Source organism: Lysinibacillus sp. RS10, from assembly GCF_041956855.1.
In the GTDB taxonomy this organism is placed as follows: Bacteria; Bacillota; Bacilli; order Bacillales_A; family Planococcaceae; genus Lysinibacillus; species Lysinibacillus xylanilyticus_A.
In genome coordinates this window covers 4,089,611-4,147,281 of record NZ_CP167122.1, presented here as the reverse complement: position 1 = coordinate 4,147,281, position 57,671 = coordinate 4,089,611, and the positions used below count along the sequence as shown (strand labels likewise).

General features: G+C 37.7%; 58 protein-coding genes, 2 pseudogenes and 1 other annotated feature (2 of these 61 running past the window's edge). Of the genes and pseudogenes, 41 read left to right on the top strand and 19 right to left on the bottom strand.

The window, feature by feature from the left end; genetic code table 11:
• Nucleotides 1–261 carry the final stretch of a hypothetical protein gene (locus ACB089_RS20990; RefSeq protein ID WP_374963759.1) on the top strand. It extends 288 nt beyond the left edge of the window, so 261 of the gene's 549 nt are visible here — the last part of the coding sequence; its start codon lies off the left edge, out of view; the stop codon is at nucleotides 259–261.
• Nucleotides 262–306: 45 nt separating this feature from the next.
• On the opposite strand, the gene ACB089_RS20985 is transcribed toward ACB089_RS20990, so the two are convergent.
• The gene (locus ACB089_RS20985; RefSeq protein WP_374963758.1) at nucleotides 307–621 is read right to left on the bottom strand and encodes a hypothetical protein; all 315 of its coding nucleotides are present in this window, start codon (nucleotides 619–621) and stop codon (nucleotides 307–309) included.
• A 657-nt stretch (nucleotides 622–1,278) separates the two neighbouring features.
• Here ACB089_RS20985 and ACB089_RS20980 point away from each other — a divergent pair.
• Entirely contained in the window at nucleotides 1,279–1,587 is a 309-nt protein-coding gene (locus tag ACB089_RS20980; protein WP_374963757.1) for a hypothetical protein, read from the top strand.
• A gap of 353 nt (nucleotides 1,588–1,940) precedes the next feature.
• Here ACB089_RS20980 and ACB089_RS20975 read toward each other — a convergent pair whose 3' ends face one another.
• Nucleotides 1,941–2,267: an AzlD domain-containing protein gene (locus ACB089_RS20975; RefSeq protein WP_368637005.1), complete on the bottom strand. Its 327-nt coding sequence runs from the start codon at nucleotides 2,265–2,267 to the stop codon at nucleotides 1,941–1,943.
• The gene (locus ACB089_RS20970; protein ID WP_374963756.1) at nucleotides 2,264–2,998 is read right to left on the bottom strand and encodes an AzlC family ABC transporter permease; all 735 of its coding nucleotides are present in this window, start codon (nucleotides 2,996–2,998) and stop codon (nucleotides 2,264–2,266) included. The genes ACB089_RS20975 and ACB089_RS20970 overlap by 4 nt, the downstream gene beginning before the upstream one ends.
• Nucleotides 2,999–3,122: 124 nt before the next feature.
• On the opposite strand from ACB089_RS20970, the gene ACB089_RS20965 reads away from it, so the two are divergent.
• From ACB089_RS20965 to ACB089_RS20915, 11 genes and pseudogenes are all read left to right on the top strand, one after another.
• Nucleotides 3,123–3,674, top strand: coding sequence for a helix-turn-helix domain-containing protein (locus ACB089_RS20965; protein WP_374963755.1), 552 nt, complete (start codon nucleotides 3,123–3,125; stop codon nucleotides 3,672–3,674).
• Nucleotides 3,675–3,685: 11 nt separating this feature from the next.
• On the top strand, nucleotides 3,686–4,315 hold the full coding sequence (locus ACB089_RS20960; RefSeq protein ID WP_374963754.1) for a TVP38/TMEM64 family protein: 630 nt from the start codon (nucleotides 3,686–3,688) through the stop codon (nucleotides 4,313–4,315).
• Nucleotides 4,316–4,548: 233 nt separating this feature from the next.
• A complete protein-coding gene (gene addB / locus ACB089_RS20955) occupies nucleotides 4,549–8,058 on the top strand; it encodes a helicase-exonuclease AddAB subunit AddB (RefSeq protein ID WP_374963753.1) in 3,510 nt (1,169 codons plus the stop codon).
• A 1-nt stretch (nucleotide 8,059) separates the two neighbouring features.
• Nucleotides 8,060–9,421 (top strand): annotated as a pseudogene (locus tag ACB089_RS20950) (UvrD-helicase domain-containing protein); the annotation flags it as partial.
• Nucleotides 9,422–10,014: 593 nt separating this feature from the next.
• Nucleotides 10,015–11,823 carry a group II intron reverse transcriptase/maturase gene (gene ltrA / locus ACB089_RS20945; RefSeq protein WP_374963752.1) on the top strand — a complete coding sequence of 603 codons (1,809 nt, stop codon included), beginning with the start codon at nucleotides 10,015–10,017 and terminating at the stop codon, nucleotides 11,821–11,823.
• 112 nt (nucleotides 11,824–11,935) lie between these two features.
• A pseudogene (gene addA / locus ACB089_RS20940) lies at nucleotides 11,936–14,296 on the top strand (helicase-exonuclease AddAB subunit AddA); the annotation flags it as partial.
• Nucleotides 14,297–14,440: 144 nt separating this feature from the next.
• Entirely contained in the window at nucleotides 14,441–14,629 is a 189-nt protein-coding gene (locus tag ACB089_RS20935; protein WP_374963751.1) for a hypothetical protein, read from the top strand.
• Nucleotides 14,630–14,661: 32 nt separating this feature from the next.
• Entirely contained in the window at nucleotides 14,662–15,828 is a 1,167-nt protein-coding gene (locus ACB089_RS20930; RefSeq protein WP_374963750.1) for a DUF418 domain-containing protein, read from the top strand.
• Nucleotides 15,829–16,129: 301 nt separating this feature from the next.
• On the top strand, nucleotides 16,130–17,032 hold the full coding sequence (locus ACB089_RS20925; protein ID WP_374963749.1) for a fumarylacetoacetate hydrolase family protein: 903 nt from the start codon (nucleotides 16,130–16,132) through the stop codon (nucleotides 17,030–17,032).
• Nucleotides 17,033–17,303: 271 nt separating this feature from the next.
• Nucleotides 17,304–17,672: a YisL family protein gene (locus tag ACB089_RS20920; protein WP_068986915.1), complete on the top strand. Its 369-nt coding sequence runs from the start codon at nucleotides 17,304–17,306 to the stop codon at nucleotides 17,670–17,672.
• A gap of 301 nt (nucleotides 17,673–17,973) precedes the next feature.
• The gene (locus tag ACB089_RS20915; protein WP_374963748.1) at nucleotides 17,974–19,437 is read left to right on the top strand and encodes an alpha-amylase family glycosyl hydrolase; all 1,464 of its coding nucleotides are present in this window, start codon (nucleotides 17,974–17,976) and stop codon (nucleotides 19,435–19,437) included.
• Between the two features lie 54 nt (nucleotides 19,438–19,491).
• Here the strand turns inward: ACB089_RS20915 and ACB089_RS20910 are convergent, their stop codons facing one another.
• Both ACB089_RS20910 and ACB089_RS20905 read right to left on the bottom strand, forming a co-directional pair.
• Nucleotides 19,492–20,349: a DegV family protein gene (locus ACB089_RS20910; protein WP_374967609.1), complete on the bottom strand. Its 858-nt coding sequence runs from the start codon at nucleotides 20,347–20,349 to the stop codon at nucleotides 19,492–19,494.
• A 265-nt stretch (nucleotides 20,350–20,614) separates the two neighbouring features.
• Entirely contained in the window at nucleotides 20,615–21,424 is an 810-nt protein-coding gene (locus ACB089_RS20905; RefSeq protein ID WP_368636995.1) for a Cof-type HAD-IIB family hydrolase, read from the bottom strand.
• Between the two features lie 121 nt (nucleotides 21,425–21,545).
• On the opposite strand from ACB089_RS20905, the gene ACB089_RS20900 reads away from it, so the two are divergent.
• A complete protein-coding gene (locus ACB089_RS20900; protein ID WP_374963747.1) occupies nucleotides 21,546–22,310 on the top strand; it encodes a prolyl oligopeptidase family serine peptidase in 765 nt (254 codons plus the stop codon).
• 53 nt (nucleotides 22,311–22,363) lie between these two features.
• A complete protein-coding gene (locus ACB089_RS20895; protein ID WP_374963746.1) occupies nucleotides 22,364–22,672 on the top strand; it encodes a metal-sulfur cluster assembly factor in 309 nt (102 codons plus the stop codon).
• Nucleotides 22,673–23,484: 812 nt separating this feature from the next.
• On the opposite strand, the gene ACB089_RS20890 is transcribed toward ACB089_RS20895, so the two are convergent.
• Nucleotides 23,485–24,171, bottom strand: a complete 687-nt coding sequence (locus ACB089_RS20890; protein ID WP_374963745.1) for a Crp/Fnr family transcriptional regulator — start codon at nucleotides 24,169–24,171, stop codon at nucleotides 23,485–23,487.
• A gap of 271 nt (nucleotides 24,172–24,442) precedes the next feature.
• Between ACB089_RS20890 and ACB089_RS20885 the strand changes: the two genes are divergently transcribed.
• A complete protein-coding gene (locus tag ACB089_RS20885) occupies nucleotides 24,443–26,569 on the top strand; it encodes an ATP-dependent Clp protease ATP-binding subunit (RefSeq protein WP_374963744.1) in 2,127 nt (708 codons plus the stop codon).
• A gap of 51 nt (nucleotides 26,570–26,620) precedes the next feature.
• Here ACB089_RS20885 and ACB089_RS20880 read toward each other — a convergent pair whose 3' ends face one another.
• Nucleotides 26,621–26,815, bottom strand: a complete 195-nt coding sequence (locus tag ACB089_RS20880) for a YjzD family protein (RefSeq protein WP_068983461.1) — start codon at nucleotides 26,813–26,815, stop codon at nucleotides 26,621–26,623.
• A gap of 458 nt (nucleotides 26,816–27,273) precedes the next feature.
• Here ACB089_RS20880 and ACB089_RS20875 point away from each other — a divergent pair, with 458 nt between their 5' ends.
• The 3 genes from ACB089_RS20875 (at nucleotide 27,274) to fabF (ending at nucleotide 30,592) form a co-directional block, all read left to right on the top strand.
• Complete coding sequence (locus ACB089_RS20875) at nucleotides 27,274–27,645, top strand: hypothetical protein (RefSeq protein WP_374963743.1); 372 nt, start codon at nucleotides 27,274–27,276, stop codon at nucleotides 27,643–27,645.
• A 736-nt stretch (nucleotides 27,646–28,381) separates the two neighbouring features.
• Entirely contained in the window at nucleotides 28,382–29,320 is a 939-nt protein-coding gene (locus ACB089_RS20870; RefSeq protein WP_374963742.1) for a beta-ketoacyl-ACP synthase III, read from the top strand.
• 30 nt (nucleotides 29,321–29,350) lie between these two features.
• Nucleotides 29,351–30,592 (top strand): beta-ketoacyl-ACP synthase II, encoded by a 1,242-nt coding sequence (gene fabF / locus ACB089_RS20865; RefSeq protein ID WP_374963741.1) that lies wholly within the window; start codon nucleotides 29,351–29,353, stop codon nucleotides 30,590–30,592.
• Nucleotides 30,593–31,286: 694 nt separating this feature from the next.
• Here the strand turns inward: fabF and trpS are convergent.
• A complete protein-coding gene (gene trpS, locus ACB089_RS20860; protein WP_374963740.1) occupies nucleotides 31,287–32,276 on the bottom strand; it encodes a tryptophan--tRNA ligase in 990 nt (329 codons plus the stop codon).
• Between the two features lie 90 nt (nucleotides 32,277–32,366).
• Nucleotides 32,367–32,600, bottom strand: a binding site (T-box leader).
• 527 nt (nucleotides 32,601–33,127) lie between these two features.
• On the opposite strand from trpS, the gene spxA reads away from it, so the two are divergent.
• A complete protein-coding gene (gene spxA / locus ACB089_RS20855) occupies nucleotides 33,128–33,523 on the top strand; it encodes a transcriptional regulator SpxA (protein WP_068983509.1) in 396 nt (131 codons plus the stop codon).
• Nucleotides 33,524–33,957: 434 nt separating this feature from the next.
• Complete coding sequence (mecA, locus tag ACB089_RS20850) at nucleotides 33,958–34,626, top strand: adaptor protein MecA (protein WP_368636983.1); 669 nt, start codon at nucleotides 33,958–33,960, stop codon at nucleotides 34,624–34,626.
• A 160-nt stretch (nucleotides 34,627–34,786) separates the two neighbouring features.
• Here mecA and ACB089_RS20845 read toward each other — a convergent pair whose 3' ends face one another.
• Nucleotides 34,787–35,005, bottom strand: coding sequence for a hypothetical protein (locus ACB089_RS20845; protein ID WP_374963739.1), 219 nt, complete (start codon nucleotides 35,003–35,005; stop codon nucleotides 34,787–34,789).
• A 185-nt stretch (nucleotides 35,006–35,190) separates the two neighbouring features.
• Here ACB089_RS20845 and ACB089_RS20840 point away from each other — a divergent pair, with 185 nt between their 5' ends.
• Nucleotides 35,191–36,312 (top strand): competence protein CoiA, encoded by a 1,122-nt coding sequence (locus ACB089_RS20840; RefSeq protein WP_374963738.1) that lies wholly within the window; start codon nucleotides 35,191–35,193, stop codon nucleotides 36,310–36,312.
• 48 nt (nucleotides 36,313–36,360) lie between these two features.
• Entirely contained in the window at nucleotides 36,361–38,175 is a 1,815-nt protein-coding gene (gene pepF, locus ACB089_RS20835; protein WP_374963737.1) for an oligoendopeptidase F, read from the top strand.
• 444 nt (nucleotides 38,176–38,619) lie between these two features.
• On the opposite strand, the gene ACB089_RS20830 is transcribed toward pepF, so the two are convergent.
• Nucleotides 38,620–38,790, bottom strand: coding sequence for a potassium channel family protein (locus ACB089_RS20830; RefSeq protein ID WP_374963736.1), 171 nt, complete (start codon nucleotides 38,788–38,790; stop codon nucleotides 38,620–38,622).
• Between the two features lie 228 nt (nucleotides 38,791–39,018).
• Here ACB089_RS20830 and ACB089_RS20825 point away from each other — a divergent pair, with 228 nt between their 5' ends.
• Nucleotides 39,019–39,486 carry a 2,4'-dihydroxyacetophenone dioxygenase family protein gene (locus ACB089_RS20825; RefSeq protein WP_368636980.1) on the top strand — a complete coding sequence of 156 codons (468 nt, stop codon included), beginning with the start codon at nucleotides 39,019–39,021 and terminating at the stop codon, nucleotides 39,484–39,486.
• A gap of 147 nt (nucleotides 39,487–39,633) precedes the next feature.
• On the opposite strand, the gene ACB089_RS20820 is transcribed toward ACB089_RS20825, so the two are convergent.
• The gene (locus ACB089_RS20820) at nucleotides 39,634–40,539 is read right to left on the bottom strand and encodes a LysR family transcriptional regulator (protein WP_374963735.1); all 906 of its coding nucleotides are present in this window, start codon (nucleotides 40,537–40,539) and stop codon (nucleotides 39,634–39,636) included.
• 402 nt (nucleotides 40,540–40,941) lie between these two features.
• Here ACB089_RS20820 and ACB089_RS20815 point away from each other — a divergent pair, with 402 nt between their 5' ends.
• From ACB089_RS20815 to ACB089_RS20800, 4 genes are all read left to right on the top strand, one after another.
• On the top strand, nucleotides 40,942–41,745 hold the full coding sequence (locus ACB089_RS20815; RefSeq protein ID WP_374963734.1) for an extracellular solute-binding protein: 804 nt from the start codon (nucleotides 40,942–40,944) through the stop codon (nucleotides 41,743–41,745).
• Nucleotides 41,746–41,783: 38 nt separating this feature from the next.
• A complete protein-coding gene (locus ACB089_RS20810) occupies nucleotides 41,784–42,272 on the top strand; it encodes a hypothetical protein (RefSeq protein WP_374963733.1) in 489 nt (162 codons plus the stop codon).
• 114 nt (nucleotides 42,273–42,386) lie between these two features.
• Complete coding sequence (locus tag ACB089_RS20805) at nucleotides 42,387–42,932, top strand: RNA polymerase sigma factor (RefSeq protein ID WP_374963732.1); 546 nt, start codon at nucleotides 42,387–42,389, stop codon at nucleotides 42,930–42,932.
• Entirely contained in the window at nucleotides 42,929–43,651 is a 723-nt protein-coding gene (locus ACB089_RS20800; RefSeq protein ID WP_374963731.1) for an anti-sigma factor domain-containing protein, read from the top strand. Before ACB089_RS20805 ends, ACB089_RS20800 begins: the two co-directional genes overlap by 4 nt.
• Before the next feature lie 441 nt (nucleotides 43,652–44,092).
• Here the strand turns inward: ACB089_RS20800 and ACB089_RS20795 are convergent, their stop codons facing one another.
• The 4 genes from ACB089_RS20795 to ACB089_RS20780 all read right to left on the bottom strand — a co-directional run bounded on the left by ACB089_RS20795 (nucleotide 44,093) and on the right by ACB089_RS20780 (nucleotide 46,930).
• Nucleotides 44,093–44,902, bottom strand: coding sequence for a DsbA family protein (locus ACB089_RS20795; protein ID WP_368636975.1), 810 nt, complete (start codon nucleotides 44,900–44,902; stop codon nucleotides 44,093–44,095).
• The gene (locus ACB089_RS20790; protein WP_068983445.1) at nucleotides 44,895–45,302 is read right to left on the bottom strand and encodes a globin; all 408 of its coding nucleotides are present in this window, start codon (nucleotides 45,300–45,302) and stop codon (nucleotides 44,895–44,897) included. The genes ACB089_RS20795 and ACB089_RS20790 overlap by 8 nt, the downstream gene beginning before the upstream one ends.
• Before the next feature lie 219 nt (nucleotides 45,303–45,521).
• Nucleotides 45,522–46,310 (bottom strand): lytic transglycosylase domain-containing protein, encoded by a 789-nt coding sequence (locus tag ACB089_RS20785; protein WP_374963730.1) that lies wholly within the window; start codon nucleotides 46,308–46,310, stop codon nucleotides 45,522–45,524.
• Nucleotides 46,311–46,342: 32 nt separating this feature from the next.
• On the bottom strand, nucleotides 46,343–46,930 hold the full coding sequence (locus ACB089_RS20780) for a CYTH domain-containing protein (protein ID WP_368636973.1): 588 nt from the start codon (nucleotides 46,928–46,930) through the stop codon (nucleotides 46,343–46,345).
• 144 nt (nucleotides 46,931–47,074) lie between these two features.
• Between ACB089_RS20780 and ACB089_RS20775 the strand changes: the two genes are divergently transcribed.
• The 7 genes from ACB089_RS20775 (at nucleotide 47,075) to ACB089_RS20745 (ending at nucleotide 52,849) form a co-directional block, all read left to right on the top strand.
• Nucleotides 47,075–47,458 carry a hypothetical protein gene (locus tag ACB089_RS20775; RefSeq protein WP_374963729.1) on the top strand — a complete coding sequence of 128 codons (384 nt, stop codon included), beginning with the start codon at nucleotides 47,075–47,077 and terminating at the stop codon, nucleotides 47,456–47,458.
• A 62-nt stretch (nucleotides 47,459–47,520) separates the two neighbouring features.
• Nucleotides 47,521–48,192 (top strand): GTP pyrophosphokinase family protein, encoded by a 672-nt coding sequence (locus ACB089_RS20770; RefSeq protein ID WP_068983441.1) that lies wholly within the window; start codon nucleotides 47,521–47,523, stop codon nucleotides 48,190–48,192.
• Nucleotides 48,189–48,983: an NAD kinase gene (locus tag ACB089_RS20765; protein WP_068983440.1), complete on the top strand. Its 795-nt coding sequence runs from the start codon at nucleotides 48,189–48,191 to the stop codon at nucleotides 48,981–48,983. The genes ACB089_RS20770 and ACB089_RS20765 overlap by 4 nt, the downstream gene beginning before the upstream one ends.
• Nucleotides 48,958–49,893, top strand: coding sequence for an RluA family pseudouridine synthase (locus ACB089_RS20760; protein WP_374963728.1), 936 nt, complete (start codon nucleotides 48,958–48,960; stop codon nucleotides 49,891–49,893). The genes ACB089_RS20765 and ACB089_RS20760 overlap by 26 nt, the downstream gene beginning before the upstream one ends.
• 386 nt (nucleotides 49,894–50,279) lie before the next feature.
• Complete coding sequence (locus ACB089_RS20755) at nucleotides 50,280–50,477, top strand: hypothetical protein (RefSeq protein WP_374963727.1); 198 nt, start codon at nucleotides 50,280–50,282, stop codon at nucleotides 50,475–50,477.
• A 541-nt stretch (nucleotides 50,478–51,018) separates the two neighbouring features.
• Nucleotides 51,019–52,395, top strand: coding sequence for a magnesium transporter (mgtE, locus tag ACB089_RS20750; RefSeq protein ID WP_374963726.1), 1,377 nt, complete (start codon nucleotides 51,019–51,021; stop codon nucleotides 52,393–52,395).
• 52 nt (nucleotides 52,396–52,447) lie between these two features.
• Nucleotides 52,448–52,849, top strand: a complete 402-nt coding sequence (locus ACB089_RS20745) for a hypothetical protein (RefSeq protein WP_368636969.1) — start codon at nucleotides 52,448–52,450, stop codon at nucleotides 52,847–52,849.
• A 64-nt stretch (nucleotides 52,850–52,913) separates the two neighbouring features.
• Here ACB089_RS20745 and ACB089_RS20740 read toward each other — a convergent pair whose 3' ends face one another.
• Nucleotides 52,914–53,438, bottom strand: a complete 525-nt coding sequence (locus ACB089_RS20740) for a CotY/CotZ family spore coat protein (protein ID WP_368636968.1) — start codon at nucleotides 53,436–53,438, stop codon at nucleotides 52,914–52,916.
• 141 nt (nucleotides 53,439–53,579) lie between these two features.
• Here ACB089_RS20740 and ACB089_RS20735 point away from each other — a divergent pair, with 141 nt between their 5' ends.
• The 6 genes from ACB089_RS20735 to ACB089_RS20710 all read left to right on the top strand — a co-directional run bounded on the left by ACB089_RS20735 (nucleotide 53,580) and on the right by ACB089_RS20710 (nucleotide 56,469).
• Entirely contained in the window at nucleotides 53,580–53,984 is a 405-nt protein-coding gene (locus tag ACB089_RS20735) for a hypothetical protein (protein ID WP_374963725.1), read from the top strand.
• Complete coding sequence (gene spoVAC, locus ACB089_RS20730; RefSeq protein ID WP_368636966.1) at nucleotides 53,985–54,440, top strand: stage V sporulation protein AC; 456 nt, start codon at nucleotides 53,985–53,987, stop codon at nucleotides 54,438–54,440. It abuts the gene before it with no gap.
• Entirely contained in the window at nucleotides 54,434–55,429 is a 996-nt protein-coding gene (locus ACB089_RS20725; protein ID WP_374963724.1) for a stage V sporulation protein AD, read from the top strand. The genes spoVAC and ACB089_RS20725 overlap by 7 nt, the downstream gene beginning before the upstream one ends.
• 16 nt (nucleotides 55,430–55,445) lie before the next feature.
• Complete coding sequence (gene spoVAE, locus ACB089_RS20720) at nucleotides 55,446–55,805, top strand: stage V sporulation protein AE (RefSeq protein ID WP_374967608.1); 360 nt, start codon at nucleotides 55,446–55,448, stop codon at nucleotides 55,803–55,805.
• Nucleotides 55,806–55,870: 65 nt separating this feature from the next.
• The gene (locus ACB089_RS20715) at nucleotides 55,871–56,047 is read left to right on the top strand and encodes a YjcZ family sporulation protein (RefSeq protein WP_374963723.1); all 177 of its coding nucleotides are present in this window, start codon (nucleotides 55,871–55,873) and stop codon (nucleotides 56,045–56,047) included.
• 173 nt (nucleotides 56,048–56,220) lie between these two features.
• Complete coding sequence (locus tag ACB089_RS20710; protein ID WP_374963722.1) at nucleotides 56,221–56,469, top strand: stage VI sporulation protein F; 249 nt, start codon at nucleotides 56,221–56,223, stop codon at nucleotides 56,467–56,469.
• A gap of 121 nt (nucleotides 56,470–56,590) precedes the next feature.
• On the opposite strand, the gene ACB089_RS20705 is transcribed toward ACB089_RS20710, so the two are convergent.
• The 3 genes from ACB089_RS20705 to ACB089_RS20695 form a co-directional block, all read right to left on the bottom strand.
• Entirely contained in the window at nucleotides 56,591–57,019 is a 429-nt protein-coding gene (locus ACB089_RS20705) for a GNAT family N-acetyltransferase (RefSeq protein WP_368636963.1), read from the bottom strand.
• A 3-nt stretch (nucleotides 57,020–57,022) separates the two neighbouring features.
• Nucleotides 57,023–57,538: a YjcG family protein gene (locus tag ACB089_RS20700; protein ID WP_374963721.1), complete on the bottom strand. Its 516-nt coding sequence runs from the start codon at nucleotides 57,536–57,538 to the stop codon at nucleotides 57,023–57,025.
• An 82-nt stretch (nucleotides 57,539–57,620) separates the two neighbouring features.
• Nucleotides 57,621–57,671 carry the final stretch of an alpha/beta hydrolase gene (locus ACB089_RS20695; RefSeq protein WP_374963720.1) on the bottom strand. The gene runs 669 nt beyond the window's last position, so 51 of the gene's 720 nt are visible here — the last part of the coding sequence; its start codon lies off the right edge, out of view; the stop codon is at nucleotides 57,621–57,623.

Genomic DNA, 57,671 nt, shown 5'->3' with positions numbered 1-57,671 from the left:
GAACTATTTGAGACAGTGATTGAAAATGAATCTGAGCAATCGGTTGCTACAGCTACTAAATCGAATATCAACAGTAAGGAAGGTTGGAATGCTTTTGCTATGGAAGGCAACATAAAAACATTCATTAAAGAATTTGGAAGAGAACCAGAAAGCTTTGAGGAAGTGTTAACGTATATAACAGAAACAGTAGTGAAAGTTGTGGATAAAAGTGAAGAAAATAAAAAAGCCTCAGTTGCTGTTACAGCAGCAACTGAGGAATGAATAAATTGACCACGACTATTTTAGAAGAACATGAAGTTTAAACATTTAATTTGAATATATTTTTTCTTTAACTCTTTCGATTGAACGTTTTGAAACGTTAAAATTCCAATTTATTTCTTTTTCGTCTTTTACATTGTATTCAGCGGCTAACATAGCACCCTTAAATTGACCATTTGTAATATAAAAGCCTACAGGTGAGTTTTCAAAAAGGTGTTTCAGGTTGTATGAGCTGTTAGAAAGATTAAAACGATCCATGCGTTCAAAATTTTTAAAAATCCAATCTTGAATAATAACTTTTTGTTCATCTGTAAGTTCTTGATACTGATTTGGATTGTTGTTACCAGAATTATTGTTTATCAAATCTATCACCTACCTTTCTAACCAAATTGTAACAGAAAGCTAATAGGGGGGAGGAAATTAATTGAAATAGTAGTTATTCAAAATAGACAAGCAGTAACTCCATTTTGCAAGTTGAAGACATTCGGAAGGAGCATAGTATTGTAGTAGTGTTTGTTCCATTTGATTTAAGGTTAATATAAGAACAGACCAAAGTTACAGCAATTTTATACAAAAACAAGATCGTGGAACCTTTCGTTATCCAATCTTGTACAACGTGGCAGGTAACACTAAGTGAGTTAATTGGTTCCATTCACGTATTTTAAGGAAAGTGAGGTGATTACCATTGAAAACCATACCATCTATTGAAACTCAACAACGTATGCATGCTTTCTTCATGAGAACATCAGCACCACGCATCTATAAAGAACGGTTGGAAGAAGAACAAAAACGGAAGGAAATGGAATCCCGAAAAAATGCAAATAAAGATAAGTGATAAAATAAGCACTTGCTACGGCAGGTGTTTTTTTATATTTAATATATCGTCATGAGATTAATGAAGACGATGCAACATAAAATGCTTTATTTTTAATGTCAAAAAGAGATTAAAAGTAATAAAAAGTTATTAAAGGATAATAGTTACTTTTTGTCGAAATTAGTAAAATGAAAGGAGAGATAGCTATGATTAAATATGAGACAGGGACAACGGATGAAGCAGAGAAGTTTATTGCAGAAAATATCTCTAAAATAGGTAAGATTAAATATGTCAAACACACAAGAAGACGCGATAAGATTGATTACATCACTACTTTTGTTGGTGAAGTCGAAACTATTGAGTTAATTGGAGGGCTGACTTCAGGTTATGATGGAAAAGGTCCAAACGGATTTGTAAGAGTACTTGAGTCTTTAGGTGTAGAAAAACAGAAAGCTTACGATTTTGTCCATGAACAAAGTGATAAAGAAAATCACGAATTTATTATTGAAATTTAGTTAGAATCTATAAAGTTTTTATCTCGCCTTCCATAACCATCTGTGGAGGGCTTTTAATATGTCCTTTTATATTCACTGTGCCAAGCAGTGCTATATTATATGTAGGTAAGTTATTCTCATAATTGACCAACAAAAAAGATTGAAGCAATTAGCCCCAATCTCACTCACACTTACCCATTCCTGTACACACGCTCGCCGCATTTTATTAGCCCCAATCTAGCCCCACTTAGCCCCAAAAACATGCATTTTTGTGCAGTGTTCTGCATTATACAAAATGGAACTTGATTCTGAAAATGTTGCAATATCAATGATTCGGTAACCATCCTTACTTGTCTTGCAACTTTGTGATTTTATTACATGAAAAATCGTACAGCTGCCATAATGATAACACCGGCTACAACTGTAATAGATAAGCTTTTTGTTACGAGTGCAATAATAAGCGTTGGCACAAATGTAATAAATACAGGCCAATCGAGTGTCACGATTTTTCCACTTTCTGTATCCAGTAAATTTTCAATAACAAGAGCACTTAAAATGCAGACAGGGATAAAGCTTAACCATTTCATTACAACATCTGGTAGTTTTACACTTCGTACGAATATAAAAGGAATAATACGTGGTAGCCAAGTTACAAGTGCACAGCCAATGATCAGCCAGACCATAGAAGCGGTTGTCGTCATTTATCTGTCACCACCCCTATTGTTGCTACAATAACTGTTGCCAGTAGAACAGCTACATGCGAAGGTACGATATAAGAAAGGCCATACATAGTAACAATCATATAGCCGATTAACATAAGATAATGCATTACTTTATTTTTACCTACACTGCTAAGTTGAAGTACAAGAAGTGCCACAAACATAGCAATCAATGCAAAATCTAAGCCCCATTTTTCAGGGTTTGCTACCCATTGCCCTAAATATGCCCCAGCTACACAAGAAAGAATCCAACATGAGTAAGCTGTGATATTCAGTCCATCCATCCATTTGCCATATAGCTTACCGGTCTGTATTTGCTTTGTAACAGCTACACCAAATGTTTCATCCGTTAATAATGTACCAAAACCAATATTTCTGAGCATGGAATAGCGTGTAAAATGAGGAGCTAATGTTAAACTCATTAATAAATGGCGTAGATTTACGACAAAAATGGTTACAATAATAGCAGAGGCAGGACTATTTGTTAAAACAAGTGCACAAAAGATAAATTGTGCGGAGCCTGCATAGACGAGTATAGTTAAAAGTGCAATTTCAAGTACCGATAAGCCAGAAGCGGAACCTACAACACCGAAAGCAAGTCCTATACTAATATAGCCGAGTAAGGTTGGAACACAATCTTTTACGCCTTGTACAAAGTTGTCATTGGGTGTGTTAGTTGCTGCTTCATTCCGCAGCTCTGTCGTACTTGTCATAAATAGATCATCCTTTCTGAAAAATTTCCATGTATACTAATGATGGAATAGTTTGATATTTCTTAATGTTTATTAAAGTATACATATGTCTTATAAAATAAACAATAGAGATTGGTGAATAAAAATGGAACAAATGAGCCGAAATTTAGCATTTCAACTAAAAAAGATTCGTCAGCAACGTCATTTAAGCTTAGACGATGTTGCCAAAGCTACAGGAGTAAGTAAAGCGCAACTAGCACAAATTGAAAAGGGGGAGGCCAACCCTACCGTATCGACGATTTGGAAAATTGCTGCAGGTATGCGCACGTCATTTTCTAGCTTATTGCAGCCGCCGACAGCACATTTCATGAAATATAGTAGTAAGGATGCGCCACATGTAGATGAAGACGATGGGCGATATCGTGTGTATTCCATTATTCCTTATAATCCAGACCGTGGCTGGGAGCTTTATAAGATTGAAATGGAGCCCGGTGCCTATAGCAGGAGCGAAGCCCACACAGAAGGGGTGGAAGAAACTGTGACCGTTATCCAAGGACAAGCCATCATTTCTGCTGGAGATATGCATGAAAAACTAGAAGAAGGGGATACACTAGTATTCTCAGGACATCAGCCCCATGAGTATAAAAATACTACGGAAACGCTAACGATTTTACATTTAATTTTGCAGTATAAATAGAGGTGTCAATTTTGAGTGAATGGTTTACTGTAGAAAATCTTGAGCATATAACGGAACAATATCAAGCGCTTGGCCCAATCATTGGTTTTTTATTACCTTTTATAGAGGCATTTTTACCGTTTTTACCTTTGGTCGTGTTCGTTGTTGTTAATGCAAGTGCATATGGTTTATGGTTTGGTTTTTTATTATCATGGCTAGGATCTGTAGCGGGTTCATATGCAGTATTTTTGCTTGTCCGACATTTTGGCAAGCATCCAAAGCTTCGATTTATAACAGGTAGTAAAAGAGTAGAAAAGCTAATAAAATGGGTAGATATGAATGGGATTAGTCCACTATTCGTGTTACTTTGTTTTCCTTTTACACCCTCAGTCATTGTAAACGTTGTAGCGGGTTTATCTCATATTTACAAAAAGTTTTATTTAATTGTGTTATTGGCAGGGAAGTTCGTTATGGTTTTAGGAATGAGTGTGCTTGGTTATGATTTAAGAGCGTTACTAACAAGCCCTAAAAAACTAATTATTGCGGCTGTGGCGATTGTTGTGCTTTGGTGGGTTGGCAAGCTTTTAGAGAAACGATTAAATGCGCGTGTGGAGCGAGATTTAAAACAAGCGCGAAAATTGACGAAAAATCATCAACGGTGAAAGTTGAATATACACATCTAGCCCCTTGTATCATGTAGAATGAGAGAAGGGGCTTTTATCTTTCAATAAGGGTAGGCAATGCCGGGTAATATGGAGTAGCGAGGTTAGTAGCGCTCAGGTAAAGTCGTAAAGTGCTTAGGTATATCAACAAACGCCCAGGTGGGTAGCAAAGCGTTGGGTATATACGACTAGCATTTTTTATTAAATAGAATATTAACAGGAGGGAAAAGTACATGACATTGCGTGTTGTCTCAGGACGTTCAGGAACAGGTAAATCAACATTTATTCATCATGAGATTGTCGAGCAACTAAAATCAGATCCGTTAGGTCATCCAATTTTTATAATTGTTCCTGACCAAATGTCTTACTCAACGGAGTATGAGCTAACGAATAAACATGGCTTGCAAGGCTTAATCCGTGCGCAAGTCATGACATTTAAACGATTGGCATGGCTAGTGTTACAGGAAACGGGCGGGATTGCTCGAAAAGAAGTAAATGGCTATGGCTATCGAATGCTGATCCGCAAACTTTTAGAGGAACAAAAAAGTGAGTTTTCGCTATTTCGCCAAGCCGCCGGGAAACGAGGCTTTACGGAGGAAATTGAGACGCTATTACGAGAATTTAGTCGATATAGCGTAAATAGTTCAGTGTTAGCTGAAGTGACAACATCTTTAATGGCTGTCGACGCGCCTAATACATTGCAAGCTAAAACGAATGATTTACAAGTCGTTTTACACGCTTTGGAAGAAAGACTTGGCACTACTTATGTGGATAGCGAGGGCTATTATCCAATTTTAACAGAGCAATTGAAATACTCTGATACGATGAAGAGAGCGACAGTTTATATAGATGGCTTTACAGCATTCACTGTAAGAGAATTAGAGCTTGTAAAAGAGTTATTAAAAGTGACGAAACAAGTGACCGTCGTTCTTCCCTTTGACCATATCGAAGAAGTTTATGATGAACAGTCTTTATTCCATGAAGCTGCATCTACGAACCAACGTTTACACGATATTGCCTATGAGGAGGGCATTGAAATCGATGCACCGATCCATTTCTATCATGCATATCGTTTTCAATCTAAAGATTTACAACATTTGGAAGCTGAATATGCACATCTGGTGCCTCAAACGAAAGAAACTACAGGTGATGTAAAGGTACTAGAGGCATCCAATCGTCGTGCAGAGATACATGCCATTGCCCGGGAAATAACAAAGCTGACAAAGGAAGATGGCTATCGTTATCAGGATATAGTTCTACTTTATAGACAAGCAGATGTTTATGACCCATTGATCACAACTATTTTTCAACAATATCAAATACCTATTTTTACCAACTCTAAAAAGACGATGCTACATCATCCTTTAATTGAGCTAAGCCGATCTGCTTTAGAGGTTATCACTTCTAACTGGAAATATGAACCGGTTTTTCGTAGCGTGAAAACAGATTTATTTTTCCCGTTACATGCTGAGTTAAATGTTTGGCGAGAGCGTGCCGATCGTTTAGAAAACTACTGTTTAGCACAGGGCGTCTATGGTGATCGCTGGTTTGAGGAAGCCAGGTGGTTTTTCAAAAAGTATCGTGGTCTTGAGTTCCATTCACGCGTGCAAACGGATGAAGAACGTGCGATGCAGGCAGAAATCGATGCCATTCGTGATGAAATTCGTATGCCACTAAAATTGTTACAGGACAAGCTAGAAACAGCGACAACAGGCAGAGATGTAGCGACAGCATTGTTTGAGCTGATTGAGAGTTTACAAGTTTATGAAAAGCTTCAAGCAATGAAAGAACGCGAGCTTGATCGAGGGGATGCATTAGCTGCAAGCGAGCATGACCAAGCGTGGAAAGAATGGATTGAAGTGCTCAATCAGTTTGTATACATGTTTGGTGAGCAGGAGCTGTCTGTAGAAGAAGCGGCGAAAATTTTAGATGAGGGCTTTGATACATTAGAATTTTCTCGTATCCCTCCTACATTAGATGAGGTCATGGTAGCGACGGTTGATTTAGCTCGTTTATCGAATATAAAAGTCGCTTTCGTCTTAGGGATGAATGATGGAGTTTATCCAACTCGTATGGAGTATGAAGGATTGCTGTCAGATACAGAACGTGAATGGTTTAGTCAAATTGGCTATGAGCTTGCGCCAACATCTAAAAATCGTTTACTGCAAGAAAATTTCTTACTATACCGTGCTTTAACGACACCATCTGATAAATTATATATGTCCTATCCAACAGCTGATGAAGAGGGCAAGGCGCTATTGTCCTCACTCTATATAAAGAAAATTATCGGCAATGATAGAACGACTGGGCTTTTGAGTGGTGTCAAGGTTGAGCGAGTTGTGATTGATCCAATTGAATTACTTGAAGAAAGTGCTTTACCGTATTTACGTCATCCACGTACAGCTTTAGCACATTTAATGGTTCAAAAACGCCAAGCTGAGCACAGTCGTGAGCTTGCGCCAGAGTGGCTTGCCTTGCAAAAATTTTATACGCAGGACCCTTATTGGGCACTCATTTTTGAACGAGTTTTACATCCAATTACACATAAGAATGAAGCAGAGCCATTGGAAAACTACATTACACAGGAATTATATGGTCAAAAGCTAACATCTAGTGTGTCTCGTATTGAGAAATATTTCCGTTGTCCATTTTCGCATTTTACAACGTATGGGCTTCGTCTAGAAGAGCGGGAAGAGTATAGACTAGAAACATTTGCAATGGGCGACTTATTCCATGAGGCATTGAAATGGATTACTGAAGAGACACACCGTCAGCAGCTATCATGGATACGTTTAACAAAGCAGCAAATTAAACAATTAGCAAGACAAGCCGTTGAGCAAATTGTCCCGGTATTTTCACATCAAATTTTACTGTCAAGCGCACGTTATCGCTATATTCAGCGAAAACTTATTCGTATTGTCGAGCGAACAATGACGGCACTTACACAGCATGCGAATGTGTCTCACTTTAAGCCAATTGCTATTGAGGCATCTTTTGGACCGGGGCAACATGAACAGCTACCACCACTTGAAATTGATTTAACAGGTGGTAAGAAAATGTTTATGCGAGGTCGTATTGATAGGGTGGATAGTGCGGCTATTGACGATCGCTCATATTTACGGATCGTCGATTATAAATCATCCGCTCGTGATTTAGATTTGAATGAGGTCTACCACGGGTTGTCTCTTCAGGTGCTAACGTATTTAGATGTAGCGGTGGAAAATGCCTCTTACTGGCTACCTGGTGAAGCGGAGCCAGCCGGGGTTCTTTATGTACATGTCCACAATCCGATGCTAAAGCTTGATAAGGATTTAAGCGACAGCGAAATTGAGGAAGACCGTTTAAAACAATACAAAATGAAAGGTCTTTTGTCAGAAAATGCGGAGGCCATATTATCGATGGACGAGCAGTTAGAGGAATCGAGCGGGCATTCGAAAATCATTCCTGTTTATATGAAAAAAGATGGAACACCGTCAGAATCTCAGTCACGCGTTGTACCTGTTAATGATATGAAAAATCTACAACATTTTGTACGGCGCAAGCATCAAGAAGCGGGCAATGGAATTTTAGCGGGGGATACCTCCATAAGTCCTTATAAACTAAAAACAAAAACAGCATGTGACTACTGTCAATTTACAGCTGTTTGTCAATTTGACCCATCTGATGGTAAACAAAACTATCGTCAGTTACAGCAAGCAAAACCGAATGATATCGTTGAGAAAATTCGGAAGGAGATGAAGTAAGTTGGTACAAAAAATACCTAAAAAGCCAGCGGAAGTCACATGGACAGACGACCAGTGGAAGGCAATTTATGCAAGCGGTCAGGATACACTTGTATCGGCTGCGGCAGGCTCTGGTAAAACGGCAGTCCTTATTAATCGCATGATTGAGAAGGTTGTTGCAACAGAGAATCCCATTAATGTGGATGAGTTACTTGTTGTAACCTTTACAAATGCATCTGCTGCTGAAATGCGTCATCGTATGGCTGAGGCACTTGAAAAAGCTATTGCAGAAAATCCAACTTCCAATCATTTGCGACGCCAGCTAAGCCTTGTCAATAAAGCACAAATTTCAACACTGCATTCCTTCTGTTTAGCCATCGTCAAACAATACGCCTATATGCTAGATATTGACCCAGGCTTTCGTATAGCGAATGAGGCAGAAGTTGCTTTGTTAAGAGATGATATATTAGCAGATGTGCTAGAAAATGCTTACGATTCTGAGGATGAGGCAGAGGTTCAAGCAATCTATAGGCTAGTTGATAGCTTTACATCGGATCGTGATGATCAGGCTATAGAAACTTTAATAAGCAAGCTTTATGATACGTCTCGTGTTCATGCAGAGCCTCAAAAATGGCTTCGTAGTTTACCAAAGACATATGACATAGCGGCAGACGTGACAATTGATGATTTAGAGCTGTCGAAATATGTGAAATTAACAGTCAAGCATAGTCTTGAAGAGGCATTCGTTTTAATTTCTGAAATGCGTGCCATTACGCTACAGCCTGCGGGACCTGGACCATATGCTGAAACCGCAGAGATGGATTTTGCTATGATTCAGGAAGGCATTCGCATTAGTCGTGAGGGAACGTGGCAGGAGCTCTTTGATTATTTTGCTACTGTGAAATGGTCAACTTTAAAGCGTGTATCAAAGGATGCTTTAGTAGATGTGGAGCTACAGGAGCTTGCCAAGAAAAAGCGAGAGGCAGCTAAAAAAATTGTGAATAAGCTTAAAGAGACCTTTTTTGTGCGGACTCCTGCGCGTTTGCTTGAAGAAATTCGATTAATGAGTCCGACGATTGGAACATTAGTCGAATTGACAAATGTTTTTAGCGAACAGTTCCGCATGGCAAAATTAGAACGAGGAATTATTGATTTCTCGGATTTAGAGCATTTCGCATTGCAAATTTTAACTGTAGAAGTTGAAGGTGAATTACAACCTTCACCTGTTGCATTAGATTTGAAACAACGTTTTAAAGAAGTACTTGTTGATGAATATCAAGATACAAATATGCTACAAGAAACGATATTACAGCTTGTGAAAACAGGTAGTGAGCAAGAGGGAAACCTTTTTATGGTTGGGGACGTAAAGCAAAGTATCGTGCGCCCATAAGGGTATTGTATATTTCACCATTTGGCGGTGAATAAATGAAAGAAACGGTTTATATATCAACCGACTTATCTTGGCGGGAAACCAAAGAGGGAGTGTAGCATGTCGGTTAAAGTCATAAGTTAGCTTAAACGGAAAGGCTACGACTGAATGGCAAGATATAAAAGATTCATATAAGGAAGAAGGCTAAACTGCTTGAAGAATAGTCCGAGTGGGGTCATGCTTAACCATCTAGGAAACCGTTTGAAACCTAGAATCTATTCTGTTCAGCGTATTAGATGCTTGCGACTGAACATAGGAAGGTGTACTAGATTGATGCACAATCCTAGTTTCTGATTGATGAAAGAATAGACACTCTTCAAGATTGAAGAAAAGGATGAACGTTCCTTCCGACAATGAATCAAGCCTGTATACAATATACTAAATGGGGATTACCTAAGTTGGAACGCCACTAGGCTATGTATAAAGGTATTGAATATCCAATAAGGTAACGGAGCTCTCGTAGTAGTCGGAGATAGGGAAAGCCTATTACATGGCGAAGGGGAGTAGCTTATAACGTATAAACAATGAGGAAAGGAGCGAAATGCTCTATGCAAAGTTCAGAAATTGTCTTATACAATCTATCGAAACAAGCAATGAAAGACGGATATACATTTGACCGTCTATACAGACATTTATACAATGAAGATTTTTATATAAAAGCCTATACGAAGATATACAAAAATAAAGGTAGTGCAACAAAAGGTATTGATGAAGAAACAGCGGATGGATTCGGAGAAGAAAAAATTCAAGCAATCATTGATACGTTGAAAAATGAAAGCTATCAACCGAAGCCAGTTCGTCGTATTCATATCCCAAAGAAAAATGGTGACACACGACCACTTGGTATCCCAACGTTTACAGACCGTATCGTACAAGAAGTTTGTCGTATGATATTAGAAGCAATTTATGAGCCTGAATTTTCAAACCATTCGCATGGTTTCAGACCAAAAAGAAGTTGTCATACAGCATTAGTCGAAATGAAGAAAACCTTTACTGGGGTAAACTGGTTCATTGAAGGCGATATAAAAGAATTTTTCGATAACATCAATCATCAAGTTTTAATTACTATTTTAAGAAAACGTATCAAAGATGAAAAATTCATTCGTTTAATGTGGAAGTTCTTAAAAGCAGGATTCGTTGAAAATTGGCGATTCCAAAAGACGTATAGTGGAACTCCACAGGGCGGTATTATTAGTCCGCTACTAGCGAATATTTATTTAAATGAATTTGATGATTATATTGAAAAAGAATTAAAACCTTCTTTTGATTTAGGTGAACCAAAAAAACGTAATACTGAATATCGAAAATATGATATGCGTAACCAACGTTTGCATCAAAAGATTAATGCAACAGAAGATGAAGTCTTGCGAAAAGAAATGATTGAAGAATATAAGGCGAATAAGAAAATAATGCTTAATTTACCGTACTATGAGTCGAACACGGACACATATAAAGCATTAAAATATGTACGTTATGCAGATGATTTTATTGTTGGCGTCAACGGTAGTAAAGAAGATTGTGAAATGCTTAAGCAAGCAATGAAAGACTTCTTACAAAATTATTTACAACTTGAATTGTCAGAAGATCAGACGCTCATTACGCATAGTACAAAGATTGCGAATTTTTTAAGCTACGATATATCAATTAGCCATGATTTAAGTACGGCAAAAGATAAAAACGGTGTTATTAAACGTAAATATAGGGGATATGTACAATTACGAATACCTAAAGGAACAATTGAAAAAGTAATCGTAAAAAATAAAATGGTCAAAGACATTGATGCGAAACAATGGGATATGTTGCATCGAACAAGATTAGTTGGACTTTCTGATCTAGAAATCATCGAAACGTATAACGCAGAGCTGCGTGGTTTATATAATTATTATGCTCTAGCGGAAAATGTAAACCAAAAAATGTGGCAATTACGTTATGTAATGGAATATAGCTGTTTAAAAACACTCGCGAATAAATACAAATCCTCAGTAGCAAAAATGAAGGTTAAGTTTAAACAAGGTAAGTATTGGGGAGTAAAATACGAAACAAAACAAGGCGAAAGTATAGCATATTTCTATAAAGATGGTTTTGAAAAGAAGAAAGAAAGCGTCAAAGCAACAATAGATGAACTACCTAATCTTTATGTATATCAGGGCAGAAATGATTTAGAAAAACGACTAAGTGCAAGACAATGCGAATTATGTGGAGACAATCACCCCGATACAAAATTCGAGATTCATCACATAAATAAAGTGAAGAATTTAAAGGGAAAAAAATATTGGGAATGGACAATGCTCGCTAAGCAAAGAAAAACGTTAGTCGTGTGTGATAAATGTCATAAAGAAATTCATAAACAACGATAGATTTGTTATAAGTGGAGAGCCGTATACTTTGAGAGGAGTACGTACGGTTCGGGGAGGGGTTCACTGGAAACCTACTACAGAAATGTAGCAAGGCGCTGGGTTCCTACTCTACTATCGTTTCCGTTTGGCAGAACCGAAGCTTTTTATGCGAAAGTACAGTGAGTTTCTAGAGACCCCAGATTTAACAGGAATGCGTATCGATTTAAACGCTAACTTCCGTAGTCGGAAAGAAGTGTTGAACGCTACGAACTACGTTTTTGCACAAATTATGGGAGAGCGTGTTGGAGAAATTCTTTATGATGAAAATGCTTCATTAAAGCCAGCAGCACCATATGATGATCGAGAAGTTCCGGTGGAGCTAGTCATCATGCATCCTCCTGAAGCAGAGGAGCAGGACGAAGAGGCAGAAGATGTTGCAAGTGAAGCAGCTGAACTAGAGGAATTAAAAAAATCACAGTATGAGGCACGTTTTATCATTGAGCGTATTCGGCAGATGATGGAGGATGGGACAACCGTATTCGATACAAAAACGAAGACTGAACGTCCATTAAAATATAGTGATATTGTGATTTTAATGCGTTCAATGACATGGTCAACAGATTTAGTGGAGGAATTTAAGCTTGCGGGAATCCCTCTCTATGCAGAGTCCTCGAAAGGCTATTTCGATGCGTTAGAGGTCATGATTATGCTGAATGTACTGAAGGTTGTCGATAACCCATATCAAGATATTCCTTTAGCTTCAGTGCTACGTGCTCCATTTGTTGGCTTAACTGAAAATGAGCTAGCAAAAATACGACTAGCAGATTCAAAAGCGCCGTTTTATGATGCACTAAGGCAATTTATTCGAAGTGATGGGCATGGTGTACAATCTGACACTTTTGCGAAGCTTCAACGTTTTATGTTGGCATTTGAAAACTGGCGAGATTTAGCACGACGTGGTTCATTGTCAGATTTAATTTGGAAGATTTACTTAGACACGCATTATTACGAGATGGTTGGAGCTATGCCAAATGGTAAGCAGCGTCAGGCCAACTTACGCATTTTGCATGATCGCGCTTTAATGTATGAGAAAACGGCCTTTCGTGGACTGTTCCGCTTTTTACGTTTTATCGATCGTATGCGCACGCGTGGTGATGATTTAGGAACTGCTAAATCGATTGGAGAAAAAGATGATGTTGTGCGTCTTGTGACGATTCACTCTTCAAAAGGATTGGAATACCCTGTTGTCTTTGTTGCAGGGATGGGGAGACCGTTTAATAAAATGGATTTCCACAATCCATATTTATTCGATCAAGATTTTGGTCTTGCAGTAAAGGCGATTGATCCTGAAAATCGTATTACGTATACATCTCTACCATTTTTAGCTCTGAAGGAGAAAAAGGAGCTTGAAATGCGTGCTGAGGAAATGCGTGTATTGTACGTAGCAATGACACGTGCAAAGGAGCGACTTATTTTAATTGGGTCTGTGAAAAATTGGAGTAAAACGCTCGACAATTGGCTGGATGCACAAAGTTTACCGGTAGATGCTCCGCTTCAGGAGTATTTACGCGCGCGAGCTAATAGCTATTTTGATTGGCTTGGGCCAGCCGTTGCTAGACATACTGATTTTGCAGCAATCTCCAGTTCCTCCTATAAGGCACCTGAAGATGTAGCACATTGGTGGGTACGTGCTATCGAAACGAGTCACTATTCATATGACATACAGGGGTTAGAGGATGAGGTACAGCAAATGCTAGAAACGCCAGAGGACGAAGCATTGCTGTCAGAAATTACGACGCGCTTTCAAGCACAGTATCCATTCCAACAATCGACACAAAAACGCTCAAAAACATCAGTTAGTGAAATTAAGCGTTTAGAAAATCTTCAGCGACAGGAGGAGCCTGAATATTACTTTTCAATACCTTCTAAGCAAAAAACGACAACCATTGCGCCACGTCCAACTTTTTTACAGGACAAACAGCTGACAGGCGCAGAAATTGGAACAGCTGTCCACACAGTTATGCAACATGTACCTCAAAATGGCTTTACGAACGTACAGGAGGTAAAGGAGTTTGTCGCCGATTTAGTGGCAAGACAGCTACTGACGGAGGCTGAGGGGACGGTTGTTCCATGGAAAAAAATATATAATTTCTTTACAACAGACGTTGGACTTCGCTTTAAAAAAGCAAAGCAAATACGTAGAGAAATGCCTTTTACGATTAGTAGAGTAGATGAAGATGGCGATGCTCAAATTGTACAAGGGATTATTGACTGTTTATTTGAGGATGAATATGGTGAATGGATCTTGCTTGATTATAAGACAGATCGCATCCAATCACATTTTGCGGAGGAGCCAGCACTCTCGAAGGAACTATTAGGGCGATATGGTGTTCAACTTAGAGTTTATAGTGAGGCAATTGAAGCTATCCTTCAAATCAAAGTGAGTGATAAAATTCTATATTTATTCGATATTGAACAGGCTATACATGGGTAAGTAAACGCACTGTGTTAACGGGGGTGTCTTATTGCTATTGGTAAGTATTGCGAAATCTTGCAGCTTACCATGCCCTGTTTTCACTAAAGCGTTATCTTCCTTCAGCAATTGTTTTCTGTAGCGAAAGCGAAGCGACAGCTGCAAATGTTTTCTGTAGCGAAAGCGAAGCGACAGCTACAAATGTTTTCTGTAGCGAAAGTGAAGCGACAGCTACAAATGTTTTCTGTAGCGAAAGTGAAGCGACAGCTGCAATTGTTTTCTGTAGCGAAAGCAAAGCGACAGCTACAAATGTTTTCTGTAGCGAAAGCAAAGCGACAGCTACAATTACGCTAAGGCGAAATTGATTATATAGAGGAGGCTATTTTGTGGAGTTAAAACCGACAATGTTGCAGGAACGCATTGCAACATTAGATATATTACGTGGTATAAGCTTACTAGGTATTTTACTCGTTAATATGTTTGCCTTTTATTTGCCAATGCCATATATTGATTTGGCATCATGGTTTACAACACCATCAGATATGGTGTGGCAGCAAAATTTAGATATTTATGTACAAAGTAGCTTTTATCCACTGTTTGCCATGTTATTTGGTTATGGACTTGCTATGCAATGGAAGAAAGCGCAAAGTCGTGAACAAAATTTCTATACGATAGGACTGCGAAGACTTTCTGTATTATTTGTATTTGGTTTTTTACATGCTGTGCTCATTTGGTGGGGCGACATTTTGATGACTTATGCATTTTGTGGCATTTTTTTATTGCTATTACTACGACTACATCCTATTTGGTTATTATCAATCGGTATTATGATTAACAGTGTTATGCAAGTTTTCATGGTATTTATTGTAGGGTTTGTTAACTTTAATACAGCAGTTGATGAGTATTTAGATATTACTTCAGTAGAGCAAGCAATCACTGCTTATGGAACGGGAAGTTGGCTAGATGCTTTTATGCAACGTTTAACCGATTTATCTGTCCAAGCGGGGATAGGTATGTGGTTTGCGGCATTATTTACAGTTTTGCCATATATGTTAATTGGTGCTGCAGCCTCTAAATGGCGTTTAGTGGAACGTGCGAAGGAGTTAAAATGGCTATGGCTGACGTTAGCAATAGCGGGATTGACAATTGGTATTTTTATCAAGAGCTTACCGATCATGTTTACTCGTACGTATTTCTTAGATTATTTGAAAGTATACATAGGTGGTCCAATTTTATCAGTTGGTTATATTGGGATTATTGTATTACTTTGCTTACTGCCAGTTGTACCAAAGTTACTCAGTCCTTTTGCAAAAATGGGGCGCATGTCGTTAACGATGTACATACTTCAATCGATCATTGGAACATGTTTATTTTATCAATTTGGATTTGGTTGGTATGGAAAAGTGAGCGTCGCAACAGGCGTGTTAATTGCAGTAGGTATTATTGTTGTACAAATGATTGTGGCGGAGATTTGGCTAGCTAAATGGAAACAAGGTCCGTTAGAGGCTTTATGGCGTAAATTAACATATAAGGCGAATGCTAAAGTAGGTTAATGTTTTATCAATATAAGGTATACGATTCTCGTGCAATCTAGCAATCTACGGTGGAAATCAGCCTTCATCTTCTATGTGGTGGAAACATATAGTTAATAATCACGTCTTGTATTATAAGAATAATTTATTGCGATTTGGCTCATCATAAAAATTTGGTGATGACATTTGTTAAAACGTGATTGGAGTGAAGAATGGGCCATAAGGGAAGTTCTTAGTCGGAATAAAAATTATTGTCGCAAAAGTAAGGCAATTTCTATTATTTTGTTGTATCATGTAGAAAAAAGAAGGAGCTCTGAAAATCATGAAAATTTTATCGTTTAAATTAGGTGGACATGTAAGCTTTGGACCAAAAGTAAAAAAAGAAGAAGCGGTATGGGATGTACTCGCTATTCAGAATGAACTTCAAGTTCTCCCTTCTTTTTCAAGTTCAATCGTAGATGGCATTGCTTTAGGCTTTGATTTTGTTGAACAGATTCGTAAATTAGTAGAAGCCGCTGAAAAATCAGATCGTGCTGAAAGCTTCAAACGTGAATTTACAGTGATTGAATGGTTATCACCAATTCCACGTACACCAAAAAATATTATGTGTATTGGTAAAAACTATGATGAGCATGCAAAAGAAATGGGTGCAGAAGCAGCACTAACAGAATTAATGGTATTTACAAAATCTCCGACTGCTATTGCTGCTGATGGACAAACACTATCGATCCATGCTGATCTTTCATCTAAAATGGATTATGAAGGCGAATTAGCAATTGTCATTGGTAAGCGTGGTAAAAATATTCCGAAAAACTTAGCATACGATTATGTATTTGGTTACACAATTGCTAATGATATAACAGCTCGTGATTTACAAGAAAAACATAAGCAATTCTTCTTAGGTAAAAGCTTAGAAGGAACTTGTCCACTGGGGCCTTATCTTGTAACGAAGGATGAAATTCCGAATCCTCAAGATTTAACAGTGGTTACAAAAGTGAATGATGAAGTACGTCAAAACGGCTCTACAAAAGATATGATGTTCTCTGTAGAATCATTAGTATCGATTTTATCTCAACACGTAACACTAGAGCCAGGTGATGTTATTTTAACGGGTACTCCATCAGGTGTTGGAAAAGGCATGAATCCACCACAATTTTTAAAAGCTGGAGATACTGTGAAAGTATCCATTCAAGGCATCGGTACATTAGTGAATCATTTTGAATAATTTTTTCAAATCCGCGTGAGTCAACACGGGGGCACGGAAAGCTAAAGAAATACATTTTTTAAATTATAAATCTGACTTTTGTTGGAATTATAAACTCAAAAAAGTCGATTTGCATCACAATTTTTGTGGCAAATCGACTTTTTCAGTGCTCTAAGTCAATACTCCGCGGATTTTTAAGTTTATTCTGTGAACACTATTGTAATGTTTGAAACCCTTTCCAACACATGGTAGGATAGAGTTTGATAGAAAAAGAATATGAGGTGGGACAATAATGAGTTTTTTAACTAGCCAAACGCATTTGCATATTACTACTTGGGTAGTAGGTATCGTAATCTTTTTAATTGCAGCGCTAATGGGCAAGCAGTCAAAAGGCTTACATATGACGTTACGTTTATTCTACGTTTTAATTATCATTACTGGTGGAGCGCTCTTTATTTCTGCCATGGATTATGGTCAAGGTATGCTCTACGGCTTTAAATTCATAGGCGGTATTTTAGTCATTGGTATGATGGAAATGGTATTAGTACGTCAAAAGAAAAATAAACCAACAGGCATGTTTTGGATTTTATTTGCAGTATTCTTACTGATTACAATGTTCCTAGGTTTCAAATTGCCAATGGGACAAAGTTTCTTAGCATAATTGCTCGTAAAGGTCGTGAAGATTTCGCTTCACGACTTTTATTTTTTAGAAAGGCGGATCACGCTCGGGTAGTTAGGAGAACAGCTCAGGTTTCCGGAAAATCTACTCATGCAAAGCACATGACTGCCCAGGCGCTGAGTTCAACCGCTTCACGTAGCCGATGAATCGATCAAAAGGAGAAGTTGACACCTTTTTGCCGTAATTTATTTTGCATTTTCGGAAAATATTTTTAAATAATAGCGACGTCACTGTTTTATTTGGTAAAATGACGAAGGATTGGTTTGAAAGAGAGGGAATAAAAGTGAAATTCAAGAAGTGGATAAGTGCGACGGCTGCATCGCTTTTACTAGCAACTTCATTGGTGAGCACTATACCAGTTGCACATGCTGATGAAGCATCAACAAGAACAATTGCAGAAGAAAGCATCTATGATTTACTAGTTGACCGTTTCTTTAATAGTTCGGGCACTAACGATTTTGATACAAATACGCAAGACCCTACGAAATTTGCTGGAGGCGATTTTGCAGGTCTAAAAGATAAACTGAAATATATCGGAGAGATGGGCTTTACAATTGTTTCCATTGGACCGGTTTTTGCTACTGAGAAATATGATGGCTCGATGCCAACTAGCTACTCTACGATCGAGCGTCATTTTGGGACAAGTAAAGAGCTTCAAAGTGTTGTTGACGCTTATAAAGCAAAAAATATGTCGATCATGGTGGATTTTCCACTTAACAATGTAAGTCCAAATCATGAGTGGGCAAAGGATCCAGCGAAAAAGGATTGGATTGCTTCAAGCAAAAATGGACAAGTACAGTGGGATTTAAAAAACAAAGATGTACAAGAAGCACTTATTAAATCAGCAACGGACTTTGTCTCTACATATGATATTGGTGGGGTTCGTCTAACAAATATTGCGGATGCCGATACAGAGTTTATTAATGCAATGATCGCGGCATTAAAGGATACGAAAAAGTCACTCTATGTCATTTCAAATGAAGAAAGTGACGCCGATTTTGATGCAAGTTTCTCACCAGCGACAGCTGATATTTACCGTAATATATTTAAAACTGTTGATAAGGATTCTTCAAAATTGATGGAGCCATTTACAGATGAGAAACCAACTCAGATTATGGTGGATTCGTTAGAAACGCATCGTTTTACATTTGATTCTGCAACTGAAAATATGTTCCCACCGACACGTATAAAAATGGCGATGGGTGCATTATTCATGATGCCGGGAATTCCAGTTGTGCAATATGGTACAGAAATTGCGATGAACGGAGAGGCAAAGCCAGATACACATCAACTCTTCAACTTTAAAACAGATGAAGAATTAATCAACTATATTAAACATGTCCAATCTTTACGTAATCAATCTGCTACATTACGTAAAGGTGATTTTGAAGTTCTCAAAAATGAAGATGGCCTACTTGTATTTACACGTACATCCGATGAAGAAAAATGGGTCATCATGATTAACAATACTAGTAAAACACAACGCTTTGATTTAACACCAGAACAGATTGGTGAAGATAAAATGCTAAATGGTATTTTAGTAGAAGAAAAAGTTCGTATTAATGAAAAAGACGTTTATCCAGTTATTTTAAATCGCGAAATGGTAGAAATTTACCAAGTTAAAAATGATGAAGGCTTCAATGTTCCATATATGGTCGCATTAGGATTAGTATGGTTAATATTCATAGGATTTGTAGTTGTTATTATTAAACGAGGTAGAGTACGACGCCAGGAGCAAGATGCTTAAAATAAATGATAAAGCCCCCTCTACACTTGAATTTAAGTGTGGAGGGGGTTTTTGTTAAGCTTGATAGCTTTTATTCGTAAAGAAGATGGCAATTGTACCTGGTCCAACGTGGGAGCCGATCGCAGAACCAATCATTGTTACTTGGATGGCTTTTGGAGAAAATCTTTCTTGAATAGAAGCCTTTACATCGTTGGCAAGGTCCACATCATCGCTATGGCTAATACCTACAATTTTCTCTGAGAAGTTACCACCGCGCTCCTGCATCAATTCTAACATTCGAGCGATGGCTTTTTTACGTCCACGTGACTTTTCGATGGGCACAAGCTTACCATCTTCTACATTTAAAATAGGTTTAATACTTAGAAGCCCACCAAGAAATGCGCTTGTTTTTGATAAACGTCCGCCTTTAGCGAGGTAATCTAAATCCTCAACTGTAAATATGTGCTCCATTTGTAGGGCAAGGGCAGTAATTGTTGTTGTGATTTCCTCCAACGAAGTACCTGTACTTCGAAGTCGGACTGCTTCCTCGACTACTAGACCAAAACCTAATGAAATACATTTAGAATCGATGATTGCTAATTTTAGTGATGGATATTGCTCTTGTACTTGATTGCGAATCATGACCGCAGTATTATAGGTACCTGATAATTCCGATGAAAGGGCAATATAGATGCCTTCCTCTTCATTTTTTGCTAGATTTTCAAAATGCTTGAGAAAAAGCTCTGGTGATACTTGGGATGTTTTTGGGCGAGCACCTTGACGAATAGCATCGTAAATTTCTTTGGAATCAATTGCAATGACATCATCATAGTCATTATTGTTTAATTCCACTCGTAGTGGAAGAAGCTCAATATTGTGTTCTTCGTAGTAAGACTTCGGTAGATCACATCCACTATCAGTAAAAATCTTCATCATTTGTCCCCCTAATTTAACATTCTTTTAACTCTGTATAAGGAGTTTTTAAATACCTATACTACATAACAAGTAAACGAGTGTCGAGCTTTCCATTCTATGTTTCTTTAAAATAATGTTATATAGATAAATAATCCTATCGAGTTTCAGTATCGTTGCAACAGTAGAAATTTATAACTTTATTCAGTAAGTACTCAGGATAAAGGGTACTACTGAATAAAGTTAAATGTAAAAAATGGAATGTTAATTTGAACTTACTACTTAACTAGGATAATTTCAAGCGATCGATGAGTATTTTAGCGATTCCATCGTCATTATTTGTTGTGGTAATTTCATTGGCAATATTCTTTAAAGTAGGTATACCGTTACCCATTGCAACTCCTAATCCAGCATATTCAATCATTTCTAAATCATTGTCCTCATCACCAAATGCAATGATACGTTCCCGTGGGATACCTAAATCCTTTGCTACATGAGCGATACCCACTGCTTTATTTAAGCCACGGCGAACAATCTCAATAATGTGAAATGGCGCACCCCAGCGACGATGTTCAATGACCTCTGCATGAACAGCATGTAAATGATCACGAATAATCATTGAATTCATTTCATTCGCTTGAATCAGTAAACTAGTTGGGTTGTCTAATAAATGGATATATAGATCCCCCAGAGTAATTTTTGGATTCCCCATATTAAATATATTTAATATCCTCTCATCCTCTGTATGCACGTAAATATCATCCTTAACCTCCGCAATAATATTTTCGTATTCATAGCTATTAATGGATTCGACGACATCATGCACAATACTTAAATCTATAGGTGTGTGCTTATGGTGCCAAGAAGCATTTTTAGGGTGATGCACATATGCTCCATTGAAATTTACAATGGGTGTTGTCAGGTCAAGCTCCTTGTAGTATATATCGCTTGCACGATAAGGACGACCTGTTGCAATCATCACTTGATGACCTTGTTCCTTTGCCTGCAATAATGTATTTTTAGTTTTTGTTGAAATTTGTTGTTGGTCCGTTAATAACGTACCATCTAAGTCTAAAACGATTAAATGTGGTTTCATAACTCATTGCCCCTTTCCTATAGTTTGAATAGTATCTCTTTGCCCATCATTCGTCAAAATTTTGTCACAATGGAAAAAGTTTGCTAACATTAAGTTGAGACACAAGTAGGGAGTGACAAAGATGATTGTTGAGAAAGAAATGTGGGGGAATATTCCTTTATTACATATACATACTGAAAATATGAATGAAGAAACCCCGGTAGTAATTTTCTTACATGGCTTTATGAGTGCAAAAGAACATAATTTACATTATGCATATCAATTAGTAGGTAAAGGGGTGCGTGTCCTATTACCAGATGCAAAATTACATGGTGACCGTAGTGAAGACCTATCTGAGATGCAAATGAATTTGCAATTTTGGGATATTGTTTTAAATTCTATTCATGAAGTTGAACAATTATATAATGAATTAAAGAATAAACAATTATTAGTGAATGATAAAGTTGGCATAGCTGGTACATCAATGGGTGGAATTGTGACGTCGGGCTGCTTAAAGCTTTATGATTGGATTAAAACAGCAGCAGTATTTATGGGTGCACCAGGTTTTATTAAATTAGGTGAATATCAATTACAGCAACTCGCGAATGATGGTGTTAACTGGTCAATGTCCGAAGAAGAGGTACAGCAAATAAATGAGCTTCTAGCTAAATATGATATCAGTCTAACACCAGAAAAATTTGCAGGACGGCCTGTACTATTTTGGCACGGGGAATTAGATAAAACGGTACCTTTTAAAGATACCTATCATTTTTATTTAACTTTATGCCAATACTATGAAACAAATCCGGAAGACTTGAAATTTTTAGCTAATAAAAAAGCAGGTCATGCTGTATCACGCGACGGTATGTTAGTTGCAACTGAATGGCTTGCAGAGCATTTGGCATAATAAGATGCATCTGCTATGATTAAGTTAACACTGTGATGGAAGGAGAAATACAGATGGATCAAGATATGAAAGACAGCATGTTCGGTGCATTAGAAAATGTAATTGACCCTGAGCTTGGTATTGATATCGTCAACTTAGGTTTAGTATATGATGTAGATTTAGATGAAGAAGGTGTAGCAACGGTTACTATGACACTAACTTCAATGGGCTGCCCACTTGGACCTGTTATTGTTGATCAAGTAAATACAGCATTAGGTGAGCTTCCAGAAGTAAAAAGTTCAAATGTTAATATTGTATGGAATCCACCGTGGTCAAAAGATAGAATGTCACGCTATGCAAAAATGGCATTAGGTGTACGATAAGTCCGCTTAAAGCACAACAACAAATCCCCGCTCGCAACAGTGAGCGGGGATTTGTGCTGTCGAAAAACTATTATGTCAATGAAATTAAGGTGTCATATTAAAAGTATGGCTCTTCTGCAAAACGAGAGGTTGATTTCCGTTCCGACTGGGCGCTTTCCTGGGGGCGTCCGATGAGCCGCTTCACTCGCGTTGCTCGCTCCAGGTCTCGGGGCAACAGGATGTTGGTCACGAAGGCGTTATCACAGGACGTGATGGTATTAGCCTTCGTTCCTCTATCGCTAATCCCCAAGGAGTCGCCCAGCCTCCACTCCAATCAACAACTTCTCTTAGTATGTATCTTCTGGCATGTTACTTTTAATTTATAGCTATAAAACGAAACTTCAGCAATGTTTTATGTGCGAAAGCGGAGCGTCAGCAAGATTAGGTGTACAATAGCATTACTGTTATAAGATTCTTCTGTTTGATTATGGATAAGTTTCCATAGCATTCACTTTTGAAATACAAAAATTTATAAAAGTTCTACACTATCGCTGATTGGAGTGGAAGGCTACTCGACTCCCGTGGGAAAGCGAGACAGGCGAGACCCTGAGGCCAACACGATGTTGGTCACGAAGGCATTGTCACAGGACGTGACGCACTTAGCCTTCGTTCCTTTAGTGGAGGAAGCGGCTCGACGCTCGCCCACAGGAAAGCGAGTAGCCTGGAACGGAAATCCCCCTCATTTAAATATTATAATATTCACAATGATTTCCTTGACCATTATATGAAATCCCCGCTTATAACTCATAAGCGGGGATTTTGTGTGTAGCGTATTAATCGATACGACATATTTGTAACGGACAATTTTCACAAGCAATTTCATCCTTTAAAATTTGGACGTCGTGAACTGTTATATAACCTTTTTCAAAGGAAAGAATATTTTGCTTCTTTAAATCATTGAGCATGCGATTGATCATCTCTCTACTCGTCGCACATAAATTAGCGATTTCAGTATTTGTTAACGGGAAATCAATAAAAATATTGCCATTTTCTAAAGGCTTACCATAAGTATTTGTAAGACGGATAAGCGTTGAAAATAAAGCACCTTTTTTACCGTTTAAAACTAAATCACGCAAACGACTTTGATGCTTTAAATTTTCTATTTGCAACCACTTCATATATTCCACCATTAAATTAGGTTGTTCTACTAATAAAAGTTCCAATGATTTACGGCTTAGAACATATAAACTAGAGGGTTCTAATACTTTAGCGGTCATGGAATGATACGTCAAGTTACAAAACAAAGAGCCTTCACCAATAATACTATTCGGACCACAAATTCGAATTGTTAATTCCTTCCCGTTCTCAGTTTCCTGACTAATCGAGATAGCTCCAGTTTTAATATAATATATTTCTTTCGCACGTTCGCCTTCTAAAAAAATTTTATGATCCTTATTCACTTTCGTAAAAACACCGTGCTTTTGGAAAAGATCGTGAAATTGCTCTTGTATTTTATCCATTATAACCATATCTCCAACACATCGCTTTCTTTTTGTAATAAATGGCTGTTTACTACAAAAGGATGGTGAATAATTTCGATACTAAATCTAAGAAACATACTTTTATTATAACTTAACTTTTCAGTTAGAAGTGAAGGAATTTTAGAGCTTATTCTTTGCTTAGGTTTGTCGTGTGTTGTAAAATAAAGTTAGTCAAAAAAGGTCAAACATTTTTCGTGAACAAGAATGGTAAACGGGATTCCGCTAACATTATTGAAAAGGAGTGCTAATTATGCAATTTCAACAAACAGATAATAAAAAACCATTAGAGCAATTTGGACGTAATTTAATTGAAGAAGTTAAAAACGGAAAAATGGACCCGGTTATCGGTCGTGATGAAGAAATTCGTAATGTTATTCGTATTTTAACGCGTAAAACAAAAAATAATCCTGTCTTAATCGGTGAGCCAGGCGTCGGTAAAACAGCAATTGTAGAAGGGTTAGCTCAACGTATTGTAAAAGGGGATGTACCCGAGGGATTAAAAGATTGCGTATTATACGAGCTTGATATGAGTGCTTTAATAGCAGGTGCAAGTTATCGAGGTCAATTTGAAGAACGCTTAAAAGGTGTACTTAAAGAAGTGAAGGAATCTGAAGGGCGTATCATTTTATTTATTGATGAAATTCATACAATTGTTGGTGCAGGTAAAACGGATGGTGCAATGGATGCTGGGAATATGTTAAAGCCAATGCTTGCACGAGGTGAGTTACATTGTATCGGTGCTACAACATTAGATGAATACCGTATGTATATTGAAAAAGATCCTGCTTTAGAGCGTCGTTTTCAACAAGTGCTTGTGCGTGAGCCATCTATTGAGGATACAGTTTCCATTTTGCGTGGCTTAAAAGAGCCCTTTGAGTTACATCATGCGGTACGTATTCATGACCGTGCTATCGTAGCGGCAGCGGAGCTTTCAAACCGCTATATTACAGAGCGCTTCTTGCCTGATAAAGCCATTGATTTAATCGATGAAGCATGTGCCATGATTCGAACAGAGATTGATTCTATGCCACAGGAATTGGATGCAGTAACACGCCGTATTATGCAGCTCGAAATTGAGGAACAAGCATTGCGTAAAGAAAAGGATGAGGCAAGTAAAAAGCGTCTCGAGCAATTAAGTGAGGAATTAACAAAGCTAAAAGAATCCTCAGAAGGCATGCGGAAACAATGGGAAAGCGAAAAAGCAGCATTACACGGCATTCAGAAAAAACGTGAAACGCTTAATAAATATCGTCGTGACTTAGATGAAGCAGAAAGTAAATATGATTTAAATAAAGCAGCTGAACTACGTCATGGGAAAATTCCTACTCTTGAAAAGGATATACAAGAGATGGAGAAACAATTAGAGAATGGCATAGAATCACGTATTTTACGTGAAGAGGTAACAGCTGATGAAATCGCATCTATTGTTTCACGTTGGACAGGAATACCTGTTACAAAATTAGTGGAGGGAGAGCGCGAGAAATTATTGCGCTTAAAAGATACATTGCATGAGCGAGTAGTTGGACAAGATAATGCTGTACAACTAGTCACTGAAGCAGTATGGCGCGCTCGAGCTGGTATTAAAGATCCGCATCGACCAATTGGTAGCTTTTTATTCTTAGGACCAACTGGTGTTGGTAAAACAGAGCTTGCCAAGGCATTAGCGGCACAGCTGTTTGATTCCGAGGATCATTTTATTCGCATTGATATGAGTGAATATATGGAGAAACATAGCGTATCACGTCTTGTAGGGGCACCTCCAGGTTATGTTGGTTATGAGGAAGGTGGACAATTAACGGAAGCTGTTCGCCGTAATCCATATTCAGTTGTATTACTAGATGAAATTGAAAAGGCACACCCAGATGTCGCGAATATTTTATTACAAATTTTAGATGATGGTCGCATTACTGATAGTCAAGGTCGTATGGTCAACTTTACGAACACGGTGGTTATTTTAACCTCTAACATTGGCTCAAGCTATTTGATGGAAGCAAAAGAAGACGATGGAGCAGTTGAGGATTTAGTGATGGCTGCACTGCGACAGCACTTTAAACCAGAGCTGTTAAATCGTATGGATGATATTATTATGTTCCATGCATTATCAGGTGAGCACTTTACAGCGATTGCTTGGAAATATGTCGAACAGCTTATAAAACGAGTTGCAGAGCAAGATATTACTTTACAAGTAGAACAAGATGTAATTGATTGGGTTGTCGAACAAGGAGCGGATGCTCAGTTTGGCGCAAGACCATTAAAACGCTTCGTACAACGTTATATTGAAACGGCAGTTGCAAAGGAATTGCTACGTGGTGAAGTATTACCAGGAGAAACATTGCATATTAGAATGCATGACGGTCAATGTGTTGTTGAAAAATAACAAGAAAAAACCTGTTTCGCACGATGCGGAACAGGTTTTTTCTTGTTTGAATTAATGATGATCTGCAGCTTCTGGAGTTGGCTCGTTTGGAATGACTGCACCAATAATGAAAATAAGAATTGAGAATGCAACTGATAAGATTGCACCCGTTTGGAAATCAAATGGTACGCCAAGTACAGAGCTTACTACGTAGTTTAACATTGAAACTAGTAGGAATGACCATATGAATGTTACGATATATTGCATTAATTTCACCTCAACCGAACTTTTTATCATAGTATTTTACTACATATTCATTATCATATCATAACATAAATCGAAAAAAAAAGAACCTTTTCTGTGAAACATGTCGATTTTGTCACAACGATAATCTTACTTTTTTTATTAATGCAATTTCAATAGGATCACCGAAATTAGAAGACGCTGCAAATGTTTGATGCAGGGGAGTGTCGTAGCCGAATCGAATTGAGGCAAAAAGCATTAACTTTAATTCATCCTGCCACTGATCTTCATTACAGCAATGGTATTCGGATACAGTGAGATCCTTTTGTCAAATTAATCAAGCTCTTTTCAATGTGCCAGTTTAAAGATGAGTGGTCTTTTGTTATATCTTAAGTGGTAGTTTTAAGATCTCCAGCGAAACTTTTCACTTTTAGTTCCGTAGAAATAATTGGAAATATAAAAAAGATATGGGTGGAAAGAGAATGAGAGATTTTTTAAAAGAAATTATTAAAGAAGTTAAAAGGCAACTAACAAACGAACAACCATCAATAGAGAGTATTTTAGATGGTAAAATATTCGATTGGTTCATACCTATTTTCGATTTCCTACTGTTCCCGGAAGTTTATCTTTTCTTAGCTTCTACACTAATGTGGAAAATGATTTTTTCATTATTGTTGGCAGGTATGATTATTATCATTGTTTTAGTAATTGAAAAAGTTATAGAGAAAAAGACTAGTAAAGAAAAAGTTGAAGTATTGGATGAAAAATTCGCATGGTTCATACTCGCTCCAATTTTATTTTATGCAGTAAAAGGTTTAGCGTATGGTTATTTATTATTCAAACCAATGTTGTAGTTCTAAGCGATCGCAAACCGAGGTGGCTGATTGGGTTCTTCTGTGCGTTGGTCCTTTTTAATTTGAAACCTTTTTACGTACCATTCGTATTATAACTAGACAATTCGAATTGATAGAACTGAAAAAAGGGAGAAATAAATTTTGAACTATTGAACGAAACAATTACTTTTTGTGATTTACTTGATTACCATTGCGGATGCGTATTATTCAACGTTGTTTATTGAACCAAAAACACCACCGCAACACCAGACGATTAAGGCGTCTACTATTACATTGGCACAACTACGGTAGCACACCTAACAAAAAGAAACGTACAACACGTCGTTTGAAGCCTTCTGTGCTACAACCTATTAAGCGATTTCTTCAGAGTACTAAGAGTTCCAAAGAAAACGTGATCCTTAACAACCTATTAGAGAATAGATTGGATGTAGGCCGACCAATGCGAGAGCCACCTTATATCTTTTTACGATATCGACTTTTGCGTTGTTGATTATATATGTTAGCAAGGATGGTAAAGCTGCAGATTTATGTGCAGCTTTTTTTCATTATCCGCCATTATTAAATTTTTCAGCCTCACGTTATAGTGATGAGCCAAAATTGTACATATCACTAAATCCCTTGATATTGCTAGCTTTAAGACGGTGATTTCAAATCATCTTGCACCATTCCTTCATTATGAGTTATAATTATGACCAGTTACTAATAATTGATAGTAAGAAAGCGGAGGGGTTGCTTTATGAACGCTGGTATTATAGGAATAGGCAAATACGTTCCGGAGAAGGTCGTTACAAATTTTGATTTAGAAAAAATTATGGACACTTCGGATGAATGGATTCGAACTCGTACGGGGATTGAAGAGCGTCATTTTGCTGCAGATGATCAGGAAACTTCAGATTTAGCAGTAGCTGCTGCAAAAGAGGCTATTGCAAATGCGGGTATTACACCTGAAGAAATAGGCTTAATTCTAGTAGCAACTGTAACACAAAATCAAAATTTTCCAAGTGTAGCATGTATGGTTCAGGAACAAATTGGAGCAGTTAATGCAGCTGCGATGGACCAAGCAGCTGCTTGTGCAGGATTTATATATAGTTTAGTGACAGCAAAGCAATTTGTAGAAGCAAATGCTTATAAATATGTCTTAGTAGTAGGTGTTGAAAAGCTGTCGAAGGTACTTGATTGGGAAGATCGCAATACGGCAGTGTTATTCGGTGACGGTGCAAGTGCAGCAATTGTTGGTCCAGTATCAGAAGGTAGAGGTATTTTATCATTTGAGCTTGGAGCTGATGGTACAGGTGGGAAGCATTTGTCTTTAACACAGCAGGACACAATCGCTATGAATGGCCGTGAAGTATTTAAGTTTGCAGTACGTCAAATGGGTGAATCTGCAGTAACTGTGTTAGATAAAGCAGGTTTAACAAAAGATGACGTAGATTTTTTAGTGCCGCATCAGGCGAATATTCGAATTATGGAATCAGCTCGTGAGCGTCTAGAGCTGCCACCAGAAAAAATGTCAAAAACGATTCACAAATATGGTAATACGTCAGCAGCGTCTATTGGTATTTCCTTGGTAGATGAGCTTGAAGCAGGTAAGATAAAAGATGATGATTTATTAGTACTTGTTGGATTTGGCGGTGGCTTAACATGGGGCGCCGTTGCAATGAGATGGGGAAAATAATAACTAAAAATGCTTGAGGGGAGTAAGACAATGAGTAAACGACGAGTAGTAATTACAGGGATTGGCGCAGTTACACCACTAGGAAATAGCATCGAAGAAACATGGGCTAATATTAAAGGTGGAAAATCTGGTATTGGCGAGTTAACACGTTTAAATAAAGATCAATTCGCAGCGAAAATTGCCGCTGAAGTGAAAGACTTTGATATTGAAAAGTATATCGAACGTAAAGAAGCTCGCAAAATGGATCGCTTTACACATTATGCCCTAGCAGCGTCCATCATGGCGATGGAAGATGCACAACTAACTATCGATGAAGAGCTAGCACCACGCGCAGGTGTATGGATTGGTTCGGGTATCGGTGGTATGGAAACATATGAACAACAATTTACAACATTCCAAGAACGTGGCGCAAGACGTGTTAGTCCATTCTTCATTCCAATGATGATTCCTGATATGGCTTCAGGCCAAGTATCAATTCACCTTGGTGCAAAAGGCATTAACTCTTGCTCGGTAACTGCTTGTGCTTCAGGTACAAATTCAATTGGTGATGCTTTTAAAGTAGTTGAACGTGGTGATGCAGATGTCATGATTACTGGCGGTGCTGAGTCACCAATCGTTACAATGGCAGTGGCAGGCTTCTGTGCAAATACTGCTTTATCTTTAAATACAGATCCACAAACAGCTTGCCGTCCATTCGATAAAAATCGCGATGGTTTTATTATCGGGGAGGGTGCAGGTATTGTCGTTCTAGAAGAGTATGAGCACGCAAAAGCACGTGGGGCAAAAATCTATGCAGAAGTTCTTGGCTACGGTTCAACAGGTGACGCTCACCATATTACAGCTCCAGCTCCAGAAGGAGAAGGTGCCGCACGCGCAATGTTACAAGCATTAGCTGATGGCGGAATAGAGCCTTCACAAGTTGACTATATTAATGCACATGGAACAAGTACGCCATATAATGATCTTTTTGAAACACAAGCTGTAAAAACTGCCTTTGGTGAACATGCTTATAAACTTGCAATGAGTTCTACAAAATCAATGACAGGTCATTTATTAGGTGCAGCTGGTGGTGTTGAAGCTATTTTCACAGCGCTAGCACTGAAAGAAGGCATTTTACCACCAACAATGAATTTAACAGATCCAGATCCAGAATGTGATTTAGATTATGTACCAAATGAAGCTCGTGAGGCAGATATTAAATATGCTATGAGTAACTCGCTTGGTTTTGGTGGACACAACGCTAGTCTTCTATTCAAAAAAATCGAGGAATAAATAAAATAACACTTTAAACAGTGGGGGATCTTCATCTCCCACTGTTTATTTGTCTTCACCAATCGGGGCAGAATTGACTTATAGCAGTCAAGCGATTGTACATCTTTTGTTACTGCCGCTATGTTTTCGCATATAAAGGCATTTTGCTACAGAACGGAAATCAACCCCTCATTTTGTAGAAGAGACTTACTTTATTTAATATGATGACACTTTAATTAACTGGTAAAATTTATTTCGCATTAACGGACAGTAATTTTATTGACTTAGTTTTTCAACAACATAAAAAACGTCAGCCCAATTTTTACGTGGCTGACGTCTTTTTTTATAGTTTTGTGAATAGATGATAAGTAAGAAGAAATAGAAAGGATGCCCTTAACATGTTCCGACTCTTTTTATTTTTAATATGCTACGGCCTATTGATTCTCTCATTAGGGAATCTCATATTGTATTTGAATTATCGGACACTCGGATATTCCTGGATCGTTGTTTTTAAATTCATGGTGCATACAACAGAATTTTATATGGCAATTGGATCAGCCATTGTGTTATGTGCTATTGTTTTTGATCTTGGTTTTGAAAAAACTCTAGACATAAAGGATAAAATGTGACTCTTCTCTTACTCTCTTTTTGGCCAAGCTCTTACAATCAGTTTCGCCAAAGCTACAACATTTGGAGGGATCCATTCCGTTTTCTTTTAGCGACGTGCACGACCAAGGCCCATTGCTTCTTCCATGCGTTTTAATGTAGCGCTAGCAATAGCGTTTGCCTTTTCAGCACCTTCATCTAAAATAGTATCTAATTCTGAGGATTCTACTAAAGTGTAGAACTTCTCTTGAATTGGTGTAAGGTGATCAATAACTGCTGATGCAACACCTTGCTTGAAACCACCGTAGCCAACGCCTTCGTATTTTTTAACAAGATCATCAATAGATACGCCTGAAATGGCAGACTCGATTGTTAGTAAATTAGAAACACCAGGTTTATTTTCCACATCAAATGCCACAATACCATCAGAGTCAGTAACAGCTGATTTAATTTTTTTCTCAATATCTTTCGCTGAATCTAAAAGCTTAATTGTAGCTTTTGTATTTGGATCTGATTTACTCATTTTCTTTGTTGGCTCTTGAAGTGATTTAATACGAGCTCCTGCTTTTGGTAATTGAATTTCAGGAATCGTTAATACATCACCATAACGTTTGTTGAAGCGTTCTGCAAGATCACGAGTAAGCTCAATATGCTGTTTCTGGTCATCACCAACCGGAACGATGTTTGTGTTATACAAAAGGATGTCTGCTGCCATTAATGGTGGATATGTTAAAAGAGCTGCAGAAACACTTTCTTTACCATGAGATTTATCCTTGAACTGTGTCATACGTTCAAGCTCACCAATCGATGCTACACATTGTAACATCCAGCCTGCCTGTGCATGAGCTGGTACTTCTGATTGAATAAATAATGTAGATTTTTTAGGGTCGATGCCAGTAGCAATATACGTAGCTGCTAGGTTGCGAATATTTTGACGTAATTCTTTTGGATCTTGAGCCACTGTTATTGCATGCTGATCGACGATACAATAAACAGCATCTCCTTCATCTTGTAAGGCAGGGAATTGCTTAAAAGCACCTAAATAGTTCCCTAAAGTTACAATACCCGTTGGCTGTACGCCTGAAAAAATAGTTGTCATTGTCATTTCCTCCTTGAATTTAAGTCCCTTAGACGTTTTTACATAAGTACCGAAATAAAAAACATCATGCGTCCTCATTAGTTTTTCTAATGAAGGGACGAATGATGTTTGAATCCGCGGTACCACCCAGCTTGCCTAAAACGGCCACTTTGCTTCGTAACGTGAAGGGACGAGCTTTGCTAATAGACACAAGTAAGGATACCTAGTCGTTCACAAAGCTAACTCAGAAGTCCATTCCATATGCTTACACGATCTGTTTGCAGCAACCACAGACTCTCTAAACGTGCAAATTGCATATGTACTACTCTTCGTCAGCGTTTTTATTTAATACAATAACTGTCTAGATAGCGGAGCGAATTCGCCAAAGACATTATTGATTTGTTGCAAAGAATTATATTATAAAGGCTCGGTGGATTGCAAGTGTGTAAAGTCAGACTTTTGGCGGTGTTTTTTTTCGAAAAAAGCTTATATGCTATTTTTACTGTTCTTTTGTGTTAGAAAAGCAACCAATTTTGGTAAATATACGTCTAGATTTGTACACACTGAATTGACATTATTCTCGTTTAAGATTTTTAAATGAGAACAAGAGCCATTCATTAAAGGGTGTTTAAAATGCTCTGAGAATGGGAATATTAGTAGTAACACATTAGCCATGCAATGAAGGAACTACTTTGCATGATGTGTAAATATAGACAGAATATTTAGTGATAAAGTTATTCTTTTTTTTATTGGGACTATATTCAAATACAATAGAGTACTGTATAATGGGTATGTAGATTTACATTACATTAATTCTAATTTAACACACTGGTCTATAGATAATGATTAAATGGAAAGGATGTGTCAGTATGATAGTAACTTTATTTACATCACCAAGTTGTACGTCTTGCCGAAAAGCGAAAGCATGGTTAGAGGAACATGAAATCCCATATACAGAACGTAATATATTTTCCGAACCGTTAAGCATTCGTGAAATAAAAGAAATTTTACGTATGACAGAGGATGGTACGGATGAAATTATTTCAACTCGCTCGAAGATTTTCCAAAAATTAAATGTTGATGTTGAAAGTTTACCTTTACAACGCTTATATGAATTAATTCAAGAGTATCCAGGTTTATTACGTCGTCCAATTATTTTAGATGAGAAACGACTACAGGTTGGTTACAACGAGGATGAAATTCGTCGTTTCCTACCTCGTAAGGTTCGGGCTTATCAATTACAAGAAGCACAACGTATGGTGAACTAATAACTCCGTATTCTGCATAAAATAAGTATTAGGTGTTACAAATGCAACAAGCATATTGTGACATCTATTTTTTTATGTTTTACTTATGTAAAACCATCTATATAAAGTATAATAATTAGTAGGTAAAAGTCATATATTTCCGTAAAAGTATGTTAAACTTGATTTAAATTTAATAGTTTACTACAATTTCAATAATTCAAATATCTTCTGTGAAACGGTGTATATCCTTTTCATTTTATGACAGAACAGCATACAATAGAATTAGAGGCAACTGTGGACAATTATTTTTGATTTCGGTTGCTCTATGGTTTTACTGTAGTGTGGTCAAAGGTTGAAAAACAAAATGGAGTATGAGGTTAAAAACAATGAATAATAGCATACTAATGGAACAAAACTGTTTTTCGACAAATGACAGTGAAGGGAGATGAGGTCTAGTGGACATCGAACGTGTAAACGAAAATACACTCAAGCTCTTTATTACGTACAATGATATAGAGGATCGCGGCTATAGTCGTGAAGAAATTTGGTACAATCGAGCAAAGGGTGAACAACTTTTTTGGGATATGATTGATGAAGTAAACACGGAGGATTATTTTGATGTAGAGGGTCCGATTTGGATTCATATCAATGCGTCTGAAGTAGGCTTGGAAATCATTGTCACACGTGCACATATTTTAAAAGACGGTGAATCCTTAGATGGTCAGTCACATTTTGATGAACACAAAGATATGTTTGGCCCATTCGACGACGTTGGAGAGGATCTTCTCAGTCAACTAACTCAATTTGGTGACATAGATGAGTCAGAATTATTTATGGATACAGACATTTATGTTTATAAATTTAAAGACATTGATGAGTTAATCCCTGTAGCGAAACGCATGACAGATGAATTAGTGGATTCCTCATTATTTAAATATGAAGGTTGGTACTACTTAGTAGTAGACTTTGCGAACGCAGATGATGACTTAAATCGCCACGATAGAAATGCAGTCATTAAAGAATTTTTAATACCATCGAATTTCACAATCCATCGCCTAGAGGAATATGGCGAAAAAATTATGGAGTTTAATTGCTTTGAAACAGTACGAAAATATTTTATTTAAACCAATTTTCCTCTGATTCAGAGGCATAGACTGTAAACAAACTTGATGAGATTCAAGATTGTTTACAGTCTTTTTATTTTAATATTTGTTTAGATAACAATACAATTTATGATGAAGCTCCGATACTCCTGCTGAAATAGAAGAACTCAGGCTAAGAGCTTCACATCCTATGAAAACGCCTGAGTGACCAACGTCGTGTTGTTGCCGCTGCCGCTTCGCTTTCGCGCAGATAAAACCTTGTTGCTGACGCTACGGTTAGCACTACGCTTTCGCACAGATAAAACCTTGTTGCCGCTGCCGCTACGTTGGCACTGCGCTTTCGCACAAAAACATCTGCCGCTGTCGCTACGTTAGCACTGCACTTTCGCGCAAAAAACATCTGCCGCTGCCGCTTCGCTTTCGCGCAAAAACATATGCTGGCCAAATAGCTCTGGCCGATTCCGGACGCAATTATGCCGAGGCATAATTGATAAGGTGGCATTTTTAAAATTTCAAGAAAAAGCCGTTATTTATTTGTTGCTATAAAAACACTCCTTTACAATTAGTCAAAAAGGAGATGATTTTATGCTTAGTGCTTATAACGAGCAACAGCAGCTTTTTCTCCCATATCAATATTCAAGGGAAGCTTTACAACAGTCTAGGCAACAGATGAAATTTTATTGTCCCCAATGCCTACAGCCTGTCCAATTAAAGATAGGTAAATATAATATTCCTCATTTTGCTCATATTGCTAATAATAGCTGTGTACAGTTATTTTCAGAGGGTGAATCAAAACTGCATTATCAAGGAAAAATTCAATTATTTGAATGGCTGAGAAAACTCGGGCATACAGTAAAGTTGGAGCCTTATTTACCGAAGCTTTCACAGCGACCAGATTTGCTTTTGATAAAAGAGCAACAGCAAATTGCTATCGAATTTCAATGTAGCGCAATTTCTCATGAAAAGTGGCTATTGCGTACATCTGGATATGAGAAAAATTCTATACAGCCATTGTGGCTTTTTCAAACACCTCAAAGACAATCCACACAAGGTATACAAAAGATTTTTATTTCTCCCATTATGCAAAAAATGATTACTACTACAGCGCAAGGCCTGTCTTATTTAGTGAGCTATGATGCAAAGACATCGAGATTTATTTATTGGACGAATCTTCTTCATGTTCATGGGCATACTTTTATAGGCAAAGTACAGGAATTAGCTATTCACAAGCAACATTTTCCATTTTATCAGCCTACATCAATAACGAAAGAGGAATTTCGTCTTTATTGGCAGCTTTATAAAAAGCATTGTAAGCAATTCGTGTATCAGCGATTAATACATAGTAAAAAAGGGGCGCGAGATTCATTTTTACGATGTAGTTACGAGTTACGCTTGTCTTTAACAGCTATGCCTGATTACGTAGGTGTTCCTGTGAAAGATGCGGAAGCGATTCCACTATTTTCTATTGAGTGGCAAACGATTTTACATTATTTTTGTCGAGGTTTGCAATTACTCCCCCATGAGATGGATGAGAGAGATATTCACTTGTTTTTACGCCAACAAAATGTAGAGATTACAGATCGTGCTGTACAGGCCATAAAAAACTATGGAATGGTGACAGCGAAAAGTTATCAAAAAAATGATTGTTTTCCGGATATTTGTGAGCAAGTGTACGCACATTTATTTGCAATTGCCACAATATACTGAGAAAATATGAGAGTATAGGAAAAACTCACATATAAAGGGGGCTGGCATATGGCTAGTAACAATGAAGTTTTATTAAGAAATGAAGTTCCAGAAGAATTAACTTGGCGCTTGGAGGATATATTTGCAACGGACGCTCTATGGGAAGAGGAGTACAAGGAAGTAGCGGAAATTTCCAAAAAGGCACCTAGCTATGCAGGTACATTAAAAAATGGTGCAAATGCTTTATTAGCGGTTCTTACTTATCACGATGATATTTATGAACGCACAATGAAGCTTTACACGTATGCCCATATGCGTAATGACCAAGATACGACAAATAGCTCTTACCAGGATATGAATAGTCGTATTCAAACATTGGCGACTAGTATCTCAGCTGCCCTATCGTTTTTAACACCAGAGATTTTATCATTGAATGAAGAAACAATAGAAAGTTACTTAGCAGAAAATAAAGATTTACAACTGTATAAACAATCTTTAAAAGAAATAACAATGGCACGTCCGCATGTATTACCGGCAGAGCAGGAAGCATTACTTGCCCAAATGACTGAGGTTACAGGTACCGCTTCAAATACATTTAGTATGTTAAATAACGCTGATATGGTATTCCCTAAGGTGAAAAATGAAGAGGGGGAAGAAGTGCAGCTAACACACGGTAACTATATTAAGTTCTTAGAAAGCAAAGATCGCACTGTTCGTGAAAATGCCTTTAAAGCTATGTACGAAACTTATGGCAACTTTAAAAATACATTTGCTGCTACATTAACGGGCAATGTAAAAAAACATAATGTCAGCGCACGTATTCGTAATTATGATTCTGCTCGCCATGCTGCCATGTCTAATAATTTTATTCCAGAAAATGTTTATGATCAATTAGTGGAAACAATCCATAAGCATTTGCCAGCTATGCAGCGCTATATTTCATTACGGAAAAAACTATTAGGCGTGAACGAACTGCATATGTGGGATTTATTTGCACCACTCGTTAAGGAAGTCGATATGAAAATCACTTACGACGAAGCGAAGGATATTTTAGTAAAGTCTTTAGCGCCACTTGGTGAGGAATACCAAGGTATTGTGAAAAGTGGTCTTGATAACCGTTGGGTAGATGTCTTAGAAAACAAAGGGAAACGCAGTGGTGCGTACTCTTCAGGTGCCTATGGGACAAATCCATACATCTTAATGAATTGGCAAGACAACGTTAATAACCTGTTTACACTAGCTCATGAATTTGGTCATAGTGTACACAGTTATTATTCACGTAAAAACCAGCCGTTTGTTTATGGCGATTATTCTATTTTTGTGGCTGAAGTGGCTTCAACATGTAATGAAGAACTGTTAAATGATTATTTACTGAAAACAATTGAAGACCCTCAACAGAAAATTTATTTATTGAATCATTGGTTAGACGGTTTCAGAAGTACAGTTTTCAGACAAACAATGTTTGCTGAATTTGAACACCTTATCCACCAAATGGATAAGAATGGTGAATCTTTAACAGCAGAACGTTTAACAGAGGTTTACTATGATTTAAATAAAAAGTACTTTGGTGAGGATATCGTCGTTGATCAGGAAATCGGCTTAGAATGGGCTCGTATTCCACACTTCTACTATAATTACTATGTGTATCAATATGCTACAGGTAAATCAGCGGCAACCGCATTAAGTCAACAGATTTTAGAAGAGGGTACACCAGCTGTAGAACGTTATATTAATAACTTCTTAAAAGCAGGTTGCTCTAATTTCCCAATTGATGTATTAAAGGCGGCCGGTGTTGACATGAACGTGGCAAAACCGATTGATGATGCATGTAAAGTATTTGAAGAACGCCTAAATGAGTTAGAAAAATTATTGTTGAATAATTAATTAGCAAGGCTGTAGGAATTTTACTACAGCCTTTTTTCTATGATAAGTGGAGCGTTTAAAAAATAATGGATAATGATTTTTTTTGATTTCTATAAGTTTAAAAGCGCTCATCTTGGAAAAATACTGTCTGTAATCGCTTTCTATTTGACAAATTTGTGAATCTAGCATCAGTATCATTGCTATATTAATTATTCCGTGATAAAGTGATTCTTGTGAAATAAATCACAAAACAAACATACACCCCTTTGTTTGAACGTGAACATTTCTCCCATCCCCTTTGTGAAAGAGAGGCGTCACTATCTGTCGAGGATAGTGGCGCTTCTTTTATTTTTTTGTTTTTTTATGTCGATTTAAGGTGTCGTATTAAATAAAGTATGGTTCTTCGGCAAAACGAGGGATTCATTCCCGTTCCGGCTAGACGCTTTTATAACAAATCATCATATATCAATCATCCCAATCTCCTACCATTAGCAATACAGTAGCCGTTAATCTACCTAATCCGGTAACAGGCGCAATATCTCCATATCCAACTGTAGTTATTGTAATCAAACCCCACCACAACGCTTCAGCGTAAGTTTCAATCGCCGGTTCAACTATAGCAATCGGTATTGGCATACATTCAAATTAGGAAATGCCCAAATCAAAAAGCCATTATGATAATCGTAAGGGAATTGCATGTATATATTAATGTAATTAAACTGCACATTAAAAATCATAATTTGAATAAATTGATAATTATAAATATACTAAAAATTACGAATTCGCAATAGTTAATGAGCTTCCTAGTGTAAACATTATCAATGTGCGAATTTTATAACTTACATTGGACGAGGGGGATTTTAAATGAGTAATGTAAAAGCTGTAGAAGTATATGATGCAGGTAATATTTGCCCAGATGATTTACCGTGGGTTTCTTATTTTGGGGTGGCTCATTTTAAGTTACTTAAAGTTAATCCAGTAACAGGACAAACTATTACTCTGTTAAAAGTTCCTGCGGGGATACAGCTTCCTACACATTTCCATCCTGGAACGGTTATTGTGTATACCATTAGTGGTTCTTGGAGATATATGGAGAATGATTGGGTTTCTAACGCTGGGGATGTAGTTTATGAGCCTGCTGGATCCCAACACACACCTGAATCTCTAGGAGATGAAGAGGTTATTACGTTAAATATTGTTGAGGCAACATTAGACTATGTGAATGAAAATGGAGAAATTATTGCTAGAGATAATTGGAAGTCATTATTGGAAAAATACCATGATCATTGTGAAGCTGAGGGAATTACACCTATAGATGTGACTCAATTTTAACTTCTTTCAGCAAAAGTCTTTTGTAGCGAAAGCAAAGCGTCAGCTACAAAGCCGATTCCAGACGCAATTATGCCGAGGCATAATTATTAGTTAGATTGATAAAAAAGAGAAGCCCTTCCATAAGACGAAGTGGCAACTCTTTTTCTCTTATATTTTCGTAATTTCAGATTTTAGATAATGAATATACTTGTTTAGTAAAATGGATATATGTTTATCTTCAGATAGAACTAATCCAAAAGAAATATTGAGACCTCTATGATTTACCAAATCAACGGGAATTATCTCTCCGTTTATGACGGGTGGATAATTTTTCATGATGAAATCAGGAGCGAATGTAATAGCCAAACTTTCATTGATAGCTTGGAGAATGCCGTCCAAATTGTTTGATGTAAATAGGATTTTCATGGGCTGGTATTTGTTAAAGAAATCATGAACAAAGTATTGCATAAATTCACCATAATATGTAACGAGCGTTTGATCTAGTATCTCATGTGAAGATATGGCGCCTGTAAACGCTAAAGGAGAATGTTTAGAAACATAGATTTTCTGTTTTCCTTCAAATAGTGATTCAAAAGCTATTCCTTCCATGTTTATGTTCCAGTCTGGTGAATAGGCAATCAGTCCGATGTCGATCTGATGCTGGCGAACATCTTCAATCACAGAAGAGCTGCTTTTTTCGTTTATTTCTACATTTACTTGAGGGTAATCTTGTTTAAAAGCAGCCAAAGCCTTTACTAGAATCGTTGTCAATCCTGGTATTGAAGATACTTTTAGTTCTCCTTCTACCATGGAATTAAATGAGAGGGCGGTCTCTTTGATTTCCTCCAATTTTCTTAACACTTCGTAGGCTTGTTTCAGAATGATTCTACCTTCATCGGTTGGCACAGCACCGTGTCCCCTTGAGCGATGTAAAATTTTTAATCCCAATTCCTTTTCTAAACTAGTAATAGATTGGCTAATAGCTGATTGAGTCACATAAAGATTCTGAGCTGCTATAGAGAGTGAATTGTGTTTTGTCACTTCAACAATATATAGTAATTGTTCAAAGTTCATAGTTTTTCTCCTTGTCTATTAAAAAATGCTTATCAAAATATATCGTGTTAGATTGGGAATGAAAACCGGTAACATATACAAGATTTAGTAGGTATACCGTCTTTGGCTAAATAATTTTACTATTAAATATATAAGTTCTCCTAAGAATAGATAAATCCTTCTTCAACTAATCTGCCCTTGTTAGCCATCTAGAGGCAGTATCATAGCCTGTAAGTGCCGCGATGATTATTGCGTATATTAAAAAAGCACAAGGCCGATTCCAGACGCAATATGCCGAAGCATAATTGATCTTATTTATGAAACTTTCTAACTAATTTGAAATTATAATCAAACCGTTTGCAGCCTCCCTTCGTTTCCTTTGATAGTACCGTTCAAAAACATATATAAAATGGAGGAATAATCATGAAGAAGACCTTGTTTCTATCAGCTTTACTGCTCTTTGTTATTGCGGCTACCGGATTGTCAGCCAATGCAAAAATGGACAGTAAGCAGGCGTCCCAGGCGACACCAAATTCCGTTCAAAGTGATCATGTTATCCGGGTGTACGGACCAGGCGGACCACTTGGACCAATCAAGGAAGCTGCTGAACATTTTTCAATTGAAACGGGAATAAAGGTGGAAGTAACAGCCGGACCAGAGGGCAAATGGATCAGCCAGGCAAAGCAAGATGCAGATATTATTTTCGGTGGCTCCGAATATATGCTGCAGGACTTCATCTTTAACCATCCCGAAATGATTGACACTAAATCACGAACGGAGCTTTACCCGCGTGCTGCAGGAATATTGGTGAGGAAAGGAAATCCAAAGAAGATTGAAAGCCTGGAGGATTTAACGAAAGATGGAGTCAAAATACTCGATGTGAATGGAGCTGGTCAGCTCGGCTTGTGGGAAGACATGGCAGGCAGAAAAGGGATAATCGAAGGTATTTCTCAAAATATTAACCTTTCTGTAAAGTCGAGTGCTGAAGCCATTGAACTATGGAAATCGAATTCTAGCCTAGACGCCTGGATTACTTATGAATCATGGCATTACCGACTTAAGGATGTGACCGACCTAGTCGAACTTCCCGAAGAAGAGAAGCTCTATCGTGGAACGCCGATCGCCCTGACGAAAATCACCGATCAGAAAAAAGAGGCACAGCAATTTATTGAGTATTTAAAAACGGAAGAAGGTCATCAAATCTTTCAAAAATGGGGATGGAAATAAGGAAGATCCTTAAATCTGAAAAACTAGGAGGAATATACATGAAAAAAGGAATTTTTACCCTTACATTACTATCAATTATTTTTGTTTTGGCTGCCTGTGGAAAAAGCACTGAGGAAAAAACAGAGACGGATCAACCCGATCAAGCCCAAACGGAACAAACTAAATCGGAACAAGCCCCGGCTGACAGCCTTCAGCTTTTGAAGAATGACAAAGTTGGAGAATACCTAGCAGATTCACAGGGAAAGACGCTGTATTACTTTAAGAAGGATGAAGCAGGAAAAAGCAATTGTAATGGAGACTGCATAGCAACCTGGCCGGCATTTACTCAGGAAGATTTCGGTGTCCCAGAAGGTTTTGACAAAAAGGATTTCGGTACAATCACAAGAGCAGACGACGGTAAGAAGCAAGTCACTTACAAAGGCTTTCCTCTGTATTATTTTGCTAAAGACCAGCAAACAGGGGATGTAAATGGACAAGGAGTAAAAGATGTATGGTTTATCGTAAATAGCAAAACAGAATTTAAGTAAGCCTGCCCAGGGAACGATCAATCGCGGTCGTTCCCATCTTTACTTTTAACTTCTTTCAGTAAGTGTCTTTTGTACCGAAAGAATATATTTTTATCCAATAGCAGGGAGTGCCACATGAAAGAAAATTACGATGCGGAATTAATGATATTGGTAAACGAAAAACACGGTCACGCATTAGAGGAGCTGTATGATCGATATATAAAGCTTGTTTACGGCTTTGTAATGAAGTTTTGTAATGGGAATGAGGATAAGACGAAAGAGATTATTCAGTTGGTCTTTTTGAGGCTATGGACAACAAACAGCCAATACGATCCCGCTCAAGGCAGCTTTGTCAATTGGCTCCTCACGATTACTCGCAATATTTGCATTGACTACCACCGCAAAGAGAAGAGGCATACGCAACACTATCAAGAGGAACATGAAGAGATCGCCGACTTTGCCAATGTAATCGAGCAACGAGTAAATACGAATGATATTGAGATGGCGAAAAACAAATTGCCGACGGCGCAAAGAAAATTAATCGATTTGCTTTATTGGAAAGGCTATTCTCTTTCAGAGATCGCCAAGCTGGAACAAGAGCCGCTCGGCACGATTAAAAGCAGGTTGCACCAAGCACTTAAAGGTCTGAGGAAGCATCTGGAATTGGAGGATATAAAATGAGAAGGGATTGTGATCATTTAATTCCATATATAGCAAATGAGCTCAAGGAGAGCGAACGCATAGCCTTTGTTGAACATTTAAAGAATTGTACGAAATGTGAGAAAGAATATCAGGAATTGTCCCAGGCCTGGCATGCTTTGCCGTTTGATTATACCGAAATCGCGGTGCCTGAATCGCTAAAAGGCGAGGTGCTGGGGTTTGTTTTTGATCAAAAAACGAAAAGCGATACGGAAACATTCATGGCTAAGATGAGTAAGCTTGCGATGAAGCTCAAAAGCCATTTCACTCCAGTTTCAACCAGTATCTTGGTCGTCTTGTTGTTCGCTATTATTGGCCTTGGAATAGCGAATGTACAGGGGGAAAATCGCCATGCTGAAAATATACCCATTGAGATTTTAACGACCATTCCCTTAAAGGCAGCAAATCAAAGCCACACGGGAACAAACGGCATCGCATATATTGTCCAGCAGGGATCTGAGAAAAATTTGGTGGTGCAGGTTCACGAATTACCAGGCGTCGAAGGCTCACAGGTTTACCAGGTTTGGCTGCTGAAAAATGGCACAAGGGAAAATAGCGGCATATTCAAGCCAGATGAAAACGGATCCGGCATACTGACCTACCAGCTCGCTGAAGGGCAGACTTTTGATCAAATCGGTATCACTGTCGAACCGGACGCCAACAGCAGCCAGCCTAAGGGAGAAAAAATAGCCGGCTCATAGATGGTAACAGAAAAGAACAGATATTTTTAAAAATGCTATTAATAAAAAATATTCGTTAGGTTTATTAGAATTTGCTAATGTTAGTGACAAGGAATTAAAATACCAGTGGACTGTAATAACAGCTTATAAATGATGGTGGAAAAGACAATACAGGTATAAAAAGGAACTTTAAATATACAGCGAATTTTTTCTACTCATTGCTTTCGTCAATTTTAGTTTTCCAATTGACATTACCATATCTAAATGAGCATATTAATCCGGATATTGATAAGATGATAGATGAGGTTGTTTATTTATTTTCGTTGAGTTTGAATAATCCGAGAGAACGTTAATTATTAGGACAACAAACAAAAGCAAGTGAAGAGTAGTTTCTTCACTTGCTTTATTTTTAGTGACTTATCGGATAAGCCCTCTATTTTTTAGAATAAGAGTATAATTGCATTATTTAATACGCCATAATGTAGCGTCATCTGTCTGAATTCGTTCAATCTTTTGTTGCAGCATACGTTTTTTTAATTCGCGTTCTGCTGTTTGTTCTGTTAATGAATAGATAAAAGCTACTTCATGTGTTGAAAGTGTATGGAATTTTACAAATAGCTCTTCCATTGTTGGTAATGGTTGACGCACAAGCTGTTCATCCATCATCTCTTGTAAAATATGTTCATAAACGTCATAGGAATAGCTACCACTAACTTTAAGTCCCTCATCTTCAATACATTCATTGAAAAATACAATACTAGGCACTTCATCAACTTCCATTTCACGTTTCATATATAAATCACATTGGAAGGCACGTGCTGTTTCCTTCGACCCAAAGTCTACAGAAAATTCATTCATGTCTAATTGAACATCCTCCGCAATTTTTAACAGCGTAGCATAGGAATTAACATCTTGATGGTTTAGTAATACATATTCTTGTAGTTTCGACAAATAGCGCGCTCCGGCACGTTTGCCCTGTAACTCTGCTGCTTTAATAGCGATAGATGGTAAAACAGGGTGATTTATGTCGAGTTCAATGCCTGATACACACCCCTTTACGCGCTTACTTAAACAATTTAAAGAGGTAAGCTCTGTGCTTAGCACAAGGCGCCATGTAAAGTAATGATTATACTCTAGCTGTAATTTACGAAGAATGGCTTGTATATTAAAAGCTTCAGGACAAAGTGGATCTACGAAAATATACAATTCAATTGGCTTATTAGCAGTAGAAATCTCAGGAGTTGGTGCTTGCAACATTTGAATATTATTCACGTAACAATTCCCCCTCATCGTCATTTGGTGTATTAATCATGTGATGAGCTGTTAATACTAAACGTTGATAATAAGTTTCACGGAACTTCCCTTCTAAACCAACTTCATCCATTGCTTCGGACATACATTCGAGCCAAGCTTGAGCACGATCGGGTGTAATTGGAAAATTCATATGACGTGCACGCATCATTGGATGTCCATGTTCCTCAGTAAAAAGATTTGGTCCACCTAAATACTGTGTTTGAAATTGAATTTGCTTGCGGGCTGTCTCTGTCAAATCTTCCGGAAAGATTGGAATAAGATCAGGATGCTGAGCAACTCTTTTATAGAATGCATGAATTAGCTCTGAAAGTTTTTCAGCTCCCAGCTCCTCATAAGGAACAGTGTATTTTCTACTCATAAGTTAAATGCTCCTTCAAGTCTTTATATCGTAAAGTACAATTTTATACTCGGTCATCTTCAAAAATGTGAATTTCTTGTGACTACCTTCATTCTATCAACGTCTTTTCGTTAACACAAACAAACCGCTCTTTGGAATTGTTTTTCGCTAGAAAAGAACAAATTTCACCACAAAGGGTGAAATTTGCTGAAAAAGATTGTAATAACAGTGATTATGCGATTAAGCAGTGTAGTAATTCATCACTTTTTTGACATAATTCTGTGTTTCTTTGAAAGGAGGAACGCCACCATACTTTGTAACGCGAGAAGCTCCTGCGTTATAGGCAGCTAACGCTAACGTTGGATCATTATCGAATTTATCTAGCATTTGGCGTAAATATTTTGCCCCAGCCATAATATTTTGCTCAGGATCAAAAGCGTTAGTAACCCCTAAATACTGTGCTGTTTTTGGCATTAATTGCATTAAACCTTGTGCTCCAGCGTGACTAACCACTGTTGGATTAAAATTAGACTCTTGCTTGATTACGGCAGCGATAAGTTTCTCGGGTACATTATATGTAGCTGCTGCCTTTTCAATAATCGAAGCATATTGGTTCGCCCCTGTTAATGCATTGGCATACGCTGTTGAACCAATGACATTATCTGAAACATAGGTGTCTAGTTTTGTACTAGATTGTGTGTTTGCTAATGCTGCCTGTACAGAATCAGGGATATAGACGGCATTAGAACCATTATAGAGCAATGATTGGTACCCACTATTTTGCATGTTTTCAAACAACCCATTTGAACTACTAAATTGGTTGATCGATGAAGAGATGCTTGATGCACTTCCGAGTAAACTGGACAATTTTGCACTATTAGCAGTTGTTGCACCGCCAAGTAATTCGCTAATCATGTCTGAAAACATAGAATTACTGTCTGTAAGATTGTTAGACGATGAATTTTCTGTAGAGCCTAGTGTTTGCAATGCTTGAATTTCAAGTAAAGTTCTGATTGATTGGATATCCAAGGAGTTGGTCACCCTTTCTTAAGCTATTAGTATTATTTTTTATCCATTTGTAATGCTTGCATAAAACGTGCGATTTTTTTATCTGCAGACCGTTTTTCAATACCATATTGCTGTAGAAATTCGTCGAAGATTGCATTTCCTTTTATTGCATCTTTTGATTCATATTCTACCTCATAATCGTCGCACTGCAAATAGAAAGAGTGGTCAAATACTAGAAGACCATCTCTATAAGGTATTTCGACACGATCCGTTGTCAGTGAACCGAAAACTTCCAAATTTTCTAAAGGAATGTGAAATAGTGCTAGTCTTTTTGCTACCTCTTTGGCATAAAAACCTTCTCCTACAAGCATTTTGTTTGCCTGCTCAGCAGTTATTTCATCTGTTGTTTCTAAATGTGCATGCTCTGCACTTTTTTCTTTTAATGTACATTCATAATATTTGTCGATTTGTCTAATACGAAGCCCGCTTTGTAATTTCCGAATAGCTTGGGAAGGTGTGTCGAAATAATGATTTGTTTGACGATGAATAGCATTTTCGGGAATGTTGAACTCTTGCAATAAATGCTCGTATTGTTGTTTTGTTAAGAGGTTTTTAAATTCTATTTCAAGTTGTTGTGCCATATATGATCACCTGTTTAGTTTAAATTTTTTCAAATGTGTTGATTAGAAGAAAGAAAAGTTTAATTCGTTAATATTTACACACTGCAACTATTTACCCTGTATGCTAAAATAAGAGGAAGAGTATGAAAAAAAGGGGAACGGCCTGTGCGTAAAATTTATATAATAGAAACATTGAATTTTGAAAACGAGCAACTTCATTTTAGTTTAAACGACATTGATGAAAATTTACAGTTAAAACCTGCTGCACAACTAATTGCAGATTCTGATGACTTTGCGTTTATTTATTTACTTGATGCAGGAGAAAATTATCATTACTTGCGTTTTCCACCGAGTAGTTGGGATCAACTTGTACATATTTTACAAAAAAAGAAAAATCCAAAGCTGCAACTAGGTGAAGAAGTTATTGAACTTACCAATTTTTACGATGAATTAGAAATGCTCGTGTATAATATTGAAGGAAATTACAATTACGGGGCGGAATTTGTCCAAGCAGTGGAACAACACTTCAAGACAATTCTCGCTGAATAAAAAGACAAAACGAACAGACGGTGTTGGTTTTGTTCGATACCGAATGTCGGGAGGTTTTTGTGATGGGACAATGGGAAATATTTTTAGGTCCTTATAAACAAGCAGTAGATGAGTTAAAAGTAAAATTAAAGGGTATGCGTTCGCAGTTTGGTATTGTTAATGCAAATTCACCAATCGAGTTTGTTACAGGGCGTGTAAAACCTTTAGCAAGTATATACGATAAAACATTAGAAAAGGGACTTTCCTTTGAGCCTTCTAAACAACTGGGTGATGAGCTAGGTGATATTGCTGGCCTTCGTATTATGTGTCAATTTGTAGATGATATTTCAACAGTTACGGAGCTAATCCGTCAACGAAAAGATATGCGTGTAGTAGAAGAACGAGACTATATTACACATAATAAACCAAGTGGATATCGCTCATATCACATGATTGTTGAATATCCCGTTGAGACGATTCAAGGGAAAAAATTGGTATTAGCTGAAATTCAAATAAGAACACTAGCTATGAATTTCTGGGCATCTATTGAGCATTCATTAAATTATAAATATAAAGGCATGTTCCCAGAGGAAATAAAAAATCGCCTTCAAAGTGCTGCAGAGGCGGCCTTCCGATTGGATGAGGAAATGTCGTCCATTCGCAGTGAGATTCAAGAAGCACAAGCTTATTTTAGCGAATACAAAGAAGCATCGAATCCTAATTTACTATCAGAGAAGGAGCGTGACATAAAATGAAATTTTCCATTCAATCACGTAGAGATGCACAATCGAACGAATTAATGGAGCTAGCAAGAACGTATTTGCAGGATTTTGGGCTAACTTATGATGAAGAATCGCCTGAAATCGTAGTCTCTATTGGAGGAGATGGAACATTATTACATGCCTTCCATCGATATTCTCATTTGCTAGATCAGGTTGCCTTCGTAGGTATCCATACAGGACATTTAGGATTTTATGCGGACTGGAAGCCATCTGAATTAGAAAAGCTTGTTTTGTCGATTGCTAAGAAAGACTTTAACGTTGTGGAGTATCCATTACTAGAGGTGAAGGTGGAGCATCATAATGCGGAGTCTAATACGTATTTAGCGTTAAATGAAGCGACTGTGAAATCACCTGATGTCACGCTTGTTATGGATGTGGAGTTAAATGGCAATCAGTTTGAACGTTTCCGTGGAGATGGGCTTTGTGTGTCGACTCCTTCGGGTAGCACAGCGTATAATAAAGCCCTCGGTGGAGCGATTATTCACCCGACTTTAGCTGCATTCCAAATTACTGAAATAGCATCTATCAATAACCGTGTCTTCCGTACAGTTGGTTCACCACTCATTTTACCAGCCCACCATCACTGTATTTTACGTCCAGTTAATGATCAAAACTTTAATATGACGGTTGATCATTTACAAGTTACGCAAGGCGATGTGAAGTCGATTGCTTTTAATGTAGCAAATGAAAGAGTACGTTTTGCTCGTTTCCGCCCATTCCCATTCTGGGAACGAGTCCATGAATCGTTCGTGGCAAATGAATAAGATGGATACAAGGTTTACACTGCATTTTATAGCAGAAAAGGAAGGTCAACTACTAAGGGAAGCCTTAACTGAATGGCGAATCTCCAAGCGAGCTTTAACAGCTATTAAATTTGATGGAGGTTTATTGACAGTGAATGATGTCGAACGCAATGTTAGACATCCTCTTCACGTTGGGGATCGAGTTGAAGTGAAATTCCCTCCAGAAGAAAAAAGTGAAGGACTTGCTGTTGAACATGGTGAACTCGCTATTACTTTTGAAGATGAAGCTATTTTAGTGCTTAATAAGCCAGCGCGTCAGAGTACGATCCCTTCGAGAGAGCATCCAACACTTAGCGTAGCTAATCTAGTGTGTGGTCATTTTCAGAAGCAAGGTCTAGCGTCTACTGCCCATATCGTCACGAGACTTGATCGTGATACTTCTGGCTTATTATGCATCGCTAAACATGCTCATATCCATCATTTAACGGGACTTGCACAGCGTAATGGAGAAATTTCTCGACAATATGAAGCAATTGTACATGGACATGTAGCTCAAGATATACAATCCATCATTGCTCCTATTGGACGCAAAGAGACGAGTATTATTGAGCGAGAGATACGTGAAGACGGTCAATTTGCGCATACCGATGTGACAGTTTTAAGACACTTTTATTTACATGATGAACCGATGACACATATACAACTAAAGTTACACACCGGGCGTACACATCAAATTCGTGTGCATATGGCTTATGTGGGATATCCACTTGTTGGAGATGCACTTTATGGTGGAAGTCGCAACCATATCAATAGACAAGCCCTACATTGTGTATCTTTAAAGATGCTCCACCCCTTAACAGGTGAGAGTTTACACTTCACAAGTGACTTAAACGAAGATATGCAGCAATTACTGAATGACTCCTTAGCTTAAAGTTTTGATTTTATTTTTTAAAAACTATACGATGACGAATACTTTCTAAACAGTCTTGAGTTCACTAAGTGTGAAAACTATTTTATATATTTAAGGAGATGTTCGCACAAACGGGCATCTCCTTCTATCATTTTTTATCTCTAATAAGAAAGTTTTCTTAACAGCACGTTAACAGAAAAGAAAGTGTTTGTAGGATATAGTAAATCAGAGGGCTTTTTAGGCACATTACTATAAGTTAGGGATGACATTTTTTAAAATGTAGTATAAGTTGATTGGAGTGGAGACTGAGCGACTCCTTGGGGATCAGCAATAGAGGAACGAAGGCTAAAACCATCACGTCCTGTGATAACGCCTTCGTGACCAACATCCTGTAGCTGACGTTGCGTTTGCACTACGCTTTCGCACAGAAAACATTTGTTGCCCCGAGACCCTGGAGCGAAGCGGCTCATCGGACGCCCCAGGAAGCTCTGCTCTGCGCGAAAGCGAAGCGTCAGCGGCAAATGTTTTCTGTAGCGAAAGCAAAGCGACAGCTACAAAGCGCCCAGTCGGAACGGAAATCAATCCCACGTTATGATGATAGGTAAAATAGAAACGTTTATCCACAGATTTATCCAATTAGATCATGGCGATGTCTCAGGTTATTAGGAATTAAAAAAAGGGTTTGCAGAAAAGGTACAATACACTCTATTATATATAAGGTAGATTTACGGCATTGTCCGTATCAATGATTTAACGTATTTCAGCAAATGTTTTCTGTACCGAAAGCATAGCAACAGGTTCAAATGAATTTACTTTTCGGCGGTTGGTCAAACACCTGCTGAAATATAGGAACTCAGTCTAAGAACGCCACGTCCTGTGGCAAAGACTGAGTGACCAACATCACGTTGGCCTAAAGCCTCCGGCAGATGTCACTGAATCGGAAAGGAGTGCTTAGAGGATGTTAGCCTAAAATCATCGCATCCATGCGATAACGGCTAACTGACCTGCATCGGTAAAAACGCCACGTCCTGTGGCATTACCGAAATGACCGACATCGTGTCGGCCCTCGTGCAGGCCTAAGCACAAAGCCGATTCTGGACGCAATTATGCCGAGGCATAATTGATTCTCGGAAGGAGGGGACAAGCATGATAGAGGAAAGAAATGAAAAGGATGATGTGCAATTCGACGAGGCACGTTTGCGAGAAATGCTCGAAGCACATGATATTGACGCATTCCGTGATGAGTTTTTAGAGCTTCATCCGTATGATCAGGCAACGTTTTATGAGAAGGTGGAACCTGATATAAGGAAGATCATCTATTCGTTCTTGTCTCCGACGGAAATGGCTGATATTTTTGAGGCAATCGAAATAGATGATGATGAGTACACAGCGTATCTAGCTGAGATGGCTCCGTCATATGGTGCAGAAATGCTTTCTCATATGTATGCAGATGATGCAGCAGACGTTTTAAATGAGTTGGATACAGAGCAACGTGAAAGCTATTTAGGCATGATGGATGAGGAAACAGCTGAAGAAATTAATGAACTATTAAGCTACGATGAATATACTGCCGGTTCTATCATGACGACAGAATATGTAGCGATTCCAGAAAATTCTACTGTGCGTTCAGCAATGGCGATTTTACGAAAAGAGGCGCCGGATGCCGAAACAATTTATTATATTTTTGTCGTTGACGAAGAACATCGATTAACAGGCGTTATTTCACTTCGCGATTTAATTATTGCTGATGAAGATACACTTATACGTTCAATTATGAATGAACGTGTTGTGATGGTGCATGCAGGGGATGACCAAGAAGAGGTTGCTCAAATTATGAAGGACTATAATTTCTTAGCAACTCCAGTTATTGACGATAAGGGAGAATTACTAGGGATTATCACAGTCGACGATATTATTGATGTTATTGATGAGGAAGCATCGGAGGATTACTCTAAATTAGCGGGTATTTCCGATATGGATAAATTTGATACGACTTCGTTACAAGCAGCTAAAAAACGCTTACCATGGCTTGTCATATTACTATTTTTAGGAATGTTAACAGCAAATTTGATGGGGCAGTTTGAAGCAACGTTAGAACAAGTAGCGTTACTTGCGGTGTTTATCCCTCTTATTTCAGGTACTTCTGGGAATAGTGGAACTCAGGCACTAGCGGTAGCTATTCGAGGAATTGCGACAGGAGACGTCGAAGATCATAGTAAGCTCAAATTACTACTACGTGAAGCAGGAACAGGCTTAATGTCTGGAATTGTTTGTGGGCTGATTGTTATCGGCATCGTCTATATTTGGAAACAAGAGCTTATTCTTGGAATGCTGGTAGGTGCAGCGCTATGTGGTTCTATTTTAGTGGCTACAGTTGCAGGTTCTTTTATCCCACTGCTTATGCATCGCTTGAAAATTGATCCAGCTGTTGCATCAGGTCCATTTATTACAACATTAAATGATATTACAAGTATTTTAATTTATTTAGGTTTAGCGACAGTTTTTTTAAGTCAGATAGGCTAAGAACCAAATCCCTTTCTTTTGCATATTGTAAGAAAAAAGGGAAGTGAGTAATGTGGATCGAGAGCCACGCTTGTTTATAAAATCACCACAATATTTTCTAAATATCTCTAAGGTGCTACATGAACTTGATTTGAGTGAAAGTACATCAGTGTATGTAAAGGACGGCTATTTCAATGAACAAACAATGGAAGAAAAAGAAGAAGTGGTAGAGGAATTACTAATAGATCCGTATTTACTAAAGCAACTTCAATTTTTAGAAAAGCCGTTTCGACAAAAAGCCTATCAACCATTAGTAATATCTTTGAAAGATGGTAGGAAATTACACGGTAATGCATCGGATGTACAGACTGATTCATTGATGTTTACTTCTTTAGAATTAAAGACACAAGAGATTATCTATTTTGAGGATATAGCGCACATATTATGGCGAGGCAAACAATTACCTACCTTATGAAAAAAGTGTACAGCAGAGGATGCTGTACACTTTTTTTATGTGTAGTGTGTCAAAGGAGAAAAGATTAGTTACAAATCCCTAAGTCAACATCAGCAATACATTGTACAGCGCAGAAACATGATAAATCTACAGTGATACAGCTCTCAGTTGGATTCCAATCATCTACTTTACATATTTTTTTCATGTTGACACAGCAACCATCACGACTTAATAGGTCTACTGTACTTTCACTAGAGTCAAATGAACATAAAGGCTCTAAAACACGCAAAGTAGCGCAGCACTCATCAAACATATCTTCTACACGGAAAAATACTGATGTACATATACATGGATCTGCTGTTGGAGAATTAAAGAATGCTTTGAAAGGAGTACCATCTTTGGTAATTAACATGAATACACGTGTATCTGCATGAGAGCGTGAAGGACTTACAATGCCTCCAAGTGGTTCTAAGAAACAGTTAGCTGTACATGGTTGACATTCTTCTCTCACCGCTTGATTTTGAATGTCTAAAATAGCGCGTACTACGTCACAAACGCAGCCTGCTGAATGGATTGGTCCAATAGGATTTGTTGGCTTGCCACAACCCATATTGTCACCTCCTTTCCTCGTTACTACTTATACAATATGTACCCATGAAAAATGGACACGGGCTTTCGCCTTTCGTATATCTTGTTAGGTGAATAGTTTTTTTATCTAAGGAGAAACTGTAAAGAAAAGGAGGGTAAAACCTTGAGGCTATTAGGAATAATGTTACCTCTATTAGTTAGTATGTCGCTTTTAAGTGGTTGCAATGAGAAAGAAAAATTTATTGTCTACGGTTCACCGGAAAATGAAGAGGAAGTTGAAGCCATTTTAAAAGAACATGACTTTGTTGATAAAACAACGGTTATCCAATATGAAGATAGTATGCTTGTAGCAGTTCAAATTAAACCATGGGATAAGTGGAAAAAGGCTAAATTTGAGAAAAAGTTGCAAAAGGAATTTGATGAAAAATATCCAAACAAAGACGTTTTGGTCTCAGCTGATTATAAAATATTTTATGAAGCCAATAAAATAAAAAAGGATAAAATTGAAGATAATAAACTGAGCGATAAAATTAAGGAATTGAAAGAGCTTGCAAAGGAGGAGTCATAAATGGAGAAAGAGCAATATAAAAAACTAGAACAAAATGTCACACCGAAGCCACCCTACTTAAAGAATGTTGCAAAGGCTTTTTTTGTAGGAGGTCTTATTTGTACAATCGGACAAGCTGTTTCACTTTTTTATATGATTTTCTTTAACTTTACGGAAGCGACAGCAGGAAATCCGACAGTTGCAACAATGGTGTTTTTCGCCATGATTTTAACGGGCTTTGGTTTATATAAGAGAATCGGTCAATTTGCTGGAGCTGGATCGGCTGTACCTGTTACAGGGTTTGGGAATGCTGTGATTTCAGCTGCCATTGAACATAGATCTGAAGGATTAGTGCTTGGTGTTGGTGGGAATTTATTTAAATTAGCGGGGTCAGTTGTATTATTTGGTGTTGTATCTGCTTTTTTTGTTGGCCTTATTAAATATATTCTTGTGGCGATAGGAGTGGTTTCATGGTAATTGTCTTTCAATCGAAACCGTCCTTACTAGCGGGTGGTGTGGTAGCAGGCCCGCTAGAGAAACGTAGTATATTTAGTCGATATTTTGATGCGACTTATGATGACGAGCGTTGGGAAATGAAAACAAATGAACAGGGTCATCGAAAAATGGTTGAAGAGGCTTGTGAATTTGCGATGAAAAAAGCTGGCGTGAAAAATCCGGACATTGATTACTTTGTGGGTGGGGATTTAGTCAATCAAATGACACCGACCAATTTTGCAGCTAGAGATTTAGCTATTCCTTTTATTGGAATGTTCTCTGCATGTGCTACCTCTGTTTCTTCAGTAATCGTTGCGAGCCTTTTAACAGAAGTAGGTGCCGCAAATTTCTCGCTAGCTGGTGCATCTAGTCAACACAATGCAGTTGAACGACAATTCCGCTATCCAGTTGATTATGGCTCGCAAAAACCTCAAACTGCTCAATGGACGGTAACAGCTGCTGGTTATGCGCTAATTGGGAAGCATCATGAGGAATATCCTTCTATTGAAGCAGCAACAGTTGGAAAATCAATTGATTATGGTATGGATGACCCGTTTCATATGGGTGCTGCAATGGCACCAGCTGCTTTTCAAACGATTCAATCACATTTAGAGCAACGTAATCAAAAAATATACAATTATGATTTAATTTTAACCGGTGATTTAGGTCAACTTGGCTTGAAACTTCTAAAAGGAATGCTTGTTGAAAGTGGCGTAAAGAATGAGGAGTTAACACTTTTACGTGATGCAGGTGCTGAATTTTATGGACAGGATGAATCATTCCAATCTGGTGCAAGTGGCGCAGGCTGTTCGGCCGCAATTTTTTTTAGTTATGTGATCCAACAAATGCGAGCAGGTACCTATAAGCGAGTACTTCTTGTAGCAACAGGAGCATTACTGTCCCCGCTTTCGTTTCAACAGGGTGAAACAATTCCATGTACGGCACATGCAATTGAAATTACAATGAAATGAGGTAAAAGTTATGGTTATGTCATTTGTATTTGCATTTATTGTAGGAGGCATTATTTGTGTTATAGGTCAATTATTAATGGATGTTGGTAAATTAACACCCGGACATACATTGAGTACGCTAGTCGTAGTGGGAGCAATTTTAGATGGGATGGGCTTGTATGAACCTCTAATTGATTTTGCAGGTGCTGGTGCAACAGTACCTATTACATCTTTTGGCAATTCATTAACGCATGGTGCAATGGCTGAGGCAGAGAAACACGGTCTTGTAGGCGTGTTGAGTGGGATGTTTGAAGTAACAAGTGCAGGAATCAGTGCTGCCATAGTGTTTGGCTTTATCGGCGCTTTAATTTTTAAACCAAAAGGAAATATTGACTAGACGAATACCCCACCCATTTCTACAACGAAAACATATTATAGGTTGTAGAAGGGAGGGGTATTTTTATGGGATATCAAGGCTGGTGCGCACAACCGTATGGAGGAAATGTTGGTAGCTATAACGCTAGTTATTGTGGAGGCGATTACTACGGCGGCTATTGTGGTCATGGCAATAGCTCAACATTTGTTCTAATTGTTGTCCTATTCATTCTTCTAATTATTGTTGGCGCTACTTTCATGTAATTTAACATCGCAGACGCAATAATTGATTAAATGTGACAGTAGATAAAAGGCTTTAGCTTTTCTTCAGAGTGCCCATTATCTGAATAAAGTTTAAAGCCTTCACTCATTGTTAAATGTTTTGTATGAAAACAACGGTGGAAAAAATAAAAATTTTAACTGATAGGAGGGGGAACATGCACCGCGGGTTTTTTAATTCAATTGAACAAAAAACTGGGGTATCAATGGAGGAAATTTTTGCATTAGCAAATGCAATTCAACATGCAGATTTTACAAATGAAAAACAAGTAAGAAAAATTGTACGACGTGTAAGTAAGATATCCAAAAGACAAATTACGCAAGAGCTTGAGGATAAAATAGTACAATCTATTATTCAAGATGGTGATTCACTAGATTTCGATAAAATTACTAAAATGATGAAATAGTATGATATATCCACTATGTAAAGCAATATCAAAAGGTTGGTTAAATGGATGTTCATTTATCATTCAACTTTTACAAAAAGGGTGTTACGATATGCATCAGCATTTTCGTAACACCCATTTGTTAAATGTTTTTTTCCATAGCACGATGTGGGATACCTGCGTCCATAAACTCAGGAGATGTTACCGAATAGCCAAGCTTTTCATAAAAAGGAATAGCATAGCTTTGTGCATGGAGTTTTAGTTTTTTCTTATGAATGGAAATGGCATGCTTCTCCATTTCCTTCATTATTAAAGCACCTAGTTTTTTGCCACGCTGGTCTTGTAAAATACAGACACGTTCAATTTTTGCAGCATCGTTTTCAATACTACGCAAACGTGCGGCACCTACTGGCTCATTGCCTTCATACATAATGAAATGCGTTGCGGATGCATCCTCAGCATCGCATTCTAGATGAAGCGGCACACCTTGCTCTTCTACAAAAACTTTTTTGCGGACTGTAATCGCATCATCATGTTCTTTTGTCGTTTCAACAATCTTAACGTTATACAAGTTTTACTCATCCCCAGTCAATCGGAATGTTTCATAAGTTGTCCAAGAGCCGTCTTCTAATTGATATAAAAGATGGATGCGATCAATCGTATCTTTTTCGTCAACGCCTGTCATACGTAATTGCCCAAAGATGTCATCGTGCTCTGAGGCTGTCATTTTTTGAGCAATTGTAATATGTGGGACAAAAACATGTTTAGTTTCTCCAAACGGAATTTTTTCTTTTAGTGCATACTGAAATGCTTCTAATTGTTCTGTCGGATCAATGCGGAAATAGAGTGCATTTGTTGTAGGGAAAAACGAACTTATGCGTGATGCATGAATGTTTAAGGGTGCATATTTGGCAGCAAGTTCATCTAATTGCTTTACGACAGAGTTAATATCTTCATCTGTTGCTTCAAAGCTGTCTTTTAACGTCATATGCGGTGTGATTTTCGCATAATGCGGATCATAACGTTTGCGATAAGTGTTAGCTAAATCTTGCAATTTTTTTGATGGAAATGCCACAATACCGTACTTCATAGTCCATTACCTCCCGAAAATAAACAAATTTACTATTAAAGTATAACAGAAATTTCCCTTTTCGTAATTTGAATAGCCCAAATTAATTGAAATTTTCAATTAATGCGCGACGTAAATCAGGTTTCCAATATTT

Excerpts from the sequence above, each read along its gene's own strand:
- ACB089_RS20920 (WP_068986915.1), top strand. The coding sequence starts at position 17,304 with ATGAGTTTTTTAACTAGCCAAACGCATTTGCATATTACTACTTGGGTA.
- ACB089_RS20900 (WP_374963747.1), top strand. The coding sequence starts at position 21,546 with ATGATTGTTGAGAAAGAAATGTGGGGGAATATTCCTTTATTACATATA.
- ACB089_RS20770 (WP_068983441.1), top strand. The coding sequence starts at position 47,521 with ATGGGACAATGGGAAATATTTTTAGGTCCTTATAAACAAGCAGTAGAT.
- ACB089_RS20935 (WP_374963751.1), top strand. The coding sequence starts at position 14,441 with ATGTTTTCTGTAGCGAAAGCGAAGCGACAGCTACAAATGTTTTCTGTA.
- ACB089_RS20975 (WP_368637005.1), bottom strand. The coding sequence starts at position 2,267 with ATGACGACAACCGCTTCTATGGTCTGGCTGATCATTGGCTGTGCACTT.
- ACB089_RS20825 (WP_368636980.1), top strand. The coding sequence starts at position 39,019 with ATGAGTAATGTAAAAGCTGTAGAAGTATATGATGCAGGTAATATTTGC.
- ACB089_RS20725 (WP_374963724.1), top strand. The coding sequence starts at position 54,434 with ATGGTAATTGTCTTTCAATCGAAACCGTCCTTACTAGCGGGTGGTGTG.
- ACB089_RS20715 (WP_374963723.1), top strand. The coding sequence starts at position 55,871 with ATGGGATATCAAGGCTGGTGCGCACAACCGTATGGAGGAAATGTTGGT.
- ACB089_RS20910 (WP_374967609.1), bottom strand. The coding sequence starts at position 20,349 with ATGAAGATTTTTACTGATAGTGGATGTGATCTACCGAAGTCTTACTAC.
- ACB089_RS20890 (WP_374963745.1), bottom strand. The coding sequence starts at position 24,171 with ATGGATAAAATACAAGAGCAATTTCACGATCTTTTCCAAAAGCACGGT.
- spoVAC (WP_368636966.1), top strand. The coding sequence starts at position 53,985 with ATGGAGAAAGAGCAATATAAAAAACTAGAACAAAATGTCACACCGAAG.
- ACB089_RS20875 (WP_374963743.1), top strand. The coding sequence starts at position 27,274 with ATGAGAGATTTTTTAAAAGAAATTATTAAAGAAGTTAAAAGGCAACTA.
- ACB089_RS20970 (WP_374963756.1), bottom strand. The coding sequence starts at position 2,998 with ATGACAAGTACGACAGAGCTGCGGAATGAAGCAGCAACTAACACACCC.
- mgtE (WP_374963726.1), top strand. The coding sequence starts at position 51,019 with ATGATAGAGGAAAGAAATGAAAAGGATGATGTGCAATTCGACGAGGCA.
- ACB089_RS20740 (WP_368636968.1), bottom strand. The coding sequence starts at position 53,438 with ATGGGTTGTGGCAAGCCAACAAATCCTATTGGACCAATCCATTCAGCA.
- spoVAE (WP_374967608.1), top strand. The coding sequence starts at position 55,446 with ATGTCATTTGTATTTGCATTTATTGTAGGAGGCATTATTTGTGTTATA.
- ACB089_RS20805 (WP_374963732.1), top strand. The coding sequence starts at position 42,387 with ATGAAAGAAAATTACGATGCGGAATTAATGATATTGGTAAACGAAAAA.
- ACB089_RS20820 (WP_374963735.1), bottom strand. The coding sequence starts at position 40,539 with ATGAACTTTGAACAATTACTATATATTGTTGAAGTGACAAAACACAAT.
- pepF (WP_374963737.1), top strand. The coding sequence starts at position 36,361 with ATGGCTAGTAACAATGAAGTTTTATTAAGAAATGAAGTTCCAGAAGAA.
- ACB089_RS20780 (WP_368636973.1), bottom strand. The coding sequence starts at position 46,930 with ATGGCACAACAACTTGAAATAGAATTTAAAAACCTCTTAACAAAACAA.
- ACB089_RS20965 (WP_374963755.1), top strand. The coding sequence starts at position 3,123 with ATGGAACAAATGAGCCGAAATTTAGCATTTCAACTAAAAAAGATTCGT.
- ACB089_RS20765 (WP_068983440.1), top strand. The coding sequence starts at position 48,189 with ATGAAATTTTCCATTCAATCACGTAGAGATGCACAATCGAACGAATTA.
- ACB089_RS20980 (WP_374963757.1), top strand. The coding sequence starts at position 1,279 with ATGATTAAATATGAGACAGGGACAACGGATGAAGCAGAGAAGTTTATT.
- ACB089_RS20700 (WP_374963721.1), bottom strand. The coding sequence starts at position 57,538 with ATGAAGTACGGTATTGTGGCATTTCCATCAAAAAAATTGCAAGATTTA.
- fabF (WP_374963741.1), top strand. The coding sequence starts at position 29,351 with ATGAGTAAACGACGAGTAGTAATTACAGGGATTGGCGCAGTTACACCA.
- ACB089_RS20880 (WP_068983461.1), bottom strand. The coding sequence starts at position 26,815 with ATGCAATATATCGTAACATTCATATGGTCATTCCTACTAGTTTCAATG.
- ACB089_RS20895 (WP_374963746.1), top strand. The coding sequence starts at position 22,364 with ATGGATCAAGATATGAAAGACAGCATGTTCGGTGCATTAGAAAATGTA.
- ACB089_RS20830 (WP_374963736.1), bottom strand. The coding sequence starts at position 38,790 with ATGCCAATACCGATTGCTATAGTTGAACCGGCGATTGAAACTTACGCT.
- trpS (WP_374963740.1), bottom strand. The coding sequence starts at position 32,276 with ATGACAACTATTTTTTCAGGCGTACAGCCAACGGGTATTGTAACTTTA.
- addB (WP_374963753.1), top strand. The coding sequence starts at position 4,549 with ATGACATTGCGTGTTGTCTCAGGACGTTCAGGAACAGGTAAATCAACA.
- ACB089_RS20840 (WP_374963738.1), top strand. The coding sequence starts at position 35,191 with ATGCTTAGTGCTTATAACGAGCAACAGCAGCTTTTTCTCCCATATCAA.
- ACB089_RS20800 (WP_374963731.1), top strand. The coding sequence starts at position 42,929 with ATGAGAAGGGATTGTGATCATTTAATTCCATATATAGCAAATGAGCTC.
- ACB089_RS20810 (WP_374963733.1), top strand. The coding sequence starts at position 41,784 with ATGAAAAAAGGAATTTTTACCCTTACATTACTATCAATTATTTTTGTT.
- ACB089_RS20760 (WP_374963728.1), top strand. The coding sequence starts at position 48,958 with ATGAATCGTTCGTGGCAAATGAATAAGATGGATACAAGGTTTACACTG.
- ACB089_RS20815 (WP_374963734.1), top strand. The coding sequence starts at position 40,942 with ATGAAGAAGACCTTGTTTCTATCAGCTTTACTGCTCTTTGTTATTGCG.
- ACB089_RS20885 (WP_374963744.1), top strand. The coding sequence starts at position 24,443 with ATGCAATTTCAACAAACAGATAATAAAAAACCATTAGAGCAATTTGGA.
- ltrA (WP_374963752.1), top strand. The coding sequence starts at position 10,015 with ATGCAAAGTTCAGAAATTGTCTTATACAATCTATCGAAACAAGCAATG.
- ACB089_RS20925 (WP_374963749.1), top strand. The coding sequence starts at position 16,130 with ATGAAAATTTTATCGTTTAAATTAGGTGGACATGTAAGCTTTGGACCA.
- ACB089_RS20790 (WP_068983445.1), bottom strand. The coding sequence starts at position 45,302 with ATGAGTAGAAAATACACTGTTCCTTATGAGGAGCTGGGAGCTGAAAAA.
- ACB089_RS20710 (WP_374963722.1), top strand. The coding sequence starts at position 56,221 with ATGCACCGCGGGTTTTTTAATTCAATTGAACAAAAAACTGGGGTATCA.
- ACB089_RS20870 (WP_374963742.1), top strand. The coding sequence starts at position 28,382 with ATGAACGCTGGTATTATAGGAATAGGCAAATACGTTCCGGAGAAGGTC.
- ACB089_RS20905 (WP_368636995.1), bottom strand. The coding sequence starts at position 21,424 with ATGAAACCACATTTAATCGTTTTAGACTTAGATGGTACGTTATTAACG.
- ACB089_RS20845 (WP_374963739.1), bottom strand. The coding sequence starts at position 35,005 with ATGTTTTTTGCGCGAAAGTGCAGTGCTAACGTAGCGACAGCGGCAGAT.